This window comes from Paraburkholderia lacunae, assembly GCF_003353175.1.
GTDB classification, from domain to species: Bacteria; Pseudomonadota; Gammaproteobacteria; order Burkholderiales; family Burkholderiaceae; genus Paraburkholderia; species Paraburkholderia lacunae.
Window position 1 is genome coordinate 1 of sequence record NZ_QHKS01000030.1, and the last position, 57,671, is coordinate 57,671.

Sequence of the window (57,671 nt, forward strand, 5' to 3'; positions counted from 1 at the left end):
GCTGATGCGCGAAGCAGGCCTGCGCACGAGCTGGAAGCGCAAGTTCGTCTCGACGACCGACAGCAGGCATACGCTACCCGTGGCAGAGAACGTGCTTGACCGGCAGTTTGACGTGGCCGAGCCCAATCGCGCGTGGGTTTCGGACATCACGTATATCCGCACGGCGCAGGGCTGGCTGTATCTGGCGGTCGTACTGGACCTGTACTCACGCAAGGTGGTCGGCTGGTCGATGGCGCCCATCATGCCGGCCGGACTGGTCATGTCGGCACTGGCCATGGCGCTACAGCAGCGCCGGCCCGCGCCCGGACTGGTCCTGCATTCGGACCGGGGCAGCCAGTATGCGAGCGATGAATACCAGGCCTTGCTCCGGCATCATCACGTGGTTTGCAGCATGAGCCGCAAGGGAAATTGTTGGGACAATTCGGTGATGGAGCGGTTCTTCCTGANATGCAGACACGCGGGGGAGATGAAACAGGAGAGACGGCCCATACGGCGGACAGCACAAAGCTAGCCGCAAATGACGTCACAAAAATGAAGTAGGAAGAACGGGCGAACGCCCTCTCCGTCAGGCCGGCTCAAGAAAAACGCGGCGGCTATGGCGGCTAAAGTCGATGCGTCGAAGACGCTGGGTAGCAGTATAAATTCTGAATGGCGGGCGCGGCAAGCACGCGCACTTCACCCCGCAATGCTATGCTACTTGCACCGCGACAGCAGGGGGATAAGCATGGACATCGGGTGGCCGGTATTGGGCGTCACATTTATGATGACAGGAATTTACTGGTCCATGAACCGAGGCCTTCGCAAAGAGCGAGAACGGCGCATTGCCGGCATGCAGCGTCCCGTCACGGCACATACCCCTGGGCTGCATTGCCCGCACTGCGGCCACAAAATCGATGATGCAGATTTCAAGCATCAGCCCACGCCATTCGTACCGCCGCCGCGGCGAGATTCGCCCTATTTCCGGCATGATCGCAACGCGGAGTGAGTACTCCGTAGATGTAGCTATCGCAGCGGGTACCCGCGAGACGCCGAACGACTTTTTGAGAGACGTCTCCGGTATGTGAGCGCGGCTTGACCCCTTGCTCTGTAGCGATTCGCCGGAAATGCTTGTGATCCGCACTCTGGCCCAAGAGTCTGGAAGCGGTTCCCACAGTCTTCTACTCCCAAGAATGCTCGCACGCGCGAGTTTGCTCTCTCCACTCCGACTCCGGAACCTGCGTCATTACACATCGCGCCTTACTGAATGAGAGCGGCGGGTTATCTCCTTCTGCAAACGACTTTTAGCGGCCACAGCGATATTCCACGCTACCCTCTAGCGCCCGCTCCATTCCTATGATTTAATAACTTTTAAAGGTATTGCCGTGCGACATGCACCGTTCGCTCACGTCACGAGCATCGACAATCACACCCTCTGTTTCAGGGGGTTTGGGGGGGATTTCCCCTGATTTTTGCAATACGCTTGTCAGCCCGTGCTGGCATACTCATTTCTGCGATCGTAGGTCGAAGTGCGAAAACCGAGCCAGCCCGGAACCGCTTGACGCATCATGGCTACATTTGAGGCGTCGACAAAGGAGCGTTCCGCGAGATGCTCGGAAACATTCATTGCTTGACTCAAGGTTCCAGGCGAACCTTGCCCAAAAGAGAAGGTTCGCGGCTTCACCGACAGTCAATGTTAGCTGTTCGTAATCCTTCGCTTCGATACCGACTATAGCCACGCTGTTGAACTAGCTTTTCTCAACGCGATTCAGCTTTAAGATCAGCAAGTCATCTGACTTGAGTGCGCGGCATCAATACACGGCCGACTCTCTAAAACTATTCAAGTTAAATTCCCTTGACCACCTCCCATACGCCGCGCACAACGCTGCCTATGGCTCCAGCCTAGTTACCGCGCTAAGCACGGCGGCCAATGCGAAACTCTGATGCAGAGTCATGCATTCACCACATATGGCCTACCTCGCGCCAGCTCATGCTGCGTGAAGAATAGTCAACCGACCTCCTGTCCGTTAGTAGCTAAAGCTAACGGAACCCGCGAGCGTCTCAAACGCCGACTTCGGCACTCAAAAAGCTCAAAAGGCAGGTGTCTTACGGCACCTGGAAGCAACGCGCTTTCGCGACTGTCGGTCGCTCCGCGTCGATAGCGTCCTTTTCGGGCATCCATCCCCTCACGACTTGCAAACCGAAGGGCTCCATCCGTAACGGATCCTCAAGCTCAACGCCTCACCCGCCCTTCCACCTCCTATTACGAACACCTCCAACGCACGCGCCCGGTTCCTTCACGACCCCAGTCCGTCGGCACGTTATTGATGACATCGCATGACGATGAAGATAAGTCACGAACTGATCGTGACCGGGGCCCGTTCGCGCATCCCGCACACGCGAACGTAAGTTTTCTTGCGGACCTACAAGGAGGCTAAGGCGATGGGCATGATGTCACAAGCAATACACAGTGCAGCAGTCAGCAGCAAAAAGGCAGGCGGAAGCTATGGGACGCAGCAGAACAGACGTTTTGATACGACCGGTCTTCTGCGCTTCGCGAGGCAAGTCGGGGAACTACACGCCTCAATCGGCCAACTGCCAGCATGGGTAATTCATGCCTACGCCCAGTACTGCATGGCGCAGAGAAAGGCTGCCGGCACCCTGGCAAACATATTTTCGGCAATCCGGGTTACGTCCGGGACCGCGGGACGCAATATCGACGAAACGTGCGGCAACAGGAGACTCCGTTTGACGCGAAGGGTGCGCAAAGGCACAAAGCGCGCTCAAACCGCCAGCGAAATTCAAGAACTGCTAGCCACAGCGAGGCGCACAGACATTGGACTGATGCATTTAATCTCGCTTGCGCTGCACCTTGGCCTACGACGTAAAGAGGCATTGATGTGCTCACGCGATCTGCAAATGTGGCTTGACGCACTCACGCGTGGCGAGAGCAGCATTCCGCTCATGAGAGGCGCGAAAAACGCGAGACCCAGAGACGTGCGGATAATCCATAGCAAACGCGAGGATACGATCGAGTCAATCAGGTCAGCCTTGGCCTACTGCCACGAGCGCAATTTCGAGCTGATCACTGGTAGCGGAAGAACACTGAAATCAGCGATGAACCGACTAAAAGCGCTACTTCGTCGCGCAGGAATGGTCGGCCAGGTAAGTTTCCATTCTCTCCGCTATACGTATGCGCTAACGGCCGCGTCCGAAATGCTGGACTCCGGCATTGCACCGTACGAGGTACTGGTCCAACTCAGCGAATCGATGGGCCACGGGCCTACTCGCGCCCAGATGATTCTTGAACACTATTGTCAGCCTATCAAAGCCAGGTTCGAAGGCCAGATTTCCCTTCGCCAGGACGAAGCTCACAGGCGCAGCCCTCCGAATAAGCTCCCTCGCGCTACTGCACGCCACGAGGCCAAGCTTCGACACAGCGCCCTTAGCGGCTATCCCGTTGGCCGAACCGATTCCGGTGTGCACCGCATGACTCACGTCTGACGAGCTGACACCAACGGTTCGAAATCTAGATAGCGCATCCAACCAAGGCCAGGGAGTTTTGATATGACGGAATCCTCACTGAAAAATCAGGCAATGCGCTGCATCGACAAAATTGGAAGCAACAGCACCATGAGCACTATCATGCTAGACGCATGGCTGTCGCTCGAGCGGTTTCTCGTCCAGTACGGGAAACTCCCCCCTCGACTCGAAGACCTAGACGCAGCGGCATTGGCCAGCTTCGTGGAGCGGCAATCGTCGGAATGTGTGAACGTCGAACTATTGTTGATGAACCTCGTTGGGATCAGGATGATTCTGCTGGAATCAGGTTGCACCATGGAACAGCTCGCGCCATTGAGTGTGCGCGTAAAGCGACAACGACTCGCCAACGATAAGAACGGCAATTACCGCTTCGTGAAGATACTCGCCGCTGCGGCGCGATGACTCGTGGGAACCCGCCATCTATCACCTCGATCAATCGTTAAAGTGTCGCAAAGGGGGCCGCAGGCCTTCTTGCGGCCGCATATTGGCGAGTTCGACGCCAAATTAACGTCTGGAAACAAGGACCAAGCATGTCGACTCAACGTTTCACCGGGCAGCGCGCGGATATTTCCGGAGATCCACGACACGCAGGAACCCAAACGACTACCACCACCAACCGGTTTTCAATAAGGTCCGGTCAACGTAATCCAATGGCTCTACGAGCTTTCGCGAGTCCACTTATGTGCATCCCGCGCGGATGTATGACCTCGCCCCGCAGTCCCCGTTGGGACGTGACACTTCGGTCCGGCAGCACCCTTGTCGGACGCCACCCATCTGGTACAACGGGAGCAATTCGCGCCGGGCCGAGCACGGCCGGCGATGATGCTCCCCGAAGCCGATGTGGAGCATCATCCTCGCATCGAGACCGCAACCTCACGTGTGGAAAACACTGCAACAGCATCGCGCAGGATATCCGCTTGCGCCTCCAGCGACTTGGCCGCCGCCGCCGCTTCTTCGACGAGAGCGGCATTGTGCTGGGTTACCTGGTCGATCTGGCTAATGGCTTTGTTGACCTGCTCGATGCCGTCGCTTTGCTCCGCTGCGGCCGCCTCAATATCCGCCATGATGCCGGCTACCCGCTGGACCGATTGCAACGCCTCCTCCATCGTTTTGCCGGCGTCGGCAACCAGCGCCGCTCCTTCCTCGACTTTCGCCGCCGATTCGCCAATCAGGCCCTTGATCTCCTTGGCTGCCGTGCCCGAACGCTGTGCAAGACTGCGCACCTCCGACGCCACCACCGCAAAGCCACGCCCCTGTTCGCCAGCGCGCGCCGCTTCGACCGCCGCATTCAACGCCAAAATGTTCGTCTGGAATGCAATCCCCTCGATCATGCCAATGATCTCAGCCACCTTGCGCGACGACTCGGTAATTCCGGCCATGGTATCGGTAACACGCGACACCACCGTGCCGCCACGCGTTACTGTATCCAGCGCGCCTTCGGCAAGACGGTTCGCCTGCTTCGCGTTGTCAGCGTTCTGCTTCACTGTCGCCGACAGTTGCTCGATGCTCGCCGCGGTCTGCTGAAGAGCGGCCGCCTGCTGCTCCGTACGCGAGGAAAGATCCGCATTGCCCGCGGCGATCTCGTTCGCACCCTGCGTGATCGCGCTGGTGCTGCCGCGCACCTTCGCGACGGTGTCGACGAGGCCATCGCGCATCCTCGTCAACGCGCCAAGCAGTTGGCCCATTTCGTTACGAGATTTGCTCGCGATTGTGGCGGTCAGATCGCCCGCCGCAATCCGTTCGAAGTGCTTGACAGTCGCGTTCACCGGCTTGATCAGCGCCGCCGACAAACCGATCCGCGCCGCCACGCCGATCACGATCGCAATCGCGCCAATCGCCGCGAACAGCAGCGTCGCGAGACGGAAACGCTGCGCGCCGGTTTCGGCCTGCTGGTGCTGGTTGTCGACTTGCACGTGCTCGAGCGCGTCGATGGCCTTCGAATAGGCCGCGTAAAAGCTGTTCGCCGTATCGCCCTGAATATTGCGGAAGGTGTTGAAGTCGAAGTCGTTGAGCGCCTTGAATTCCGGCTCGATGGCCTTGTCGACGAGTGCCGTTCGCGCCTGCTCGACAGCCTGCGCGAGCTTCTGCTCTTGTTCGTTGGCGAACGGACCCGCCATGTAATTGCGGAATTCCTTGTTCGACTCGACCAACACCTTGTGCGCGGCCGGCAACAGATCGTCGGTCTGCTTGCCGACGCTGAAGAGCGTCTGATACGTGCCGACTGCGAGCTGCACCTGCAGCAGCTTCTCGGAGCTCGCCTTCAGATGCGATAGCGCGGCCGCGCTGCGCTGGGTTTCGTCGAGGCTGCTATTCGCGAGCTTGAGCGCGCCGTAGCCGACACCGATCACGGTCAGCAGGAAAGCGACGAACACGCTGATCACTAGCGTCAGCCCGCCACGAATGGTGATGTTGTTGAGCATTGGGTCTCCGGAACGTCGGGTCGGTCGGCGGCGAAATCGGGAAAACGCCGGCGCGGTGTTGTTTGATGCGCCAATTACACTTCGCCGCATCCAGGTTAACGGCCTTCGCGAAACCCGGTTAAATAGGTGGAATCCATGACAGGCGGGGCTTTGCTGGGCGCTTTGGACTCACTATCTGGGATAATTCGGATGATCCATGCGACTGCTGCTTTTTCGGGCGCAGCGCATTTCATTTGTATAATTCGGCTTCTTCGCTCAGGCCCACTTTCATGCTTAGTTTTGCGCTCGGCTTTCTCGTTTCACTGCTGATCACGCTGTTGATCGTGCGCTATGCGCATCTGCATGAAAAATTCTCCACCGACACCGATCTGGCCGGCGTGCAGAAATTCCACGTGCGCCCCGTGCCGCGCATCGGCGGGACCGGGATTCTGATCGGGCTGATCGTTTCGGCGGTGCAGCTGCATCACACGTATCCGGCCGTTTCGGGCGGCATTCTGGGGCTGATTGCGTGCGGCATGCCGGCGTTCGGCTCGGGCCTGGTCGAGGATCTGACCAAGCGCGTGTCGCCGCTCGCGCGGCTCGTCTGCACGATGGCGGCCGCCGCCCTCGCCTACTTCCTGCTGAATATCGCCGTCACGCGCATCAGCGTGCCGCCGCTCGACTTTCTGCTGTCGTACGCGGTGATCTCCTGCGCGGTCACCGTGCTGGCCGTCGCGGCGCTCGCCAATGCGATCAATATCATCGACGGCTTCAACGGCCTCGCTTCGATGGTCGCGTTCATGATGTTCGCGTCGCTCGCTTATGTGGCGTTCCAGGTGTCCGATCCGATCGTGCTGTCGGCATCGTTCATGATGATGGGCGCGGTGCTCGGCTTCTTTATCTGGAATTTTCCGGCCGGGCTGATCTTTCTCGGCGACGGCGGTGCGTATTTCATCGGCTTCATGCTCGCCGAACTGTCGATCATGCTGGTGATGCGCAATCGCGACGTGTCCGCGTGGTATCCGGTGCTGCTCTTCATGTACCCGATCTTCGAGACCTGCTTCTCGATCTACCGGAAGAAGTTCATTCGCGGGATGTCGCCGGGGATTCCCGACGGTGTGCATCTGCACATGCTCGTTTATAAGCGGCTGATGCGCTGGGCGGTGGGTGTGAAGACTGCGCGGGAATTGACGCGGCGCAATTCGCTGACTTCACCGTATCTCTGGCTGCTATGCCTGATCGCCGTCGTGCCGGCGACCTTGTTCTGGCGGCACACGCTGCATCTGTTCTGCTTTGTGGTGGTGTTCGCGGCGACTTATGTCTGGCTGTATATGAGCATCGTGCGGTTCAAGTCGCCGCGGTGGTTGGTGGTGAGGAAGGGTCGGCGGTAATAGAAAAAGGCGCTCAGAAGCGCCTTTTTCCTTGTTGCCCCGATAGCGGCCACAGCGGCCATCGCACTTTCTAGGAAGCCCGCGTGGCCGCGGTAACACTGCGCAACGCCGGAGCGCTGGCCGGTTGATATTCCGGCACCCAGCGGCGCAGATCGCGGCGCACTTCGTCGTCGCTCGGCACGCGGTGCTGCATCAGCCAGGGCAGCAGATTGTCGATGAGGCTGTCGGGCACTTCACGCGCCCGCGCGATGCGCAGCTTCGGATGCGGCGTGCGCGTGGTGGTTTCGTCGTCGGCGAGAAGCTCTTCGTACAGTTTCTCGCCCGGGCGCAGACCGGTGAACACAACGCGGATCTGCTCCTCGGTGAAGCCGTATAGGCGAATCAGGTCGTGCGCGAGGTCGGCGATCCGCACCGGCTTGCCCATGTCGAGGATGAAGATTTCGCCGCCATGTCCCATGCTCGACGCCTGCAACACCAGCTGCGACGCTTCCGGAATCGTCATGAAAAAGCGGGTGATTTCCGGATGCGTGACCGTCACCGGGCCACCACGCGCAATCTGCTCCTGGAACTTCGGAATCACGCTGCCGGCGCTGCCGAGCACATTGCCGAACCGCACCGTTTCGAACTGCGTACGCTTCGTGCCCTGCTGCTGCAACGCCGAACAGGCCATCTCCGCCAGGCGCTTGCTCGCGCCCATCACGTTGGTCGGATTGACGGCCTTGTCGGTGGAAATCAACACGAAGCGGGCGACGTCGTGACGGATCGCAGCACGCGCGACGCGATACGTGCCGAGCACGTTGTTGCGCACCGCCTGCCACGTATTGACCTCTTCCATCAGCGGCACGTGCTTGTACGCCGCCGCATGAAAGACGATGTGCGGGCAGTACCGCGCCATCACCTGGTCGAGCAGCAAGGAATCCTTCACGTCGCCGATGATCGGCACTACCGATACCTCGGGATACTTGTCGCGTAGCTCTTCGTTGAGCCGGTAGATCGAAAATTCGGAAATATCGAACGCCACCAGTTGCACCGGCCCGTAGCGCAGGATCTGCCTGCACAGTTCGGAGCCGATCGAACCGCCCGCGCCGGTCACCATCACGACGCGGTTCTTGAGCAGCGCTTCGACGTGCTGCGTATCGATCGTCACCGGATCGCGGCCCAGCAGGTCTTCCAGATCGATCTGGCGGACCCGCGACAGGAACGCCTGGCCCTGCGTGAGCGGCGTGAGCGCCGGCAGCGTCATGGCGCGCACGCCAGCGCGCACGCACAGCGTTGCAATCCGCCGATGCACTTCCACCGAAGCCGACGGTACGGCAATGATCACGTGCTCGACCTTCATTTCGGCGGTGATCTTGTGCAGATCGCTGATGGTGCCGAGTACGCGATAGCCGTAGATTTCGCGGCCCTGTTTGACCGGATCGTCGTCGAGCAGACCCGCGAGCCGCCATTCGCCGGAGCGCTTCAGCTCACGCACGAGGTTCGCGCCCGCATTGCCTGCGCCGAGCACCAGCACGGGCTTGCCCTGCCCGACCAGCCCGCCGTAGCGGTAAAACTCCTTGGCCGCGCGGTACAGCGCGCGCGAACCGCCCATGGCAAGGAACAGCAGCATCGGCGAAACGATCAGGACGGAGCGCGGCACCACTGGGCTCGGCTGCACAAGCGCCGAACCGATGACGACGACCAGCGCCCCGACGCCGATCGCCTTCGCGATCCGCACGAGGTCGGGCAGGCTGGCGAAGACCCACATGCCGCGATACAGCCCGTAGCCGCGGAACATGACGGCGTAGATCACCAGTACCCAGACCAGCGCATGCAGCCCGCCCCACCAGAACGGGTCGGGCACCGGACCGTTGAAACGGATCACGTACGCCATCATCCAGGCCAGAGCCACCGCGCACAAATCAAACGCAAACGCACTGAACGAAAGCCATCGGGCTTTGAATCTTTTCATTGCGCAGAACCTCAGGATTGCCCGGAACGGGACAAGTGACGCCGCCAATACCGATCAATGCAAACACCGGCAAGCACAAGCACAGCAGCCCAGACAACGACAACCAGCCATTGATACACCACGGCAAGACCCATCGCCCACAAAGCAAGCATTATGCCCGCCGCCATGAAGAAATACCAAACTCGCGCCGTCGACGCATGGCCGAACCCGGCCTGCACCAGTCTTTGATAGTAGTGTTCGCGGTGCGCTTGCCAAAATTTTTCGCCACGGGCCAAACGTTTGAGCAAAGTTACCGATGCATCGCCGATAAAAGGAGCAAAACTTACCGCCGGAAACCAGATTGGCCATACGCCTTCGCGCCAGCCCCAATAACCAAGGGCACCCGCGAGGAATCCGAGCGGGATCGAACCGGCGTCGCCGAGAAAAATTCGCGCGGGATGGAAGTTGAACAGAAGAAAACCCGCCGCTGCCCCCGCCACGGCCGCGCAGGCGAGCGCGAGCGCGGGGTCCGGATGCGAAGCGATCGACGCGGCGATCGCGTAGCCGCCGAAGCCGAACAGCGCCATGCCGCCGGCAAGGCCGTCGGAGCCGTCCATAAAGTTGTACAAATTGACCAGCCAGACGAGTAAGAACGCCAGCGCGGCAAGCGCCCACCAGGGCACGTCGGCCGGGTAGACGGCGACCAGCGCCGCCACCGCCAGGGCGTGGCCGCCGAATCGCACTCGCGCGGGCAAACCGCGGCGGTCGTCGATCTGCGACAAGGTGGCCAGCAGCGCTGCCGCGAGAGCCGGCAGCCACAGCGCGGGCACCGCGAGCCAGATCAGGATCACGACCACCGGCACGATGCCCCAGCCGCCGACGCGCGGTGTCGGGCGCGTATGCAGCGAGCGATCGTTGGGGATGTCGGTGGCGAGGCGCCAGGCGAGGCCGCTCCTGAGCAAAGCCCACAGAATCGCGGCGCATGCGCACAGCGCAACCAGTCCAAAAAGGAACAGATGCACGGCTGGATCGGCAAGGAGTGAAGCGATCGGCATGTCGAATAGGTCAGTGGGTAGAGCGATACCAGGCCGCTGTCTCCAGCAGGCCATGTTCAACGGTATGGGGCGGATACCAGCCGAGACATTCGCAAATATGGGAACTGTCCAGCCGCAATTCGCCGACCAGCCGGTCGATCTGGGCCGAGCGGCCCGTCAGGCGGCCAGCGAGACGCAGCAGGCCGACAGGAACCGGGACAAGGCGTGCCGGCGCGTGCAGTTGCGTGGCGAGCGCCCGCGCCAGTTCGGCGACGCTCAGATCGCGACCGTCGGTGACGTGGAAGGTCTGGCCGGCGGCGCGGGGGTCGATTGTGCAGTGCACTAGCGCGTCCGCGAGGTTGTCGACAAATACAAGGCTGCGCCGCGCCCCGATCGCGCCGAGCGGCAGCGGGATGCCATTCGCGATCGCGCGCATAAGTTGCAGAAAGTTGGCCCTCACACCGGGCCCGTAGACGAGCGGTGGCCGGACGATCACGATTTCGAGGCCCGACTTATGGCCGTACTCGACCAATGCGCGCTCGGCTTCGAGTTTGGAGATGCCGTAGGGGTCGTCCGGGGTGGGGGTGTCGTCTTCCCCAATAGGACAGCCCGAACTGCTCTCCGCAACCGCTTTGATGCTGCTGACAAAAACGAAGCGGCGCGCCCCAGCGCGGCGCGCGGCCGCGGCTACGCGCAAGGTGCCCGTGACGTTGGTGGAGCGGTACGCGGCAAGCGGATCGGCCGTCGTTTCCCGCATCATGTGCACGCGGGCAGCGAGATGGATGACGGCATCGCAGTGCAGCGACACGGGCCACCGTTCGTCGATGCCCTCGAAGTCGTTGGCGGCGAAGACCCATTCGCGGACTCCGTCCGCGGTCGTTTGCGGCCGACGCACCAGACCCGTGACACGGTCGCCGCGCTGCAGCAATGCGCGCGAAACCGCCTTGCCGACGAAACCGTTGGCGCCGGTAATCAACACGTGCTGAGTCATCGACCGGCCTCGCATGAGCGGATGCTGGCCGGACGGTACATCATCCCATTTGCAAGGCGGGACGCACGCTTGCGGTCTGGAGCGGGCTTGCCCGGCCCACTACGAGCCGCAACCACCGTCGTCGCGCCGATGCGCGGCGATTGATGGCGCGATCGTGCTGCAGTGAGGCTTGCGCCGCCTACGCCTCGATACGGCGGGACAGGCTGATGAGACACGATACAATCTGGCATCGGCGATGCTTATAAGGGAATTCGTTTGGAAGGCGTATTGTAAGCGGGCAGCTTCCGCTTCAGTCCGCTCCTGATAAGCGTTAGGCGCTAAAATATGCGCGCAGCTAACAGACTGAAAGCACGGCGGATGTCTCGGGTCGTGATGATAAAACGGACAAGCCACCCAGAAGCCCGGTCCGAACACTTCTTAACATCTCAAACATATTCGCGCATGTGGAATTCGCGGTTTCGATCCGACGTGCTCGACAGCACAATCAGTTTCGCCCCCGAGCGACGCGGGTACGCAACGGCCCACGCTCCGGCGAGCCAACACTTGGTTACCACTGTTACCGCTGAGCATTGCGTTGCGCCGAAACGCGCACGTTGCGCAACGTGCCGGCCGGATCGCAGTCACGCATTTCACGGATCGCCTTTGCGAGCCGCATGATCGCGGACGCGTCATGCCGCCCGCGCGCCGGCATTAAGTGTTGATCTGAATAAACGTTTGAGCAGATAGAGCCCCACCCATGAAAGTGTTGTTCGCCACTTACCCAATGGCCTTCCATACGCCCGGAGGCGGAGAAATACAGCTGCTTGCGTATCACAAGCATCTTCCCGCTCACGGCGTGGACGTCACGCTGTTCGATCCATGGAACCCACGGTTCCTCGAACATGACGTGGTCCACTTCTTCTCGTGCGTCGGTGGCTCGGTCCACTTCTGCAACTTTGTTAAACAGCTGGGCTTGCCGTTGGTGGTTTCGTCCAGCCTTTGGGTGACGGAGGAGACCAAGCATCTTTATCCGATCGGCGAGATTCATCATCAGTTTTCGCTGGCGGATCGGGTGGTGGCGAACTCGGATATTGAGTGTGAGACGCTTGCACGGGTATTCGATTTACCGCGCGAAAAATTTGTGACCGTGTTGAACGGTGTCGAAAACACGTTCTACGAAAAGGTCTCTCCGGATTTGTTCCGCTCCCACTTCGATCTGCATGAGAAGTTTGTTCTCAACGTCGGCAATATCGAGCCGCGCAAGAATCAGCTGCAACTAGTCAGGGCAATGAAGTCGATGCCGGAATTGAAGCTCGTACTGATCGGCCATGAACGCGATACAGCTTATGCACGCGCCTGCCGCGATGAAGGGGGCGACCAAGTCATCTATCTCGGCCCCCTGCCACACGACTCTGAGCTACTGCGCTCCGCGTATGCCGCCTGCGACGTATTCTGCCTGCCAAGCACACTAGAAACACCCGGCCTCGCCGCTTTGGAAGCCTACGCGGCAGGATGCAGGGCTGCGATTACTGAAGTGGGTTCGACAAAGGAATATTTCGGAACCCGTGTCGAATATCTCGACCCCGCGGATACCGACAGCATTGCCCGCGCCATTCGCGATGCGGCAAAAGCGGACGTGAAGCCCCAGACCGACAGCGCCCGACAGCAACTGAATTGGCAGAACGTGGTTCAGCCCCTGCAATCCATCTACAGCTCCCTGACGACAAAATGAAATTCGATTTACAACCATTGAGCAATGTCGAGGCCTCCTCCGATCAGGCCTTCGATTGGAAAGCGACAAACGGCGATCCTCAGTTCTCCATCTCCAACTGGGAGATCTTGCGCGGGCGCGCGTTACGAATCTCCTTCCGTCTCGCAACGAGCAACTCACGTCGATCCGTTTGTATCTTCTACATGGACACCGGTACCGGCATGTCGGAGCAAAATGCGCTGCGACTGTCAGTCGACGCCGATGGAAATGTGGATCAGGAAATTGCATTTCCTGAGACTTTGCGCGCCCTGCGGTTCGACCCGCTTGCGCATCCGGGGCTGTTTTCCCTTGTCGACTTCAACATTGAGATCCTCGCCCGTTCGAACGAACAGATCAAGCGCCTGCTCGATTCGTATCATATTGTGCCCACTCATACCGGCGCGCTCGATCAGCTAGGCAACCCGGTTACCGAACTAACATACGAAAACTGGATCAAGATCAACGAGACGCCGCGGCAAAGATACAACGTGCTCCGTGAGCGCGCTGCGTCATGGGATCACAAACCGCTTATCAGCGTCGTGATGCCGACCTATCAGACTCCTGAGAAATGGCTCAGAAAGGCAATCGATTCTGTCCTCGATCAAGTCTACGAAAATTGGGAATTCTGTATCGCAGACGATTGCTCCGCGTCGCCGCACGTGAAGGCTATCCTTGACGAATACGCAGCAAAAGATCGGCGCTTCAAGGTAACGTACCGCACCGAAAATGGCCACATCAGCGCTGCGAGCAACACGGCGCTCGATATGGCAACCGGTGAGTTCGTCGCACTGCTCGACCACGACGACGAACTGCACCCACTGGCGCTCTTTTATGTAGCCGAAGCGATTCGTGCGTTCCCGAACGCCGCATTGATTTACAGCGACGAAGACAAGATCTCAGTCGAAGGCGTTCGGTCGGAGCCGTACTTCAAGTGCGACTTCAACTATGACTTGTTCCTGAACCAAAATATGATTTGTCATTTGGGCGCATACAAGACTTCATCGTTGAAGGCAATCGGTGGGTTCAGACTCGGTTTCGAGGGCGCGCAAGACTACGATCTCGCATTGCGTGTGCTGGACCAGGCCGGTGCGGAGAACATCTATCACATCCCGCGGGTGCTGTATCACTGGCGCGTCATTCCGGAAAGCACCGCGTCCACTCACGAAGCCAAGCCCTATGCCGTGTCTGCTGCTGCACGCGCACTTGCAGAGCACCTCGAACGCAACAAGGTTCCCGGCAAGGTGGAACCGGCTCCCGATGCGCCTGCGTTCAACAAGATCAGCTACATCATTCCTGATCCACATCCTCGCGTCGAAATTATTATTCCGACGCGAGATGCTGCGGGCCTGGTCCGTCAATGCGTGGACTCAATCCGTGAAAAGACGGTATACGACAATTACCTGATTACTATTATCGACAACGGGTCGACAGAACAGGAAACGTTCGACCTGTTTGAATCCTTCAAGGATGATGATCGCATCCGCGTCGCCAGGGACGATTCACCCTTCAACTACTCCGCGCTGAACAACCGCGTCGGGCTGGCGAGTGAAGCGGACTTTGTTTGCCTGATGAATAACGACATCGAAGTCATCACGCCGACCTGGCTGTATGAAATGATGTCGATCGCCATTCAACCTGGTGTTGGTGCAGTCGGATCCAAGCTTCTCTATCCGAACGACACGCTTCAGCATGGCGGTGTAATCGTCGGCCTTGGAGGCGTTGCCGGGCACTCGCACAAGCACTCGGACCGCAAGGCGCCGGGATATTTCTTCCGCACGCTACTGCGTAGCCGGATGAGCGCAGTCACCGCTGCGTGCCTTGTTATTCGCACGTCCATCTTCAGAGAAGTTGGCGGCCTCGACGAGAAGCTGCAAGTCGCGTTTAACGACGTTGATTTCTGCTTGCGCGTACAAAAAGCCGGCCACCGGAACGTTTGGACGCCCTACGCTGAGCTCTATCACCACGAGTCAGCATCGCGCGGCTATGAGGACACGCCCGAAAAGATCGCTCGTTTTGACGCAGAGGTTGCATTTGTGAAGCAGCGCTGGGGCGAAACATTGCTCAACGACCCTTGCTACTCGCCAAACCTTAGCCTGGATACTGAAGACTTCTCTATGGCTTGGCATTCACGCGTCCCGGACTTCCTCTAACAGATGACTTCGAACACCGAATGGCTTAAGGATTGCCGTCACCCATCATCGGGTGAACCGTTTTCCCTGCCCGACGCAATCTACTTTCTGATCAAGTTCCGTGCGGACCTGGCGCATTTCAGATACAAATCCATCAAAGATCGGATGGTGCTGTATTTCTGGTGGAATTCGGTTGGAAAAGTAAATTACCCGGATTTTGAGTGGATTCTGCGTCCCTTGGACGTCGCGTACGTTCGACAACTAGATACGAACACGCTGATCACGGAGTACCAGGAATGCATTGCCCATTGGCTCCGCGGTACATCGCCGGACGTACTCGAAGAGGGGCCACTCGTCCAGGTCCTTCTGGAGAGTGAGAGCTTCGTGGAGGCGAGTAGCCTCGAGTTTCCGCGCTTTCTCGATCTGATCATTCGGAACCGCCCTGACCTCCACCAGTATTTGACGTTGGATCAGTTCCCTGGGCAGTTGGCGAGTCTGGATTGGTGGGAAAAGCACGGCCAGTTTGAATATCCGAAGGTCGCGTGGTCGCCTGCGAGCATCTATGCGTCGCTGAATCACCTCGAAAAGCGCGAATCATATGGCGCCATGTGCTTTCCACGATTCCTGCCTCTCATTCTCGATAGTCGGCCCGACCTGAAAATCAATCTCGATCTCTCGACATTGCCGGGCCAACTCGCTGCAGTGACATGGTGGGAGAAACATGGACGGAAGGAATACGCCAACCTAGCCTGGTCAACGGCGCAGATTTCGAACTTTCTAAATCAGTTGGACAACATCGAGGGATTGCTGGAACAGCGCTTTCCTCGCTTTCTCCCACTGATCATCGAACACCGCCCCGACCTTCAGAAGGATCTAGACCTTAAAACCGCTCAAGGACAACTGGCGGCAGTCGGCTGGTGGGAAAAACACGGAAAAACCGAATTCCCCACACTGCGATGGTCCACATCATCGATCGTCGAACACTTCGACGAGCTCGACGAGACGCTCGCAGGCAATCTGATGAAAGTGCCGCGCTTTGTGGCGCCACTGATCAATTCCCGACCCGACTTGCAAGCGAGCATCGACATCGCCACGTTCGCGGGTCAGGTCAATTGCCTGCAATGGTGGCAAGACAGTGGGATGCTTGAATATCCCTATCTAAGGTGGACAACCTCGAGCGCTCTAGAGCAGTTGCAGGGACTGAGTGGATCACTGTCGAACAGACTGACCGGACTGCCACAATTTCTCCTATGGCTGCGGGACAGCCGGCCGGACCTGCAAGCTGCCTTCGATATCTCGGCAAATGAAGGCAGACGGCACCTCGTCCGCTGGTGGCAAGACAGCGGGCGGAACGAATATCGGGTGCTTAGCCGCCTGTCAGTGAGCGCGCCAAGTGAAGATGTGTCCCACGAGGAAGAGCTGTGCTCCGTCTCGATTTCACACCTTAGTCGAGCACGCCCGGTTGGAGTCAATATCATCGGCTTCCCGCAAGGCGTCCTCGGTCTCGGCGAAGACGCGCGCACCGCTGCGCGCGCACTTGCTACCGCAGCAATACCATCGGTACTTGTAAACGCGCCGATGATCGGGCCGCCGAAGCTCGACATGTCGATCAATCATCTGTTGAGCGAAGAGCTCAAGCACAACGTCAGTCTGTTTTGCCTGCCACCGCCTGAAATGGTGCGACTCGCGCTTGAGGGCGGCAGAAAGATCATTGAATCGGACACCTATAAGATCGGCGCGTGGCCGTGGGAACTGCCGCAATGGCCAAGCGCGTTCGGCAAAGTCCACACCTTCGTGGACGAGTTATGGGCCCAAAGCAAATTTGTCCAGACCGCCCTTGGCCGTCAAGGGGAAACGCCCGTTCATCACATGCCAATGTCGGTCGAAATCCCCGCTCCTGTAGCAGCCGTACGCCCTCGTTTCGGGCTGCCAGAAGGTGAGTTTCTGTTCTATCTGATGTTCGATGGCAACTCCTGGCTTACCCGCAAGAATCCGGTAGCTGGGGTACGCGCATTTCAAGAAGCGTTCGCTAACGGCCAGAGCGGCGTTGGGCTTGTGATCAAGGCGATGAACATCCGCGATGACGATCCGATCTGGCGCGAGGTTGCCGAAATCGCGGCAAAAGATAATCGTATCCGCCTGATTTCAGAGCGTCTGAGCCGTCAGGATTCGATCGACTTCATGGCCTGTTGCGACGCCTATATTTCGCTGCATAGAAGCGAGGGGTTTGGCCGCGTGATTGCTGAGGCGATGGCGATCGGACAGCCCGTCGTGGTGACCAATTTCTCAGGCAACGTTGATTTCTGCGATGCCAACACGTCGTTCCTGGTCGACGGCGAACTGGTCCCATTGCGACCGGGCGACTACCTTTTCCATGAAGGTCAATACTGGTGCGACCCTGACGTATCCGCAGCGGCGCGTCAACTCGTCCGTGTAGTCGACGATGCCAAGGAGCGGGAGCGCATTGCAGCAGCGGGGAAACTTCGCATCCAGACTGATTACTCGATTGAGGCCGTCGGCAGAGCCTATGCGAAGCGCCTGACTGAAATTCATTCGGAGGGAGCGACCCGATGAAACTCCGGATCTGTGCCCCGGATATCTTCGCGGGCGACGCGGTCGGTAACCACTGCATTGGCATTGCTCGTATGGCGATGCGTCTCGGCATGGGCGCAGAGCTTTACGCGCAGCGTTTCGATGCAACCGTTCTGCCGATTCATGCGCTGGCGGACCTGTTCGAACAAATCGGCGAAGACGATCTGTTGCTCGTTAGTTATTCGATCTTCGATCCATTTCTCGAGCAGTTACTAGCACTTCCGTGCCGCAAACTTTGCTATTTTCACGGAGTAACCGATCCGGACTTGCTGCGCGAATTCGAACCCAGAACAGCGGATCTTTGCGAGGCATCGTTTGCGCAATTCCCGCTGCTTTCCCGCTTCGAATCCGTCATCGCCAATTCGCACTCGACGGCGCGCAGCGTGTCCGAATGGATCAACCCTGCGTCGATGAAGGTTGTTCCGCCGGTTTTCGCCGACATGCCGGCATTCCAACGCGTACCGTCAGAACAACCGCAGCACCGCCTGCGGCCCAATCTCATGGTGGTTGGGCGCGTCGTCCCTCACAAGCGCATAGAAGACGCAATCGAAGTGATTGCTCTGTTGCACAAGCGCAAATTTGAGTTCACGCTGTCGGTCATCGGCAGTATGCCGAACTACGAATATTCGAAGTTCCTCATCAACCACGCCCGCTCTCTTGGCGTGCTTGATCAGATCGACTTCCTGGGCATGATGGACGACGAAGATCTGTTCGATAGCTATGATGCATCGAGTGGCCTACTGGCGATGAGTCGACACGAAGGTTTCTGCGTGCCGGTGCTCGAGGCCATGCATTTCGGCAAGCCGGTGTTCGTTCGTGGCGGGACAGCAGCGCAGGAGTTGTGCGCACCTGGAAGCGTGTTCGACGCGGATGGTCCGCTTGAGGGGTGGGCCGATGCTATCGCCACCCAACTCTCCGAACCGACTGGCACCCGCACTGACTCCGCTCGCGCGGAAATGAATCGCTCGCACGAAATATTGCTGCGCACCGACACTTCGGTGTGGCAACAGATATTGCTCGCTGGTGGCAAAAGAGGAAACCCATGACCGGCTTAAAATTCCTCCTCACGACCTACAGTACCGCGTTCACTGTCAGCGGCGGCGGCGAGTCAGAGTTGGTTCAAGTCGCGGAAATACTGAAATCCTCAGGCGTTCACACCGATATCTACGGTATCGGCAGTCGGCCGCTCAGTTTCTATGACGGTGTCATTCACTTTTCTGTCCATGCGGACGGACACGCGATACTGCGCGAAGCGGCACTCAAGAAGAAGCGAGTCTTCCTGTGGCCGAATGTCTGGTGGTCTGAAGCACCATCTGATGCTGAAGTACAGCGAATTGCTGAAATGGCGAGGAACGCGCACAAGTTGCTCTTCAAGTCCGACGCCGAACTGGAGAATTTCACGCGGTACGTCGACGTACCGGCTCAGAAATTGGAAGTGGTCCCCACGTGCGTTTCGAACCGTTTTCTGGCTGAGCCCGATAGGGATCTCGCGTCGACGGTTTGCAACACGTCCGACTTCGCGCTGTGTCTCGGACTGATCGAACCAATAAAGAATCAGCTTCGGCTCGTCAAGGCGCTGAACGCTTTGCAACTAGACGGCGTATTTGTCGGCGGCGCGCGGGACGATGACTATTACCAGGCATGCGTGGCGGAGGCACACCCCGGCATTCAGTTCCTACCGTTCGTTCAACCTTGCAGCGCCTTGTTGCGCTCGATCATTGCAAATTGTTCGGTGATGGCCGAACCGAGTATCGACCCACCAGGACGCTCCGCGCTCGAGGGCGCGATCATGCAGAAGCCGCTCGTCATTAGTGATGGCCCCTGGCAACAGGAACATTTCGCGGAAAACGTCTGGTACACGCCGACCGATTCGGTAGATGCGCTTGCTGCCGCAATCGATCGCGCCCGCACCGATCCGGACCGGGAAGTGAAGATCGCGAACAACTATGAACGCGTCTTTTCGCGCCATTCGGCTTCGACTATAGGCCCGAAACTCGTTGAGTTGCTGGCCCGAGAAAGTATCTAAGATGCAAAAAGTGCCTCGTTTATTAGTAGTTCAGCGAATTTCGCTCTCGCACGATCGACTCATGTCCAGGTCAATCGCAGCGCGCTTCGGCCCGCTCCTGGCCTACATGGCCAAACATGGAATGATCGAGTGGGAGGAGATCGTCGAAAGCGACGTAACGATCGGACAGCTTCGGCGGTTCGATGCTGTGCTCTTCAACAAGCACAGTTCCAATCGCGCCGTCGATGTCATGCGGATGGCAAACGATCTTGGTTTGCGGACCATCTATGACATGGACGACTGGATCATCGATCTGCCGATGTACAGCGTTACTGATCTCAACGACGACTTGCTGGCCAACATTACGTGGCTCATCCGGCAAGCCTCGGTCGCGACGGTCTCCAACGAGATTTTGCGCGCGAAGCTGCAGCGCATTCGCCCTTCGGTTGTGGTGATTCGCAACGGCTTCGACCACGACGCAATACCTTCGACGCCCGAAGACTGGCAAGAGGCGGTTCCGCGCAAGATCCTGTTTTCCAACACCGACGGCATCAAACTCGTGCAGTTCAGGAAAGGATTTTTCGGCGTCCTGGTGGATTTTTTGAATCGGAATCAGGATGTCACACTCGAATTCTGGGGTGACGGTTTTCCCGAGATGTCGCAGATCCCAAGGCTCACGTCGAAGGGCTTCCTCGATAATTCTGCGTATAAAAGCGCGATTCGTGATGCAGGTTATATGTTCTCCGTCGTCCCCCTTGGTGGCCGCGAGGACAAAGATGCGCTGTTCTTCAATAGCTGCAAATCCTGCATCAAGTACATCGACTACGGCAGTCTCGGTATCCCCGGCATTTACTCCCGCTCTCCCGTCTACGAGGACGCAGTCGTCGACCGTGTTACAGGACTTCTGGTCAATAACGTCGAAGACGAATGGGCAGCGGCGATGCAGGAGATGTACGACCGCGCTGAACTCAGAGATGGGTTGCGTCACAACGCGCACGAAGACACCCGTAGTCGATTTGGACTCGCCGATCCTGCACAGACGTTCCTCAACCTTTTGACGGCTTGACCGATTTAACCACGGAAACTGCAATGGATCTCTTGCTCATCAGGCACGGCCAATCAAACGCAAACGCAAAGGGACTACTCATCTCCACCGATCAGGACGAACTGACCGAGTTGGGAAAACGACAGTCAACGGAGCTTGCAGCCACGCTCGCTAAATTCGGCTATTCCCCGTCACCGATTTTTTGCAGTCCGTGGATGCGCGCGCGTCAAACGGCGGAGCGGCTTTTCGACGACGCCACGCGGTTGACATTCGACTCCCGGCTTGCCGAAACGCATCCCGGCAAGTACGGAACGTGGCTTGAGGCGGACTTCAATCGGGCGTTCCCCGACTTTAACAAAGTGATTGCCAATCGCTATGAAGACGGCGAATCTCATCTCGACATGGCCGATCGCGTGCGCGAGTGGATCGACACGGAAGTCCTGCCACGTACCGGGCAACCGGGGTTGATGGCAGCTGTCGCACACGGCGGCCCCATTAGTGTCGTACTGCAGCATCTGCTGAACGTTCCCATCGAAACGCACTACCCGAGCTTCACGGTGCCCAACGCTTCGTTCACGTACCTGAAATGGCGGACCGACCTCGGTCGCTACTGCCTTGAACGGGCCGGGCAGGTATGAACACAAAAGTCGCGATATTCGAACCGATCTACGCGCAGGATCAAGTTCAGGTCGAGAAGAGTTTTCTGCCGCTCGTCATTCAGGATAATTCCCAAGCCGGGTGGCGCGAGTTCAAGCTCTTTGTCGACATGTATCGCAGCGGCGAACACCGCCGCCACGCCTATACCGGGATTTTTTCGCCTAAGTTCAGCCTGAAATCAAAGATCACGGGAGCGGAATTTATCCGCTTCGTGCAAAGCCAACCTGGATCCGATGTCTGTTTCATCAATCCGTTTCCGCAGATTGGCTACTGGTCGTTTAATGTGTGGATGCAGGGTGAACACGCGCACCCAGGATTGGCAGACGCGGCGCAATCGCTTCTTGACGCGTGCAAGGTAGATTTCGATATCGAGCGCACACCTCGCCATGGGCCGGGATTGCTTGCTTATTCGAATTTTTGGGTGGGGTCCGAAAGGTTCTGGGATGAGTACGTGGGCGGCGTGCTGGTGCGGATCGCCGAGTTTCTGGAGGAAAACCCCGATCACGAGGTCACGCGCAAGGTGATGGAGGATACGACACATACCGACCCTGCTCCGTTCTTACCGTTCATCGTCGAGCGGCTTTTCAGCACGTACATCTCACAGCGTCCCGAACTGAAGATCGCAGCATATCGCCATGGGGATGACGGCGTGCTGGACTATTGCGTTAACGAATACGAACGGCGCCTCGTTGCGCGTATGAAGCAGCAAGTCGATGAAGCCAACGCAGTCGGTAAGTTCGATGACACGATCATCAAACAGATGGACATCGCTTGCGAACTCTGGCAACAGCAATTCTTCGATTACTTCGCGGTACGGCCACATCCGCATACAGGGCGATGCGTCAACTGAATCGCACACTTGATCCAGACGCCAACTGCCCACACCGAGCTGCAGTAGAAATCAACGAAAACACGTCTCTGGCGAACAAAGCCTCGCTGCGCAAAAAAAATCCGCAGACTAGCCCAACCCTCGCACGGCCATAGCGCCCCTTCCTGACCGAGGCATCTCCATTTTTGTCGCGCTTCGGTTAAAACATTTAAAGTTAGCTAAAATGCTGGATTGGAGACAATGAAACATATCAGGTCGAGGAAAAGATGAGCGAGAGTAGCGAGTTTCTTCTAGATGACAGCAATGGTAAATTTTCCGAAGCGGCATATTTGGCCGCAAATTCCGACGTTGCATCTGCAATCGCTCGCGGCGCGTTCGTGTCCGCGCTAGAACATTATCTACGCCACGGACGTGCTGAGGGACGAAAGCAGGACGCTCGACTGAAAGAACAGTCCTTTGAACTGCGCGACGCCAAGCTGCGTCGCCTTGTCAAGTATGAAATAGACCTTCAGCGCGCCGGCGAAGCAGATGTGTTCGCACCCGATAAGGAGCGTCTCCCCTCGCAGAACGTTGATGGAACGGAGGGCTGTCAGCACGATCAGCAGTTGCTTCGGTTCATCAAAAACCATGAGACCGGCTTAATCCTTAACTACGGTAGCGGCTGCAGAATCTTACTCGACAACGTTGTCACCATCGTAGAAAACTGCGACGGCGCCTCCCACGACACAAGCACGGCCGCCGAGGATCTTCCGTTTCTGGATCATAGTTTCGACGCCCTCGTGTACCATGGACTGCCTGAGAACATCAGAGACCCCCTTCTATGCTTGCATGAGTTGAAGCGGGTCTTGAAGCCTGGCGGTCACATTCACTGCGCAGCGACATTAACTCACGCTGGTGACGGCGATCGATTGACACTAACCGACTTCGAAGAGTCCGCTTATCTCGCGACCAATCCTGATGTCGCGATTGAGATCATCCGAGGACGCTGCGAGTCCGGAAGAGTGCATTTCCGACTGAGTGGTATTAACGAGCCACGCACGCAGAACACAGCAATTGCTAGACGCGCTGCGAACGCAAAGTCTGCGAAGATTTCTTCGCTGCTTCGCGATGACATGTCATGTGAGCGCGACGGCAAGATCTTTGATTTCCTAACGGATGAACTACGCACCCAATTTAATATAATTGCTACTGACAACGTCAGTAGCAACGGATATGACGAGCACATTGTCGCTCTGATTAAGAAACACAAAGACGGGATAATTCTCGACTGCGGCGCAGGGAGTCGACCAACGTGTTACAGCAATGTTGTTAACTTCGAAATTGCAAGCTATGCGTCTACTGACGTTAGGGGCGTTGGGGAGGTTCTTCCTTTCCGGGATAATAGCTTCGACGCAGTTCTGTCCATCGCCGTGCTGGAACATGTGAAGGATCCGTTCCTGTGTGCACGCGAGATCGCTCGCGTTCTCAAACCGGGTGGTGATCTTTACTGCTGCGTCCCGTTGCTGCAACCCGTGCATGGCTTTCCGCACCACTACTACAACATGACCGGGCAAGGACTTGCCAATCTGTTCCCTGAATCAATCCGCGTTGTGAGACAAGAGGTTTTAGAGAGCATTTCTCCAATTTGGTCGTTGACGTGGATCGTACAAAGCTGGGCCGAAGGATTGTCGGGCGAAGCGAAAGACAAGTTCTTGAACCTCAAGCTCGCTGATTTACTGGCACCGGCAGGCGAATTTCTCGACGCTCCTTTCGTGACGAGTTTGTCCGAGAAGAAGAACTTTGAACTTGCTAGCGCCACCGTTTTGATGGGAATAAAGACGACCTGACCGCTCCGTTCGTTGCTCCTTCTCGGGCAGGGAAATGCTGATATCCACCACAGCATTTCCACCGCCTGCTTTGCGCGAAATTTGGCAGTAAGCTTTCGACCACATGCAGGACACTACCGCCAATAGCTACCGAGTAAACTTAGAAACCGAACTGTTGATCGCACATAGATTTCCCCACGGACAGTTAAAAATAGCTTCAATGACCCCGGAATTCCTTCGCGACATTATTCAAAATAACATTCAGACCCAAAAAAACCATTATGCGTGACCAAATAAGTAAACTCCTTCCGGGCGTACCTGACGTAGAAAGTCCATTCTTTTCACATATTTTTTCCGACCCATCGATTGATAGCGAAGTCCGCCGAATCGCTCACGATCTGAACCAGAACGGGTTTGCTGTTCTGGACTTTCCCGATGATGATTTCGACCGCATTGCGGACTCCATCAAGACGTCTTTGCACGATAGCTTTCCGTGGCAGGACTGGCTTGATTTTGGATTTGAAAAAAACAACGGTCTGCGCGTCATAAACGCGTGGAAATCCGATGAGAACGTAAGGCGCCTGGCAACGAATGCTAGGATCATCGAGGTCCTTAGCAAACTGTTTGGCCGGCAGGCTTGGCCCTTCCAGACCTTGAACTTTCCAGTTGGTACACAGCAGCACGTTCACACCGATTCCGTGCATTTCAGTTCAGTTCCGGAACGATTTATGTGTGGTGTGTGGACCGCTTTGGAAGACATCAGTGCTGATGCCGGTCCACTCGTTTATTACCCCGGCTCGCACAAGTGGCCGATTTACACCAACGAACATATCGGAGCCTGCTCAGCCGAGGAGAAGTCTGAACTCAATCAGAATGTCTATGAACCGCTGTGGCGCGCACTGATTGACGTCAACGAAGTCGAGCCGGTTACGTTTACGCCCAAGAAAGGTCAGAGCCTTATCTGGCTGGCAAACCTTCTTCATGGAGGCAACCGGCAGACGAATAAACAGAAGACGCGCTGGTCGCAAGTGACGCACTACTACTTCGAAGGGTGCGCCTACCACTCACCAATGCACTCTGATCCGTTTTACGGCGCGATCAGTTTTCGCAATCTAAGCAATATCATTACTGGTGAACAGGTAAAGCACCAGTACTGTGGACACCAGATCGACGAAGCATTCATCGCCGCAACCAAGGAACGAGTCGGATCGAAAAAGGTGCCCCTGCCACCAGACTTCGATCCGGAGCAGTATCTCCTTGCGAACCGAGATCTCCGCGAAGCCAATGTCGATCCGGTTTATCACTATCGACATTACGGCATACCCGAAGGACGCCCGCTGATTCCGCTGCCAGAAGGATTTGATGGCGAGCAGTACCTGAGCGCAAACCCCGATGTGCGCGCGGCGAACATTGATCCGGCCGCCCACTATAGAAATTACGGAAAAGGTGAACGCCGGCCGCTTCGTCCGGCAGATTGAGGTCACGAGCACCCGTCGCCCATTAGACGGCGCGGGTTCTTGCATGATGCCTTGCGCACGGGGGACAAGGCAGCGTCAGGCGACGATGGGATGTCTACGCGGCGCCCTTTGGGATGTTCGCCACTGGCGGCAAATTAGTTCGGCCTCCAAAAAAGGGGATCTCGTGAAAAAACAGATAAGAATAGCAGTTCTGGCAATGTGCTTGCTCTCTGGACATGCCTTTGCTACTCAAGAGCGACCACACTACCATTTCACGCCGTCGCATGGCTGGATGAATGATCCCAACGGTTTGCTTCAAAAGGACGGCATCTATCACTTGTTCTATCAGTATTACGACGGTGGATGGGCACTTGCCGATGGTCAATTCAAAGATCCTATGGTCTGGGGACCCATGCACTGGGGACATTCTACAAGTCGAGACCTGGTGCACTGGAAAGCCCGACCAGTCGCTCTAAGTCCTGACAAGCGCATTGGCAACACCGCAGTTGAAGGAATGATCTTCTCCGGAAGTGCCGTGTTCGACAGTAAGAACACGAGTGGATTCGGGACCATTCAACATCCACCAATGGTCGCCATCTACACGCTCGCGGATACCTTCGGCGCCGGGAGCGGGCAGCGGCAGGCCATCGCCTACAGCGTCGACAGCGGCACCGTCTGGAAAAAGTACGCGAGCAATCCAGTGCTTCCCTATAACAACAGCGAAACGTTTCGGGATCCGCAGGTCTTTTGGTTCGGCGGCGACTCGAAGTGGGCAATGGTGATTTCATGCGGTGACAGAGTGTGCTTCTACAATTCGCCCGATCTGAAACAATGGTCAAAGGTGGGTGAATTTGGCACGCAAGAATCCGGCATTGGTGCCCCTTGGGAATGCCCCGATCTGTTTCCACTGCGGGTGACACGAAGTGGAAAAGAAGAGATCAAATGGGTACTAGTCGTGAGTGTTCAACACGGCGCTCCAAGCGGAAGCTTCGGGACTCGATACTTCGTTGGGGACTTCGATGGAAAGACGTTCAAGAATCTGGCTAGCGTAACTGATTTCAAATGGCTAGACTATGGCAGCGACAACTACGCAGCTCGCACGTGGCAGACGACGACCGTAGATCTGAAACATCGCACGATGATCGGATGGATGGCTAACTGGACTTACGCGAAAACCCTGCCGGCCTCCAAGTACCGCGGCTCGATGACGATCCCACGAGATATCACTCTGCAATATGATGAGTCCGGCTACTACCTGACACAGAGGCCGATAAGTGCCGCGATTGCTCCGTTGCGCAAACGAACCAGAGAACTCACGCTCGATGACGCACACCCTGTCAAAGCCATTCAAACCTCCGTTCCAGCACTGGTCAAGGCCGATATCTCGTTGAGCCCAAGTAGCGGACGATTTGAGCTAGCTGTATTCGAACATGAAGGTCAACAGTTTTCAATTCGCTACGACGCTCGCGCCGCCGAAGTCTCGGTAGACCGGCGCAGCTATGCGGGCTATATTTTTGACTCTGACAAAGCGCCACAGACAGCTCGAGCAAGTCCCGTTAAGCACCACCTCCGGCTCCAGGTGCTCTTAGATGTAAACTCGATGGAAGTATTTGTGAATGACGGAAAACAGACGTTCACAAATTTGCTGTTTGCTCCGGCGACCAAGCCAGTTACAAAGGTTTCGGTTCATTAAGAATATGAATCTGGCATGGATAGCCGCACCGTCGCTTCTGTGCCGCGGTGGCTCCCGTTGTCCGTATTTTTCGCATTATGGCTCCTTTGCGTTATCGCAGAACAGGGAGCCCGAAATCTTCATATACCTCCACGTATGGTGGACGTCCATCACATACCAGCAGCCGATGCTCAACCGCATCAAACTACACTATCCCATTGAACCCACCTAAGTGCAGAATCTACCGCGGTCGAAAGAGTCTTTGTTGCTGCCAATCGTCGGCGACGCTTTCTAAGAATTCAGTGTTTCTCAGTGCAACAAATGGACACGGTAGGCGAGCCTGACAAGCGGGCAATCAAACCAAAATGAATCGACCATGAACTGCGGCCCAAAGCAGTTCTTCAACCGCCATATCCGCACACGGGCCGACCGGTTGCAAGAAAAGACAGGACGTAAAGGCGGCTCTTCTAAAGACTAGTACTTCCTTATAAAAAACACGTCTTGGTGGCCATCCCAAGCCCCGGGCCAATGCTCAATTATCGACAAGTTGTTTTCTTCGCAGACGCTCTTTATCCAGTCCGTCGGAATGATTGAGATACCGTAGCTGTCGCCGATGTAGTCGACTGTCTTTGTCTCCAGCGAATGATCAGTGGGGTAGTTGACGAAACCATATTGATTTGCATCGAAGCTGCTCAGCAAATGCTGCCTTGCAGCCTCACCGACTTGATAGCAATCCGCAATGCCAAGGTGTTCCCGAGATTTTTCACCGTGTGTGGTAACGACGCCGACGGCGCCCGATTTCAGTTTCGAAAAAAAATGCACAATGACTGTCCGTGCATTGTGACTCGATAGATGCGTAACTAGCGACCCAAGGGCGGCGACATCGAAAGCTTCACTCGCGATATTGGCATACTCGTACACAGGCTCGGCGACGTAGTGTCCGACAACTCCGAATGCCCCAATGCAAAAATCTACGGACGGAACCATTATGTCCGCCACGTGAATCTTTGTGGGGTCAAACCGGGTCGCCAAATGGCGGGTCACGCGCCCATAGCCGCAGGGCAATTCGAGAATGATCGGCGTGTGAGCACCAGCAAGCTCGGTCGCATGTGAAACAAAGTCGGCCATTTGGCTACCGACCGAATAGTAGTGCTCATGCGAGCCCTGGAACATATCGTCGTCTGGGTGGATCGGGGTCACATGCATCATGTCCCTCCTCGCTCTGATCGAGAAAATTTGACAGCTGTGCGTAAGCCACTACGTAGTCGGCGTCTTCGGCCTATGTCGCTCAACGATAGCACTCAACTGTTCTGCCCTCCAGTTCGCTTTAGTGCGTGTCGCTTCTCTCAATCCGCGGGACGCACCGGGCGTACTTTCCGTCATCGGTAATGCTGGTAGTGATTGTGTCCGTGGCACCACCTGAATTCGTAATGGAGCGCTTATACAAAACCCAATCGGTTATATCGAAGTTTCCCGCGGAACATCCACTTCATCGACGGAAAAGACTTGCGGACCACAGGAAAAAAAAGCGAAACAGCATTAATTCATCGCGCTACCGCTTTAATACAACCACTGCCTGTCCAAGTGGGTCGCTATCGTTATCGATGCAAGTCTCAGCAGAAAATTTCGATCTGGAACCCGAGCCTGGCACACCATGCTTCGATAGCGTTTTTCTCGATAAACGTATTCAAGACCGGCAATGTTTTGGCCCTTTACTCGTCAACCGTCCTCTGGAACATTTTCCAGACATCATGTATGGAGCCGCACCTCAAGGTACGCGGATTAAGCTTGAGGTGGATTACGCCGCGACTCCGCCGCCGGCAATCAGTACAACATCATGCACACTAGCGAAACACGTTCCGTTGATAAAGCTCGAGTTGCCCGATACCGATTGCCCCGCATGCAGCAGTATTGTCGAGATCAATACTTAGAGTTTTGATCTCACCCGAGTTCAACCAACCAGAATATGTATCAACCGGTACAATCAGAACATCGCCATCCGCGTCGAAGCTCACCCTATTCGCACCGCTGGATTCGGCGTCAACATCACCTTGCCAAGATACGCTCAATCTCGGCTTGGCGCTCTCATTGGAGCAAGCAAACCTGAACCGGATCAAGCCTGCACGTCGACCCGAAACGTTCAGCCTTGAAACGTCATAACGCACCTGAGGATTTGCACCGGTGACTCTATACGTACCATTCTCATAAACCAGGTCTCGTAAGATTGGTTGGAGCGACATGAGCGACTCGACCTGCGTCATTCTCTTTGACAGAGCACGATCGGAGTGACCCCATGCTACCGGCACCTCTCCCAAGTCGCGGGAAGGTGAAAACGCGATATCGAACAACTCGGCGTTGAATTCCGTGAGTAGTTTCGGCGGGACGTCAACTACAATACGATTGGGGTGACCAACCTGCAGCGGTTCCAGGCTGCCTCCATCCAGCCAAATCACACGCTGCTCCGGGGAGCGTTTAATGATTTTTCGCGCCTCGCCATTACTTAAATGCACCGAGGTGCCTACGGTGAACTGGGACATCGGCGTTCCGGAATCGAACATCATTGCGACCTCGCTTCGATTGACTCCTTTGTTCCAAGTGTCATCTGTACGATTGCCGATCGTGATCGAAACACTTCGCCCCTGATCAGCAGCGATTGCCACCCGCTTGCTGTATCCAAGGATGAAACCGTCTTCCCAGGAGGGAACGTAGTGATCGATCACAAATCGATACAGAACAGGATCTCTCAGCGCGAGACCTCCACCGTCATAGTTCATGTTGCCCGCATCGAGAAGCGCTATACGCGGCAGCTTGCGCAGTAATTTCTCAGCAGCGCGTTGTTGCTGTTGCACAGGCGCCATGTTGTATGGCGCCGTCACCGCCATTTCCGGAAGCCGCCCCATATAAAACATTTGGGCGTTGTGCGACGTTAAATCCAAGTAACTCTCATCGGGAGAAAGCTTACCGCTAAGCAGTGTGTTTAATTTCGTCAGCCTATCCCATTGGTCCTGTTCGACCAAAGCTCGACCGACATTTGGCATGCCCGTTGCGGCGCCATCTTTCACCGAACCGATTGCGATTGAAGGCACTGTGGCGACAATAGCCGATCCGAACGACACTACAGTGTAGCCAAGCGTCGAACTCATTCCAGCCGCCACCAGAATCAACAGACTCCTGTCGAGTCGATTCGTCATATGCCAGGCGATGATCGGAATCAGCACTGACCAGCCAAAAATTGCAGCAAAACCTCCGCGCGACATGTTGCCCGGATCAATTCGTCCCATCGTGTATGGCGTCAACAGCAACGAGAAAACCAGGACAACTACTCCCGGCAGACAACTGAGCAACCAACTACCCTGTCTCCTCCATTTTTCGTAGATCATCATCAGACAAAACAGAGGCGTGGCGATCCAGGACATTCGGATCGCTTCAAACAGGAAACCCGACTTCTGTCCGCTGTCCCGCCAGCTCGTCTCCCACGGAATTCCGTAGGCAACCTGATTGATTGGAGCGTTTTCCATAACATACCGGATCATGCCAACCAGCATCGAAACGAATGGCGTGAACAGAGCAAGCGCAAGTAGCAACGCAATCGCTACGAAGAGTACCCTGTGATTTTCCTGCTTACGGTTGCGCCAGACGTTCCATATCGCGGGCAAGGCCATCAGCCCAGATGCGGAAACGAGGATAATGCCGAACGGTGGTACGCCTAGCACCACGATGGGTGCTGTCACGATCCAAACAGCTAGCCATCGCACGGGCTTCGCTCGCAGTTTCCCAGAAAACCATAGACAGAGAAAGGGCGTGAAAAACAGGAACGCAAGTCGTCCGCCGATAAAAAATGTCGATACCAATGCCAAACCTACACTACCAGAGAACTCGAATATTGCAAGGAACGCGGCAAGGGATAGCAACGTCGAGGTAAGGCGTGTCGCGTCGGCAATGCTCGCTGCAGTCGCATCGTAAAACACGGTTGCAACAAGTCCTGGAAGATCATCCTCAATAAAACCGTGTGGAGAAATATAGTCGACGTAAGGGATAGCCCCTTTCAAGTACGACCACCAACCGAGAAGATTCTGTCCAAACTCATAGTCGTTCGTCGAAAGCGCCGGCGCACTTGTACTACCGAATTTAAACGCCATCAGCAGCCCAAACAAGGCGAACGGCGAAAAAAGTAGCTTGCAGTTGCCGTCGTCGTTCGTACCATACCGAAGGTAGCGTCGCACCACATCGATGACGCCAACAGCAACGAGCGCGACGACAAGGGCCTTCAGCCCAAACGTAGTGGCATATTTTGTGATCGATCCATCGGCAAGTACCAGTCGAGCCGGATACAGCGCTAGAAAAAACAACGGCAGGCCAAGTTGCCCAAAAACCATGAACTTGGGAAGAATGCGAGAAATGGATCTCGAAGCAACGGCAGTAAGAACCAACACCACGAGGAACAAAATGCCCATGAGGACATAGGTAAATCGGGCATAGTGGAGCACGTTCACCGCTCCGACCATGCTCAAAGGTGCTCGCCCCCTGACCAGAGCAATCTCAAGCGGAATGAGCGCAATCAGAAACGACGCGAACAGGCCCGCGCTTACAATAAACGCGTCGATACGGTCTGCCGACCGAGTTGTCCGTATCGACGATATCGTGAGTACGGCCAGTGCTCCCGACGAAATGACAAAGATCTCCGTGTCGACAGTCGTACCGGTGAGCAACCCCGCGATGGTGACTACCGGCGGTATTGACCACCACAGCAATTGCTCCGAAAAATCGTCTGCGTGCTGTGCATCACGCTCTTTCAGCCTACAGAGATGCCTTGACAGAACAACGAATGAAAAAAACAACACACCGACCACCACCGGAGGTGCAATCAGGTCCTGCAGTTTTGTACCCGCCTGCCATGCTATTTGCCCAACGATGAATTCAGTGTATGTTGGCGCAACCTTCAGAAGTAGTGCGATTGATAGCGCGGCGGCGGCCAACGAGCATGATGCGGCAGCGACGCTTATTTTTTGTTTGTTTGAAAGTTCGTTACGCATTGAGCTTCTGGTTCGTTACCGATTGACTATTGCGCGCGCCGATCATCCGAGGTTCACAACGGGTTATAAGCGCCGAAACACGCCTTGAACAGCACCTGCAACACCGAGAGATTGCCTCTCACGCTGCTGATCTTCGTGGGCACCTCGCCCTTGGGATAGCGTCGTGCGGTGGCGAGTTCGAGACATCGATAACCTAGCTTCGGCACGCGATATGAGAGATATGCGAGTAGCTCGTACGTATTGAATACGTCCCTGAACGGCGCAACTCGAGGGTCGAGCAGCATCTTGCGGCTATATGCCCGGAAGCCTTGCGTCGTATCTGTCCAGTGAAAACCGGAAAAGAAACTGAGCATCGGCGCATGAATCAGCCGAATCGCCATGTCCCGCGACTTGGGCGTATTCTCCGCGACACCGCCGGTCAGATACCGGGACGCCTGAACAAAGTCCACGCCGTCCTTTAGCGCGTCGATGAAGCGCGGGATTGCGTCGGGATCGTCCTTGTCGTTGCCGTCGATGGTGACGATTCCCTCGTATCCCTGGTCCAGCGCGAAAGCATAAGCGCAACGCAACTGGGCGCTCAACTTGCCTGGCCCCGTCTTGAGCAACAGCGTATGTACGTCCTTGCTCTTCAGGAACTCAAGATCGAGAGAGCCATCCGTACTGCCGCCATCGATGATGATCACATCGGCGATCTTGGGAATGCCCAGCGCCGCGATCCGATCGAGCAGATTACGTATGCGAGCGCCTTCGTTGATCACCGGAATCACCACACACCACGGATTGCGGGGCTCCGAAGTGAGTTGAATCTTGAATGTGGGGACCTGCCAACCGGCACGGGCTTCTTGGGACATATCGAATTTCATTGAAGTCTGTGATCCTTTATCTCACCCTACGCGGGCAGTAATGAGCGCGACGCCCGCAATGATGAACAGAATTCCCGCGCCGACGGTCCACGGAAACGGCTCACGAAATATCACCACCGACAACAGCGCTACGCTGGCAATCGCGCCGGCCGTCAACACAGGCTGGGCAACATTCAAGGGAAGCCGGCTGAGCGCCGCAGCATAAAGCAAAAAGGCCGCGCCATAGAGTGCAAGGCCCAGCCAGAACGGTCCATTTTTCAGGGCGCCGACCGGATCGCTAAGACTCGGAAACTGCCGCGGCGGCATCATGGCGATTTTGACCAATACGCTTGCGGAAGCATTGGATGCAATACCCAAAATCAGAATCAACCATTTCATTCGGATGCTCCGCCGCCGGTGCGGTAATATCGAATGGCCTGCCCCACGGCACGGCGGATTGCGTCCGCTGCTGAGCCGTTCTTCGGCGCCAGCATTTCGATCGACACCACTTGTTCGGGCATCAACTCACTCAGCACCTCGGCCACGGCCGAGTGATTCGTACCGCCTTCGCCGAGCGTGACAAGATTGGGTTCACTGGCATGCACATGTCCAATCCAGGGTGCATTCTCAGCAATGACGTCCCGAGCGTCCTCACCATTGATCGTGACGGCGCCCGTGTCCAATTGCATGCGAATAGCCGGATGCGAAACCGCCGACACGACAGTCGCGGTGTCGCGGCTGTTAGTCATGAAGTTGGCCCCGTAACAGGGCGGATTGGGTTCGAGACAAACTACTACGCCATGCTCAGCGGCAATGTCGCCCAAACGACGGAAGAAAGTCACTGCGATATCGTGCGCAGCTTCGTCGGTCAAGCCGGATCGATCGCGATTCCTGGGAGAGCCGAACACCAACTTTGTCGCACCCAGTCCTGATCCGATCCGGCAAACCGCGCGCAGATGATCCAGCATGGCTTCCTGCGACTCGGCAGCGCCGAACAGATTGAGTCCTGTCGTGCCGAACAGCAACGATTGCATACCCGTGATCTCGATCCCCTGATTCTCCCACCACGCACGAACACGGGCGATATCAGCCGCCTCGGCTGCTTTGGGATCAGGAAAATATTTACCGGGCGCGACATCGATCGCGTCGACGTCGTGAAGCCGCAAGAGTTCGGCGACCAGTTGATCGTCTGCAACTTCCCACGCTATGTTGGAAATGGCGATTCTCATACTTGCCCCTTCGACTCGCTCTTGACCTTCAATGGTTCCGACTGGGCGTAGGACCGGATGGCCTGAATAGTCTCGCGTTTGCTGTACTGATACAAACCCGTTGCGCCGAATAGCCCGGCATGAATGGTCCGAAAATCGTAGGTAGCGGGTTGCGCAACCGTTGCCTGATTAAACGGCTTGCCAAAGCCGTATTCCGCGACCTCGGCAACGCTTATGGGTTCTGAAGTCAGATGAACAAGCTTGAGACCGGCGGCCAGTGCGGTCTGAATGTCATGCCAGAGATTGACCATCGGATAGAACTGAAACGACCCACGGCTATCGACCGAGTGAAGATTGTTGTCATTCAGGAAGTCGAAAATGACATTCTTCCGCAGCCCTGGCCCGACGAGCCCGGGGAGACGGACGATCAGATGCCTGGGAAAGTGCGTCTCGACAAACTTTTCCAACAACCGCCGATGCAACCCATACGGGTGCAATCCCTCTTCGTCCACCGGCGTGCTCTCATTGACGCCGATAGGACGCCGAAAGACGTCGACCGTGCTGACCAGTACAAACGTGTCGCACTGCACGGTCGCCAGGTGTCCAATCAGGCCTTCGATCTTTTCGCGATCCTCCTCAGGTTCCGCGTTGGCGATCCATTTCTGCGCCGGCGCGCCCGCGCCAACTACGAGATCAAAGGACGAACCGCGAATCTCGCCGATATTCGTCGCGCGGAATTTCGCATTGAACTGCTTTTGCTTCAACAGGGTTGTTCCCACAAACCCTGTGTATCCAATCAGTGCATCATTCATTTGCCAGTTCCCAATACCGTATGTGTTTGCGAAGAAGAAACGAAGGTCTCCGCGTCAAGCTTCTCAAGCACATCGTAGATGTTGTCGATTTTGCCACCCAGAATCGAGTAGAGACCGTGCGAAGCGGGGTGCTGCTCGAACAATATCGGACGACCGTCATCGCCCTCGTTTTTTACAAGAACCGTTTTGACCTCGAAGAGCGACTCCACGTAACGCGCATCATAAACTGCGGGGAAATACCGCCCCACGTCTCTCAGCATACGGTCCACACGTGTCGCGCGATCATAACGGTTCAGCCTTTCGTAGGGATCCGCGCCTGGCTCATCCATCCAGCTCGAATGCGGTGTATAGCGAACGTGTGACAGCGTGTGAAGGCCCCGGGCCGGAAACGGCATCATCGAGAAGAACGGGCCATCCATGACGGTCACGCCAAACTCACGCAACTCCGGCACGGTCTCCACGAGGGCCATCTCCGTGATTTCGTGCTTGAGCCTTGTCCGTGTTCCGCGAAAGTCGCCGGCGAATTGATTCAGGCCGCTATAGGTACAGTTAAAAACATACCGCGCATCCAACACCGGATTATTGACGTCGTCACACTCGAGCTCAAAGCCATCTCCTTGCCGACGGATGCTCTCGACCCGGGTGTTCAGCCGTACGTCCACGTCGAGCTCGGTCAGCTCGCGCTTCGCCCAATCCGCCAACTTCGTGGAATCGAACGCGTACTCCTCCACGAGGAATACCTCTTCGATCAGGCGCGGTTCGAACAGATCGCGTAGCTGTTGAGGCGCGGGTTCAAGTGTCGCCCCGATCTCGCGGCAAAACCGCTCGAACTGCCTTGCAGTCACTTTGGAATTGCGTCGGGCTATTGCATAGACCTTGGTGAAATCACGCTTGACCGCATCCGGAAAATCTCTGACGAAACGCGGCAGGTTGACCCTGCTACGGAATGCTGTTGTGAAGCTGCGCGGGTAGTGATAGCCGTTGTGGACACGCGCCTGGTTGTTGTAGGACGCCCGCACCAGCAGTCCCGGCTCGCGCTCCACCAGCGTGACCGTTTTCAATCCTCGATGTCTCTTGAGGTAAATGGCAATCGCCGTTCCGTAGAAGCCACCACCAATTACTACTGCATCTTGCATGAGTTGATCCTCCCGTTCACTCAGGAGGAATGCATGGATTTGTTCACTTCCGCGCGATGTTGATCAGGCAACCTAACATCTTCGATATTCAGTTTCTGACGACGCGTCATCACGCTACTCGTGAACTCTTGTGCAACGTGGTACAGAGGACCTTCGTTGCTCAGCCGAGCCATCTGCAGGATGTACTCTCCGAGCACAAGCAGCACAAGCGAGATGAGAAAGAACATGCCGGACTGCTGCAACGACAGCGTCACCCAACCGGGCGCCACGTCTGACTTCAGCAGGGCAATCGCAATCACATAGCCGGAATAGATCAGGTTCGAAACAGCGCCAAACAGGGAAAGTGCCGTGACGAGCCGCATGGGCGCCTTGGTCGTCGACACCAGCAAGCGGATACCGCGATCAATACTGTGCGACAGACGCTTGACGTGTGAGGCCTTGGGAGGCGCACTGTAAGTGAGATTCACGCGCGCGAAGCCTCCGGTCGCCGGCAAATAGCGGTAAGTCATTGCGGGCATTGGATGCTGCAGCATGAAGTTCACTACACGCTTGCTAAGCAGCCGGTATTGAGGCGCATCTTTGGCGAGGTGCACGCCGTTGGACCATTTATACAACGCATTGAACGCGGAAAGACAGGCACGGTATGCCCAGCTTTGCACCGGTTTCTGGTCGTTTGCGGCAAACACGACGTCTGCGCCGCTCACCGCCTTATCGAGCATGGTAGGCAGGAATTTGATGTCGTCCACCAGTGAGTCGACGACCGCGACAAAATCACCGAGTGCGTTTTCCAGGCCGACCCACGAAGCCGTGTCGGAATCGACTTCCTTGGTCAACGCATACACCTGCAGATTCGGCAGACCTTGTTCGCCGGCAAGCTCCTTCAGAACAGCGACGCTGTCGTCCTCGGACGCGTTGTCGACGACGATCAGCTCATAGTCACCGACGAGAGTGCCCATGACCGCAGCAGCATCTTTCAGGATTGCGCCGAGATCGCGCGATTGATTGCGAACGACAAAAACAACGGACAAAAACACCGGGAAAAACACCACCTGCCCCCTTGGCATGACATAGCCTACGCGAAACCACTCTGCGGATATCCAACCGGGTATCGACAGAAAATGGAAATGGCAAGGTTCAGCAGGATTGCGCATTCGTGAGCTCAATCGACGCAAGCCGCCTCTGCGCAGAAACCGCCCAGGGACTGCGCAGCGACTCCGTGTCGATGGCGCGCTCCGCAAAACGGTGCGCCCACGAAGGGCCATCAACGACTGCATTTCAGCCGGCGGTGGTCGGCGCCTCGACGGGCTTTGCCGGGAGTGCGACGCACGAAAACGCACGCAAGACTTGCGACGGCATTGGCCACCCGCACAGCCACCGCGCGGCATGGCGCGGGCAGATATGGGAGTTACCTCTGGGACCTTGCCAGGTTACAGAAAAATTGAGTCCAACTATGCCGTTACCGGGTATTTATGGCAAGTTGTTTCAAGCTGTAAGCACTCGCAATATCTTGCTTGGATGGGTAATGTTTGACTCGTGGGCGTGTTATTGCCCCAATACCTCCTCGTAAAGCCCCCGATAAGCATTCCCCAGCGCCGGTCCAGAAAACAGCCGTTCATACCGTTCCCGCGCGGCCGCCCCCATCTTCCGCGCGAGCGCTTCATCGCGAACCAGCTCGTTGACCGCGGCAGCAAATTGCTCCGGCGCCTCGGGCTGCACTACAAAGCCCGTCACGCCATGCTCGTTCACATAGGACGTGCCCGAACCCATTTCGCAGCACACCATCGGCTTGCCGAACATCTCAGCCTCGACCAGCACCATGCCGAACGCTTCAGAGCGCAAATGCGACGGCATGACCAGCGCACGGCACCGGTTCAGCAGCGCGACCTTTTCTTCGTGCGACACCTGCCCCGCAAATACGACGTTCGACGCGCCAATCCGTTTGGCAAGCGCGGCCAGACGCTCCATTTCCGGCCCGGAACCGGCAATCACGATTTTCGACGCGATCGACGGCGCCGCCTCGATCAGCGTATGAAGCCCCTTGTAGTACCTCAACACCCCCAACGCCAGAACGTATGGCTCGTTGCCGAGCGCGAGCCGATTCAGGCAGTCGGGCGCAAAGCGGCCGAGCTCCGGATCGTCGCGATAGTCGATCATGCCCAGCGGAATAGCCTTCAGGCGTTGCTTGTCGACGACACTGGTCAGGATCGCGCTGCTTTGCGCATAGACCGGCGATGTCGCCACTACCGCCGACATCGCGCGCAATGTCGAGCGCATCAACGGTCCGTACACATACCCAAGCGCCCGCTGGCGCACCACGTCCGAGTGGTACGTCATCACGGCAGGCTTGTTGACGCGGCCCAGCAGGTGCAGCACGTCCGCGAAAGGCCAGGGAAAGTGGAAGTGCAGGACATCGGCCCAGCCGGCCTGCGCACGATACTGCCGCAATGAGTCGAGCCCCCCAAGGTCGCACGAGGCGGGCGCCGCCCACGAGCGCGAGCGAGTGACGATGCCCTCGGGAAACTGGATGTCGCGCGGCACTGGATTGGGCGACAACGTGAAAATCCGTGGATCGACACCGCATGCGCGAGTGGACAGACTGATTTGCCTGATGGCCTCCTGCAGGCCGCCGGGCGGATCGGGAAAATAGGTGCGGTAGATGTGGAGAACTTTCATGCGGCCACCCGCGCCGCTGGAAGAATGCTGTCAAACGCCATTTTGTCGGCCATGGTCTTCAGATTTTTAAGCGCAGGACAGTCAGTCGGGCGGCCCGCACGTTCACGCTTTGCGATTTCGTACCTTGCGGCGCCCTCGCTGGCGCTCATGCAGCCGCACCCAGCGAGGCCGGCTTGCCCGATCCATCCCGATTGTCGATATGAAACGTGATGACCAGCATCTTGTCCAGCCGCCGCTCCCACGTGTTGTCGCCCACCGCCGCCCGCGCCTCGTCGGCGCTCAGCTTACCGCGTGCGAGTTGTTTCTCGATCGCGGCGACAAAGGCCTGCAGATCGCCGCCCACCTCGAGACCTGCATGCGGCTCTTTCGCGAAGTCGAGCGGCGTCGACACCACCGGCAAACCGGCCGCCAGGTACTCGTAAAACTTCATCGGGAACATCGAGCGGGTGTACTCGTTCAGCAAAGTCGGCAGCACGCCGACCTGCATACCACGCAAGTATTGCGGCAAGGTTTGATAGCTGCGATAGCCGAGCAGATGCACATTGGGTAAGCGCGCCAGTTGTGTCAGCAAGTCGCTGCGCTGCCCTTCGCGCTCCTCGCCGATGATGATCCACTGCCAATCCGACCGCGCCTGCGCAGTCTGCAAGAGCAACGGAAAATCGACCTTGAAGTCGGACAGCACGCCGTGATACACGAGTCGCGGTTCGGGAATAGCCGCCAGTTCGGCAGGCAGCGGCCCCGCTTCAAGCGCCTGGCCGAAGTGCGCGTCGTCCACCACGTTGCCGAAATAATGCGTGTTCAGGTTATGCGGCAGGCACGTCTCCTGCAACGATTTCGCGGTCGTGAAGACGGCCTCGCATTGCGCGAGCAGCGCCTTCTGCGCATTGTTGAAAGCAGCGACATCGACGCCCGGAATCGCGGCGATATCGTCGACGCAGTGATACACGAGCGGCCCGCGCTCGAGCGTGGCAATCGCGTCCAGCATAAACGGATGGTAGGTCCACACGACCGGCTCGACGAACCGATTTCCTTTCGCGAACCGGTTCACCGACCAGCGCAGCAACGCCTGATTCAGCGCGCGTACAAACGGCCAGTGATGCTTGGCGGGCACCATCAGCGGCGACAACACCCAGATGTTCTCCGCACGCCGCGGCGGCCCGACGATGAGCGACTGCATGCCGCGCCACAAGCGGCGCCACAAGCGGGCCCAGTCGCGCCCGCTGCCGACCTTCGGCGAACGGAACCCGACGCTCTCCACATACAGCACCCGCCAGCCGCGCGCGGCCAGAATGCTTGCCGTGTGCTGCTTGTTCGTCCAATAAGGTTCGTCCCAGTCGGCAGTCGAAAACAACACGGTGTCTCGCGCGGCGCGCACGCTGTTCTCGCGCTCAACCACTGAACACCTCAACGGGGAGGCCCAGCAGGCTCTCGAGAATGCGCTGCGACGCGAGGCCGTCGCCATATGGGTTCGCGCGATTCTTCAGCGCCTCACGGCGCGCCGGATCGTCGAGCCAGCCGATCGCCGCTCGTTCGATACTCTCCGCCGCCTGACCGGCCAGCGTCGCAAAGCCTGCATCGACGCCTTCGCGCCGCTCGGTATGATTGCGCATCACGACGACCGGCACGCCGAAGGTCGGCGCTTCTTCCTGAATACCGCCCGAATCGCTCACCACCAACGCGCTCCGGCTGATCAGGTAAAGGCTGGTCGGATAATCGACCGGCTCGATCAAGGCGAGGTTCGAGATGCCATCCAGTTCACGCAGCACAGGCCCGCGCACGGCGGGATTCAGATGCACCGGGAAGACCCACCGGTAATCGCTATAGCGTTGGCACAGATCGCGCAGCACGCGGCAGATGCCTTGCAGCACCTCGCCGAAATTCTCACGCCGATGGCAGGTGACGAGAATGTGCTGCTTCTCGGCGCCTTGCCATTCCGGCAACGGACTTTTCGGGAGCGTATCGTCCCAACTCCGGCGCACTGCCGCAATCGCGTCGACCACCGTATTGCCCGTAACGACGATTCTTTCCGCTGCAATTCCCTCGTTCAGCAGATTCTGGCGGGCAAGCTCGGTAGGAGCAAAATGCAGCGTCGTGATGCGACTCAGCAGGCTGCGATTCGCTTCCTCGGGGAACGGGCTCGCCAAATCGCCGGTACGCAAGCCGGCTTCCACGTGTCCAACGGAAATCCCGCGATGAAACGCCGCGAGGCCGGCGCAAAACGCCGTCGTCGTGTCGCCTTGCACGATCACCCAATCGGGACGCACCTGCTCCAGCGCCCGGTCGAGCGCGGCCAACAGGCGCGACGACAACGCATTCAGCGATTGCCCCGGGCTCATCGTGTCGAGCGTGATATCCGGTTCGATGCCGAAGAATTCGAGCGCCTGCGCAGCCATTTCCTTGTGCTGGCCGCTCGCGCACACGATGGTGTCGACTTCGGCGCGCAACGCATGCACGACCGGCGCCAGCTTGATGACCTCGGGCCGCGTGCCCATCACAATCATGACTTTCATTGCAACGGCTTCCCGGCCTCGACCTGCACGTGAGCACCGCGAAACTCGACGCCCAGCGTCAACGGCGAGGCGCCATTCGACGGCGTCAGGACGCGGAACGTACCACCCTCATCGATCACCCGGGTCAGCGACCTGAACTTCAGAAAATCGAGCGCGGCTTCCTCGTGCATGAAGAGCGGTTTTTGCGCCTTGCTTCTGATGTACGCAATGAATTTCTCGTGCACATCGATGCGCAATGCCTCATCCGGCCAGCCATAGGCGTAGCGTTCGGAGAACGGGTGGTCGAGATAGCCGAACAGCGTATTGGTCGCGTAAGCGTAGTCGAATGCCTGCTTGAAGACGGCAAGCTTGTCGCCCTCGTTAAGCATGCATTCGCCGTGCAGCATGCACTGCTGACTGTGTCCGATGAAGCCTGCCGGCAAGCCGGCCAACGCGCCGCCACGCGCCGTCAGGAACTCCGGATCATTGCGGATGATCCCGCCGATGCAACCTTCATAACCAGCGTCGGCGAGGCCGCGCATCGCATACGATGGCGACTGGTGAAACGGCGACACTGCGTAACGCACTGGGACGCCAGTCACCGCTTCGATCAAGTCCGCCGACTGAGCGCCCTCCGCGAGGGCGGTTTCATAGCTGCCACCCCAGTTGGGCGCATGGGTCGCCGTGTGCGACAGCACCGCGCCCTGTTGCCTGTCGGCCAGCAATTCACGAAGAATACCGTGATGCTCCGCGCGACTCAGGTTCTGCGTGTGAACCGCCAACGAGAAAGGCACACCCAGGCGCTGATAGGTTTGCCACAGCGGACGCGCCGATTCGACGTCTTCGTCGCAATCGAGCCGCGACGTAATCCCCGCGTCGTAACCCCACGGCAACTCGCTCAGCACCGGCTGACACGGCAGCGTGTCCGAACGGTAGCCCGACAGAAAATTCTCGACCATGCGCCATTCGAACGAATCGCACGGGCCGACTGCGCGGTTAAACCACAGCACGCTCGACGCGCCGAAGTCCCACAGCGCGGCATAAGAAAACTGCCGTTCCCCAGCTACGACGACAGCCGCGAGTTCCGCGTCCGCAGGCACCTGGGCTGCTTGCACGACCGCCCAGATCGAGCCATCGCTACGAATCGCGCCGAAACCGAGGTTGTTCCACTCGTCGGTGAAGTCGAAACGCTCGAACGGGCGGTGCCATGGCTGGCCGCCCAGCGTCTGCGCCAACTCGCTATAGCGCACCACTGCGGCGCTCTCGCGCGTTTGGCCGGAAGGCGCCGATTCGCTACGGCTAGCGGCTCCCAACTCGGCCGGAAAATCTCCCGGCTGATAGTGCAGATTGCCTGCGAGCGCTGCCGGCATATTGCCGAACACGACGAGCTTGCGCGGCCGCGCGCTCAACCACGCGATCAGGTCCGCGCTCCAGCCGTCCGGCGCATCGACCGCGACGACCACGTCCGGCGCGATCGAACGCAACGTGCTGCGCGAGATCGATTGCGCCTGAGTGGTGCTGACAGAGCGCTGCACCGCCGCCAACACATACTGGCCGGCTTCTGTTGCCGCGTCTGAGAAGAGAATGCCGATCATGCAGTGACCACGTGACGAAATTTAGCCCGGCTGCCGACACGCACCAGATCGTCGTGTCCAACATAGGCGATCGTGAAAGCGTCCTGCCAGAAGTGACGCAGCTTGTTGGTCGTTTCTTCTGCGTTTGCGAACGGCTCGAGCACGATCCGCAGGGTCGGCGGCGTGGTTCGCAGATCGATCTGAAACTCCTGAATCCCGCCGACGCGATGGTCGAGCATGTCCTGAATATGGTGCGTCGGATGCGCCACGCCGTTGATCGGCACGACGTCATGAATCCGTCCGACGACGTCGGTCAGGAAGAAGCCCTTCGCGGTCTCTTCCACGCGCGCGAGGTCGCCCGTCGCGTAGCGGATCAACGGCATCAGCCGGTTGCGGAAACCCGTGAACACGAGTTCGTGCGCGCCGTCGGGATTGCCTTCGGACACGCGGCTCTCCGGCCATCCTTCGGATTCGAGAACCTGGAAGCCGCCCTCGTGCCCGTCGACTTCATAGGCCATCACGCCAAGCTCGGCGAGACCGTAGCGGTCGATCACGCGGCAACGCAGCGCCGACGCGATCATCTCGCGCGCATGCGGCTCGAGCAGCTCGCCGCTCGACTCGAACACCTCGAATGCCTTGCCGCCGCCGTACTTGCGCTGCACATAGCAGGCGAGCGCATACATGGTCGACGGATGCGAGTGCGCCAGATAAGGCTTGCGGCGCTTGAGCGTCTGCCACATTTCTTCGAGACCCTGATCGTCGATGCGGTCGAAGAAGATGTTGCTGCGATTCATCGCGAAGCACTTGAAGTCTTCACGCGAGGGCCATTCCGGAATCACCTGATCCGGAAAGCGGCAGGCAAAGTGCAGTTCCGAACGATGGCGCAGCTTGCCGATCCGTTCGCGCGCATAGAACGTCACAGCCGATGAATAGTCAGCGCCGACCTGATCGTAGTAGATCGTGGTGGACAGTCCGGTCGAGCCGCCGGTCTTGCACGCATGATGCCGGCCCGGCTCGAGCGGCCCCGACAGCAGGCGCGGCCCCTGCTCGCGGATGATGTCCTTGGTCAGATAGGGAAGCTCTTCCAGATAGCGCGGGTCCTGCTTGACCTTCGTCGGATCGAACTGCCGCGCCTGAAACAGGTCGCGATAATACGGAACTTGCGCGCCGGCGAACTCGAGCATGCCGGCCAGCCGGTCGAGCGCGATGCGGCGGCGCTCCGGCATTGGCAACACATAGTGCTGCCGCAACTCTTCGATCTTCGGACGGACGCTGCGCTTTTCGCGGCTCTCGGCAATGGGATAGGCGATATAGCCGCCGGCAAAGCCCTTGAGCGTGCGAAACGGCTGCCGCACCAGCAAAGACTCGGAGTACCGCAGAAATGGATGATTAGCTCGCATGAGATTCGAACCTTGTTGCGCCTGTGGGGCACGCACCGGGCAACCCTGCGGTCATATGACCGGGTTCGGCATACCCGTTTGCGGAATTTAATGCGGCAACTGCGCCGACTGGCTGACCAGCGGCACTTCGCTCACCTGCGGCGCGACCACCGGTTCGTCGGCGATCATCTTGCCGTGCTCCATGGAAATCTTGCGGTTGCACACCCGCGCCACCAGCGACGGATCGTGCGACGCAACCACCAGCACCGAAGCCTTGCCAACCAGGCTCTCGAGACGCTCGGCCGCCTTGATGCTGAACTCCGCATCGCCCACGCTGAGCCACTCGTCCATGATCAGGATGTCGGCTTCGACACTGGTCGAAATCGCGAATGCGAGACGCAACATCATCCCGCTCGAATAGGTGCGCACCGGCAGATTCAGGTAGTCGCCCAATTCGCTGAAATCGGCGATCTCGTCGATCTTGCTGCGGATGCGCGCCGGTTTCAGGCCGTCGAGAATGCCGCGCAGATAGATGTTCTCGAAGCCGGTCGCGTCGGGGTCGAGGCCCATCGAAACGTCCAGCAGCGAAGCGATCTTGCCGTGCACCTTGAGCTCGCCGCGCACCGGCGCGTACACGCCCGACAGCGTGCGCAGCAGGGTGGTCTTGCCCGAGCCGTTGTGGCCGATCAAACCGACACGATCGCCTTCGGTGAAGCTGAAGCTGAGGTCGTCGATCGCTTTGACAATTGCGTGACGACCGGCATCCTGGCCGATCCGGCCACCCGTCGTGAGATTGAGCACCGCTTTTTTCAGTGAGCGATGGGAGTTCTCGTAAATCGGAAATTCGACGGAGATGTTACGAGCAACAATCGATGAAGAACTCACAATATCAAAGCCAGTAAGGAACGCGATTACGGAAACGTTTCATCAGGATTTGCGCGAAGGCAAAGCCCACGATCAGCAAACCAACCGACCAGGCCCACGATTCCCAATGGGTCGGGCGGCCGGTCAACGGCGCACGCACCGTTTCGATCAGGTGGTAAAGCGGGTTGTATTCGGCGACCCAGGCGCGGTCCTTCAGAATTTCAGGCGACCACATCACGGGCGTGAAGAAGAACACGACCTGAATCAGATTGGTCACGATCGGCGGAATGTCGCGAAAACGCGCGCACAGCACGCCGAGCGTCACACCGAGCCAGACGCCGTGGAGCAGCAGTATGGCGAGCGCGAGCGGAACCAGCAGGAATTCCCAACCCGGCCAGCGCCCGAAGGCGAGCAGCAGGACCACGACCACCGGCAGACTGTGCAGCAGAATCACAAAATTGCGCCACGCGATCCGGCACACATGCACGGTGAGCGGCAGGCGAATCTGCTTGATGAGATACGCCGCGCCAATGAAGGCGATACAGCCTTCATTGGCAACCGATGCAAGATAAGCCCAGATCACCAGACCAACGGCAAGATAGGGCAGATAGTTGGAGATTTCCTGGTGCAGCAGCGTGGAATACAGCGCGCCCAGCACCACGACCATGATGATCGTGCTCAATGTGAACCAGAAAGGCCCCAGCACCGAGCGGCGGTAACGCTGACGAATGTCATGCCAGCCCAGCGTGCCCCACACCCGCACCGCTTTCATGCCGACGAGCAGATCGTCGGCTTCGGTATGGCGGGTCAGGTCTTCCGTATCGTTGATAAAACTGATATCCATCTCAAGTACGTCCGTAAATGTCTTCAAAGCGGACGATGTCGTCTTCGCCTAGATATTCGCCGCTCTGCACTTCGATCATCACGAGCTCGACTACGCCCGGATTCTCGAGACGGTGTTTATGACCCGCCGGGATGTAGGTCGACTCATTGGTCGACACGAAGAACTCCTTGTCTCCGTTGACGACCTTGGCCATGCCGCTGACCACCACCCAATGCTCGTTGCGATGATGATGCATCTGCAAGCTGAGACTCGCGCCCGGCTTGACCTCGATGCGTTTGATCTTGAAACGCGGGCCTTCTTCGAGCACCGAATAGGTACCCCACGGCCGATGCACCGTGCGATGCACCTTATAGGTTTCGTGGCCGCGCGCCTTGAGCTCGGCAAAAATCTGCTTGACGTCCTGAGCCCGCTCCCGGTCGGCGACGAGAAGCGCGTCCGGTGTGTCGATGACGATCAGATTTTCGATGCCCACGGCACCGATCAGCCGGTCGCCGCCACGCAGGTAGCAATTCTTCACGTCGAGCAGCAGCGCTTCGCCTTCGACGCGGTTGCCGCTGCCGTCCGGCGGCGAAAGATCGCTTAGCGCCGTCCACGAACCGACGTCCGTCCAGCCGATGTCGCAACGAACCACCGCGGCGTGTTCGCATTTCTCCATCACCGCATAGTCGAACGACACCTCCGGCACGGCGCCGAAGCTCGCGGGCTCGAGACGGATCTGCGCGCCGTCCTTACCCTCGGCCGACGGCGACTTCTCCATACACTCTGCAGCCGTGCTGAGAATCTCCGGACAATGCTGCTGCATCTCCTTCAGGATCGTGCCGGCGGTAAAGCAGAACATGCCCGAGTTCCACACGAACTTGCCGGAGGCGAGATACTCGCGAGCCTTTTCGAGCGACGGCTTCTCGACAAAGCGCACGACGTTCTCGCCGTCCGCTTCGATATAGCCGTAGCCGGTCTCCGGCGTGTCCGGATGCATGCCGAAGGTGACCACCTTGCCCGCTTGCGCAAGTCTCTTCGCAGCCTCGACGGCCGCGGCGAACGCCGTCTGGTCGGCAATCAGGTGATCGGCGGCCAGTACGAGCATGACCGTCTTGTCGCCATGCACTTTCGCCGTATGCAACGCCGCCGTCGCGATTGCGGCGGCCGTGTTGCGGCCAAAGGGTTCAAGAATGAACGAGGTTGCGCAGCCTTTCGCATTCACCTCGCGAAAGTCGTCTTCGGTCTTGAAGAACAGATCGCGGTTCGTGACGGTGAGCACTTCTTTCACGCCGGGCAGCGCGACCGCCCGCAAGAAAGCCTTCTGCAGCAGGCTCTCGCCATCCGCGAGACGGATGAAGGGCTTCGGGTGCGACTCACGCGAAACCGGCCAAAGCCTCGACCCCGCTCCGCCGCAAAGGATGATCGGTAACAAACTCACAGAGTCCTCTCAGTACCGTACTTATTACGGATGTGCCCTGACTATGAATGCTCAGCACAACCTTCAATCAGGTTGATCACGCGACGAGCCCGTCATGAGCAGCGCCATGCCCACGCCCGATTGCTGAGCCGGTGCGGGGCTTCCAACCCGCCGATATTCTACCCCTGCCCCCTTTCACTATCGTTAGACAGCTGCGGCGCTGCGGTACTTGGCGAGCTTGGGCAAGGGCGCGTCCCAGATGGTTAAGAATGGGCTGCGGGAGACACCGGAAAAGCGTCCGTCAGACACAGTTGCAAGGCATCGCGCCAATGCGGAGCAGCTAGCCCGAACACCTGCGCCAGCCTCTCGTTGGACATCCTCGAATTGGATGGACGCTTCGCCGGCGTCGGATAGTCGGATGCAGGAATCGGCAGCGTCTTCGGCCGGTTCGGCAGATTCGCCAGTTCGAAAATGGCCGAGGCGAAACCGTGCCACGAAGTCGAGTCGCCGGCGCACAGGTGGTAGATGCCGGAGCGCTCGTTCCACCACGCAGCGCTGTCATCAGCGGCGAACGCCTGTGCAACCAGGTGCGCCGTGAGCGTGGCGATCGTGTTGCTCCAGGTCGGCGCGCCGAACTGGTCGGCGACGACCTTCAACTCAGGCCGATCGGCGCCGAGGCGCAACATCGTGAGCAGAAAATTCTTGCCGCGGGTGCCGTACACCCAGCTCGTACGAAGCACCAGATGGTTGACGCCAGTTGCCGCGATCGCCTGCTCGCCGGCCAGCTTCGTGCGCCCATACGCGTTCTGCGGATCGGTCGGATCGTCTTCGACGTAGGCGCCGTCTTTCTCGCCGTCGAACACGTAATCGGTCGAATAATGGATCAGCGCCGCGCCCAGCTTTTGCGCTTCTTCAGCCAGCACACCCGGCGCTTCGCCGTTGATCCGCATGGCGAGATCGAATTCGTCTTCGGCCTTGTCCACCGCGGTATAGGCTGCGGGATTGACGATCAGGGCCGGCCGAACTTCGCGAACCACGGCACGCACCTGGTCCAGATTGGACAGATCCAGCCGCGAGCGATCGACCGCCACCACTTGTCCAAGCCCTTGCAACGTGCGGGCGAGTTCGAACCCAACCTGACCATTTACGCCGGTGACGAGAATCGTCCGCTTGGCATCATGTGCGCTCATGCGGGAGCCCCTTATGCGAAGACTTCAGCATCGGCAAGGCGCTTGCCCGCCGCATCCTTCGCAGCCAGCAGCGGCTCGAAGTCGATCGGCCATTCGATGCCGATGGCCGGATCGTTCCAGACGATGCTGCGCTCATGCTCGGGGAACCAGTAGTCGGTGGTCTTGTAGAGGAACTGCGCCGATTCGGACAGCACGACAAAGCCGTGTGCGAAACCCGGCGGCACCCACAACTGCCGATGATTCTCCACCGACAGCGTCACGCCGACCCACTTGCCGAAATTCGGCGAGCTCTTGCGGATGTCGACAGCCACATCGAACACCTCACCTTCCACCACGCGCACGAGCTTCCCCTGCGCATGCTGGATCTGGTAGTGCAGCCCACGCAATACGCCCTTCGCCGAGCGCGAATGATTGTCCTGCACGAACGTGACGCCGGCTTCCACGTGCTCCGCGAACTCCACGGCATTGAAGCTTTCGTAAAAATAGCCACGCGCATCACCGAACACCTTCGGCTCGATGATCTTGACTTCGGGCAGCGCCGTAGCGGTTACTTGGATGGCCATGCGACTTGGTCCGTAAGAATGTTTTGCAGATACTGGCCGTAGGCGTTCTTCGCGAGCGGTTTGGCGAGCGTGAGCAGCTGCTCTGCGTCGATCCACTGCTGCCGGTACGCAATCTCTTCCGGACACGCGACCACCAGACCCTGGCGTTTCTGCAACGTCGCGATGAAGGTTGCCGCTTCGATCAGCGAATCGTGCGTGCCCGTGTCGAGCCACGCATAGCCACGCCCCATGATCTCGACATTGAGCGCGGCGTTCGCCAGATAACGCGAGTTGACGTCGGTGATTTCAAGCTCACCGCGCGGCGACGGTTTGATATCGGCGGCGATATCGCAAACCTGCCTGTCGTAGAAGTACAAGCCGGTGACCGCGTAGTGCGAGCGCGGCTTGACCGGCTTCTCCTCGATCGACAGCGCGCGGAACTGCTTGTCGAATTCGACCACGCCATAGCGCTCCGGATCGTGCACGTGATACGCGAACACGGTCGCGCCCTGATCCTGCTCGTTGGCGCGCTCCAGCTGCTTGGCGAGATCGTGGCCGTAGAAAATGTTGTCGCCGAGAATCAGCGCCGACGGATCGTTGCCCACGAAATCCCGGCCGATGATGAACGCCTGCGCGAGGCCGTCCGGCGAAGGCTGAACCGCGTACTGGATGTTCATGCCCCACTGGCCGCCGTCGCCGAGCATCGCCTCGAAACGCGGCGTGTCCTGCGGCGTCGAGATGATCAGCACGTCGCGAATGCCCGCTACCATCAGCGTGGACAGCGGATAGTAGATCATCGGCTTGTCGTAGACCGGCAGCAGCTGCTTGGATACGACATGGGTAATCGGATAAAGCCGCGTACCCGATCCGCCTGCGAGAATAATGCCTTTGCGCGCCATAGCCGTGCCCTTACGCGCGCTGCGCGTAGTTGGTCTCAACCCACTTCAGATACTCACCCGAAGCCACGTCGTCGGACCATTCCTGATTGTCCAGGTACCACTGAACCGTCTTCGCGAGGCCCGTTTCGAACGTTTCAGCCGGCTTCCAGCCGAGCTCGCGCTCGAGCTTGCGGGCGTCGATCGCGTAACGGCGGTCGTGGCCCGGACGATCCTTCACGTAGGTGATCTGGTCGCGGTACGAGGCGCCCGCCTTCGGACGCAACTGATCGAGCAGATCGCACAGCGTGTGCACGACGTCGAGGTTCTTCTTCTCGTTCCACCCGCCGATGTTGTACGTCTCGCCCGGCACGCCGCGCGCGAGCACTTCACGGATCGCGCTGCAATGGTCGCCCACGTACAGCCAGTCGCGCACGTTCTGACCGTCGCCGTACACCGGCAGCGCCTTGCCGTTCAATGCATTGGCGATCATCAGCGGAATCAGCTTCTCGGGGAACTGGTACGGACCGTAGTTGTTCGAGCAGTTGGTGGTGAGAACCGGCAGGCCATACGTGTGATGGTAGGCGCGCACCAGATGGTCGGAACCGGCCTTGGTGGCCGAATAGGGGCTATTCGGCGCGTACGGCGTGGTTTCGGAGAATTGCGGATCGGTAGCGGACAGCGAGCCGAACACTTCGTCGGTCGAGACGTGCAGGAAGCGGAACGCGGCCTTGTCGGCTTCGCCGAGCGTATTCCAGTAGCTGCGGGTCGCCTCGAGCAGCGTGAAGGTGCCGACCACGTTGGTTTGCACGAAATCGGCCGGGCCGTGAATCGAGCGATCCACGTGGCTTTCCGCAGCAAAATGCAGCACGGCGCGCGGCTTGTGTTCGGCGAAGAGCGCGTCGAGCGCGGCCCGATCGCAGATATCGGCCCGCACGAAAACATGACGGGGATTAGCCTGTTGCGACTTGAGCGTACCCAGATTGCCAGCGTAGGTTAGCTTGTCGACGTTCAGCACCGCTTCGTCCGACGCATTGAGCCAGTCGAGCACGAAATTGGCGCCGATAAAACCGGCACCGCCCGTTACCAGGATCATGAAATTCCCTTCTAGATGTTCGTGGTGGATCGGACAACGCTGGCCCGAGCGCACGCCCCAATTGTGGTTTTCGATTCTTGTCAGCGCCGTCGCCAATCCTCATACCGCAAGCAGACGCTCAGACGCCAATCTTATAAAGCCACGATTATAAAGCCGCCCCGGGCAAAAACCAGAACCCTAACAACTTGAAACAGCTTGACAAACTACATTTCTCACGACCCCGATTCGGGACAAATTGTCGCCTGCGCCGCCAACTGCAGCCCACGGACATAGAAAGACACGAGCCTGATCGACGCCTGGTTCGGACTGTTGGGGCATGATCGCGCGGCTCGGCACCGCGCGCGATTGAGGAGTAGATGCGGACGCGCCCGCTGTAACAAGCCGGCGCGCTGCGCTGCAGGACGAATATCGGTAAAAGGCGCTAAAACGAGTCGAAAGGCGCCGATCAGGCACCTGACCAGGCCGGGCCTTCGACTAAGCCGCCAGCATCCAGCGCAGTGTATCCATGAAGGGAATGGCTTCGACTTCCGGCACCAGCGAGCGCAGCTTGGCCGGCGAACCAGCCAGCATTTTCACGTCGGTTTGGCGCACGAACGCGGGATTGATCTGTATCTCGAGTTCGTGCCCGGTCAGGTCGCTCGCTGCCGAGAGGATCTCCCGCAGCGTATAAGGCGTGCCGGTACAGACGTTGACCGTTTCGCCGGCGACCGTGGAATCGAGCAGGGCTTCATAAGCGCTCGCCACATACCGCACGTCCGAAAAATCACGCGCAACGTCGATATTGCCGAGCGAAATGGAAGGCTCGCGCCGCGCAAAATGCTCGACGATCTTCGGCACGAGGAAGTTCGATGCCTGCCCGCGACCGGTGTAGTTGAACGGCCGCACGATCAGGATCGGCAGACGGTCGAACCAGGTCCGGACCATGGTTTCCATGGCCGCCTTGCTGGCCGCGTAATGATTGACCGGCGTGACCGGAAAGGTTTCGTCGATGGCGTCGCTGGTGACGTTGCCGTAAACATTCGCGCTGCTCGCGATCAGCAGTTTGCGCGGCGTGTGGCCGACGGCTGCGCAGGCCTCCAGCAGATTCAGCGTGCCGATCACATTGACGCGATAGAAGTCGAGCGGATCGTTATGGCCTACAAAGCTGATTGCCGCCAGATGCACGATGTAGTCGGGCCGCGCCGTTTCGATCACGCGCCGGCAGCCGTCGGGCGACGTAATGTCGAGCCTGAGCCGCGTCGGCGTTTCAGGCTCGTTGCGTCCGGCCACCGTTTCGATCACGGTGTGACCTTTGGCGAGCAGGTTATCGACCAGATAGCGGCCAGTGAAACCACTCGCCCCGGTGACGAGCGTGCGGATCGTTCGCTCTGCATGGGAAGACGACATGTTTTCTCCGTTCAGAGGGTCATTCTGTTGTGTTGCAATACCGCGCGCGGCCTTGCTGGCGGCGGCTCCAGACGGCTCCGGACGGCCCCCGGCGGCGCTCGCCACAATATCGGTGCTTCAAACGGGCTATTATGTCACGCTTATATGTTGCACCGCCCAACGCGGCACGTCTTGCGCGTATCAACGTGTAACCGCATGTATCGCCGCGCGCACCGCCGCGTGTACCGCTTTGCACCGACTCCCGATGACAGCCTCCACCGCTCCCACCAGCCGCTTCGAACCGCACCCGCCTCCTCTCGCCTTCGGCGACCTGCAAGGCTGCCGCACGCCGTTCCAGCAACTGCTGGCCAAAGCCGCGCCGCCAGCCGGCACACCGCTGTGGTTCGCCGGCGACCTGATCAACCGCGGCGCCGAATCGCTCGCCACGCTGCGCGACATCATCGCGCTGGGGGACCGCGCGGTACCGGTGCTGGGCAATCACGACCTGCATCTGCTGTCGGTGTCGGCGGGGATTCGCAAGTCGAAGAAAGGCGACACGATCGACGACATCCTCGCCGCGCCGGATGCCGAAGACCTGCTCGAATGGGTCCGCCACCGGCCGCTCGCGCACTTCGACAACGGCATGCTGATGGTGCACGCGGGCGTGCTGCCGCAGTGGGACGCCGCCCTGACCCTGGAACTCGCCGACGAATTGCAGCGCGCGCTGCGCGCGCCGACGTGGAAGGAAACGCTCGCGGGCCTGTACGGCAATGAGCCGAATTACTGGAAGCCGGGCCTCAAAGGCATCGAGCGCCTGCGCCTGACGTGCACCGTGTTGACGCGCATCCGCTTCTGCAATCTCGACGGCGTGATGGATTTCAGCACCAGCGGCGGGCTGGATTCCGCCCCGGCTGGCTACATGCCGTGGTTCGATGTGCCGTCGCGCAAGACCGCCGATATCACGGTGGTCTACGGCCATTGGGCCGCGCTCGGCTTGACCTTGCGCGACAACCTGATCGGCCTGGATTCGGGCTGCGTATGGGGCGACAAGCTCTCGGCCGTGCGTCTTGCCAGCAATCCGGCAGAACGCACGCTCACCCAGGTCGACTGCGCAAGCTGCCGCGTGCCGATGAACGGCAATTAAGCGGCAATCAAGCCGAACGGCTGGACGGGTCGCCCGGTTCGACCGGGTCGATCAGCACCGGTGTGACGGACGGCGACGCGGCTTGCGCCGCTATCACCGCAGCGGAACCCGCCGTGCCCGCCTGCATCTCCCGCAATGCCATGGCGATCACCCCTTCCGCTTCCGCCGCCAGCGTGCGCCGGTCGGCGCCCGGCGCGAGCGGCGCGCCGACATACACATGCGCGGTCAGCGGCCCGCCGCGCAGCAGCATATTCAGCGAGTCGGCCAGCGTGACGTCGTCGATATAGGCGGGCGCGGTCGACTGCCGGCCCTGCGCGTCTTCGTACATGATGCACAGCGGCTGAACCGGCGCTGACGCCGACACGGCCGCCTGGAACATGTTCGCGTGAAACGGCAGCAGCGTCAGACCATTCGACGTCGTCCCCTCCGGAAACACACACATCAGTTCGCCCGCGCTCAGGCGGTCGGCCAGCTCATGCATGATCCGCTTCGCGTCGCTGCGCTTTTCGCGCTGGATGAACACCGTGTCCAGTTGCTGCGCGAGCCAGCCGACCACCGGCCAATGACGGATCTCGGCCTTTGAGACGAACGGCGTGGGCCGCCACGCATTGATCACATAGATGTCAATCCACGAAATGTGATTGGCGACCACCAGCGCGCCGCGATCGAGCCGCGCGCTGTCGTTGTGCACGACCAGCTGCATGCCGCACAGCCGCAGCATTTTCAACGACCATTCCCGATTGAGCGCATGGCGGATCTCTGCATCGGCTTTGGGGAAACGCGTCGCGACGATCCACATGCCGTGCAACAGATGCGCGATGAGACGGGCCTTGCGTAACGCGAGCTTCATGGTCTGAGCTTTCCGTAACTGGGCAATGGCGCGGATATTAGCGCTGTTCGAACGCGACGTGACCGGACACGATCGTCGCACGCACGCGCGCCGGCAGTTCGTAGCCGAGGAACGGCGTGTTGTGCCCCTGGCTCTTCAATGCGCGCGGTTCGACGCGCCAATACGCGTGGCGGTCGAACACGCAAAGATCGGCGACCGCGCCCACGGCGATGCGTCCCGCGGCCTCCAGCTTCAGCACGCCGGCCGGCGCCGCAGTGATGCGGTTCAGCGCCTTCGCCAGCGGCACGCCCGCTTCGTCGGCCCACTTGACCGTCAGCGACAGGAACAGCTCCAGCCCGGTCGCTCCCGGCGTGGCTTCGGCGAACGGCAGCAGCTTTTCATCGTCGTCGACCGGCGTGTGGTCGGAGCAGATCGCGTCGATCGTGCCGTCCGCGAGGCCGGCGCGAATCGCTTCGCGATCGCGCTGCTGGCGCAGCGGCGGGTCGAGCCGGAACTGCGCGTCGAAGTAGCCGATGTCGAGGTCGATCAGATGCACATGATTCACGGTGACGTCGCACGTAATCGGCAAACCTTCGGCCTTCGCCGCGCGCACCAGCGCAACGCCCGTCGCCGACGACACGTGCGACAGATGCACGCGCGCCCCGGTCACGCGGACCAGTTCGAAAATCGTATGCAGCGCGATGGTTTCCGCCGACACCGGCACGCCGGACAACCCGAGCCGCGACGCCAGCGCGCCGCTCGCGGCCACGCCGCCCTTGCCGAGATACGCATCCACGGGACGCAGCCACACGGTATAGCCGTAAGTCGCCGCGTACTGCAACGCGCGCATCAGCACCTGCGTATCGACCACCGGCACGTCGGCTTGCGAAAAGCCGATGCAGCCCGCTTCGGTCAACTCGACCATCTCGGTGATGACCTGGCCCTTGAGGCCGACGGTCAATGCGCCGAGCGGATACACATGCGCCTGGTTCAGATTGCGCGCGCGGAACTTCAGCATCTCGACGAGGCCGGGTTCATCGAGCGTCGGGTCGGTGTCCGGCGGACACACGAGGCTCGTCACGCCGCCCGCGAGCGCCGCGGCCATTTCGGATTCGAGCGTCGCCTTGTGTTCGTAGCCCGGCTCGCGCAGGCGCGCGGACAGGTCGACCAGACCCGGCGCGATGTGCAGCCCTTTGGCGTCGATCGTTTTCGCCGGGTTGAAATCGGCGGGCGCGTTGCCGATGGCGACGATCTTGCCCGCTGCGATAAAAATGTCCTGCTGCTGTTCGGTGCCCGCTGCCGGATCGATCAGCGTGCCGCCTTGAATATGAATCTTCATGCGCTGCCTTATGTTCAGCTTTGTTCAGCTATGTTCTGCGTGATTTGTCGGGTGCTTGCCGCGTACGAGTTGTGTGCCGCGGCGAGATCAATCGTGATTGCCCGCGACGATCCCCATCACCGCCATGCGCACCGCGATGCCGAACGTCACCTGATTGAGAATCACCGATTGCGGACCGTCGGCCACCTGCGAATCGATTTCGACGCCGCGGTTCATCGGACCCGGGTGCATCACGATCGCATCGGGGCTGGCGAGCGCGAGGCGCTCCGGCGTCAGGCCCCAGCTCTTGAAGTACTCCTGCGCCGACGGCAGCAACGCACCGCTCATCCGCTCGTTCTGCAGACGCAGCATGATGATCACGTCGACGTCCTTCAGGCCCTCGTCGAGGTTGTGGAACACGCGCACGCCCATCTGCTCGAGGCCGCCCGGCAGCAGCGTGCGCGGACCGATCGCGCGCACTTCCGGCACGCCGAGCGTGGTCAGCGCATGGATGTCCGAACGCGCAACCCGCGAATGCAGAATGTCGCCGACGATCGCCACGCGCAGGTTCGTGAAATCCTTCTTGTAGTGGCGGATCGTGTACATGTCGAGCAGACCCTGCGTGGGGTGTGCATGACGGCCGTCGCCGGCGTTGATCACGTGCACGTGCGGCGCGCAATGCTGCGCGATCAGGTACGGCGCGCCGCTCGATGCATGGCGCACGACGAACATATCGGCATGCATCGCCGACAGGTTGTTGATCGTGTCGAGCAGCGATTCGCCCTTGCTGGTCGACGAAGCGTTGATGTTCAGATTCAGCACGTCCGCGGACAAGCGCGTTGCCGCGATCTCGAAGGTGGTGCGGGTGCGCGTCGAGTTTTCGAAGAACAGGTTGAACACCGACTTGCCGCGCAGCAGCGGCACCTTCTTCACCTCGCGATCGGTCACGCTGACGAACTGCTCGGCGGTGTCGAGAATGTGATTGACGATCGCCTTCGGCAAGCCTTCGATCGACAACAGATGTTTGAGCTCGCCGTTTTTCGTGAGCTGCGGATTGCCCTTCAGGAAGCCGTAACGGAAGCGCTCGGTGGCGCTATCGGTTGAATCCTTGGGAGCCTGGGTGGCGCTGTTCATGGTGTACCTGCTTCAAATACGGGCTTCAACGTAATCGGTGTCGATGCTGACTGCGTGTGAGGGTTCCAGACCGGCAACGCGCGCGTACAACCTCGCGGCGGTGGCCTTGAAACCGTGCTGCTGATGCTTTGCTCAATGCGTGGAGCCGCGTTCAATCGACGCGTGCTTCAGTGTGAAAAGTGAACCGGGTGCCTTCGTTCAGGTTGCCGTCGGCGCCGCCCACTTCGCGAGCGAGAACGAGCGTCGCATCGGCCGGCACCTCGACCACGCCGCCGACGAAGCGCGCCGCCACCGGCAACTCGCGCCCGCCGCGATCGGCGAGCACCGCCAGTTCGACCGATGCCGGGCGACCGTAGTCGTACAGCTCGTTCAACGCCGCGCGAATCGTGCGGCCGGTGTACAAGACATCGTCGACCAGCACGATGCGGCTCTTGTCCACCGGAAACGGCAGCGAGGTCGGGCTCGCCTGCGAGTGCAGACCTTTTTTCGCGTAGTCGTCGCGATGCAGCGCGACGTTCACCACGCCAAAGCTCGACAGGTGCAGGTCGCGCGCGAGGCGCTCGGCGAGCCATGCGCCGCCGCTGTGGATACCGGCCAGCACGGCGCCGTCCGCGCCGCCGGGTTGGTTGCCGAGCTGGTCACCATAAGCCGCGAGAATCTGTTCGAGCAATGCGCGATAGAGCGCTTCGGCGTCAATGGAACTCATGATCGTCGGGAAGTCCGTCTAGATATTGCTGGAGGATG

At 58.7% G+C, this 57,671-nt stretch carries 46 protein-coding genes and 1 pseudogene (1 of these 47 running past the window's edge); 16 read left to right on the forward strand and 31 right to left on the reverse strand.

The window, feature by feature from the left end:
- From DLM46_RS31845 to DLM46_RS31855, 3 genes and pseudogenes are all read left to right on the forward strand, one after another.
- Nucleotides 1-445, forward strand: a pseudogene (locus DLM46_RS31845) (IS3 family transposase); the annotation flags it as partial.
- A 2,165-nt stretch (nucleotides 446-2,610) separates the two neighbouring features.
- A complete protein-coding gene (locus DLM46_RS31850) occupies nucleotides 2,611-3,480 on the forward strand; it encodes an integrase domain-containing protein (RefSeq protein WP_244306444.1) in 870 nt (289 codons plus the stop codon).
- A 63-nt stretch (nucleotides 3,481-3,543) separates the two neighbouring features.
- Complete coding sequence (locus DLM46_RS31855) at nucleotides 3,544-3,921, forward strand: hypothetical protein (RefSeq protein ID WP_115107524.1); 378 nt, start codon at nucleotides 3,544-3,546, stop codon at nucleotides 3,919-3,921.
- Nucleotides 3,922-4,367: 446 nt separating this feature from the next.
- On the opposite strand, the gene DLM46_RS31860 is transcribed toward DLM46_RS31855, so the two are convergent.
- Entirely contained in the window at nucleotides 4,368-5,939 is a 1,572-nt protein-coding gene (locus DLM46_RS31860; RefSeq protein ID WP_115107527.1) for a methyl-accepting chemotaxis protein, read from the reverse strand.
- A 269-nt stretch (nucleotides 5,940-6,208) separates the two neighbouring features.
- On the opposite strand from DLM46_RS31860, the gene DLM46_RS31865 reads away from it, so the two are divergent.
- Entirely contained in the window at nucleotides 6,209-7,309 is a 1,101-nt protein-coding gene (locus DLM46_RS31865) for an MraY family glycosyltransferase (protein ID WP_115107529.1), read from the forward strand.
- A gap of 70 nt (nucleotides 7,310-7,379) precedes the next feature.
- Here DLM46_RS31865 and DLM46_RS31870 read toward each other — a convergent pair whose 3' ends face one another.
- The 3 genes from DLM46_RS31870 to DLM46_RS31880 are packed head-to-tail and all read right to left on the reverse strand — an operon-like array spanning nucleotide 7,380 to nucleotide 11,264.
- The gene (locus DLM46_RS31870; protein WP_115107531.1) at nucleotides 7,380-9,260 is read right to left on the reverse strand and encodes a polysaccharide biosynthesis protein; all 1,881 of its coding nucleotides are present in this window, start codon (nucleotides 9,258-9,260) and stop codon (nucleotides 7,380-7,382) included.
- An 11-nt stretch (nucleotides 9,261-9,271) separates the two neighbouring features.
- Nucleotides 9,272-10,294, reverse strand: a complete 1,023-nt coding sequence (locus DLM46_RS31875) for an MraY family glycosyltransferase (RefSeq protein WP_115107534.1) — start codon at nucleotides 10,292-10,294, stop codon at nucleotides 9,272-9,274.
- 10 nt (nucleotides 10,295-10,304) lie between these two features.
- Complete coding sequence (locus tag DLM46_RS31880) at nucleotides 10,305-11,264, reverse strand: UDP-glucose 4-epimerase family protein (RefSeq protein WP_115107536.1); 960 nt, start codon at nucleotides 11,262-11,264, stop codon at nucleotides 10,305-10,307.
- A gap of 736 nt (nucleotides 11,265-12,000) precedes the next feature.
- Between DLM46_RS31880 and DLM46_RS31885 the strand changes: the two genes are divergently transcribed.
- The 11 genes from DLM46_RS31885 to DLM46_RS31935 all read left to right on the forward strand — a co-directional run bounded on the left by DLM46_RS31885 (nucleotide 12,001) and on the right by DLM46_RS31935 (nucleotide 27,205).
- A complete protein-coding gene (locus DLM46_RS31885; protein ID WP_115107538.1) occupies nucleotides 12,001-12,975 on the forward strand; it encodes a glycosyltransferase family 4 protein in 975 nt (324 codons plus the stop codon).
- Entirely contained in the window at nucleotides 12,972-15,143 is a 2,172-nt protein-coding gene (locus tag DLM46_RS31890; RefSeq protein WP_115107541.1) for a glycosyltransferase family 2 protein, read from the forward strand. The genes DLM46_RS31885 and DLM46_RS31890 overlap by 4 nt, the downstream gene beginning before the upstream one ends.
- A gap of 3 nt (nucleotides 15,144-15,146) precedes the next feature.
- On the forward strand, nucleotides 15,147-17,696 hold the full coding sequence (locus DLM46_RS31895) for a glycosyltransferase family 4 protein (protein WP_115107543.1): 2,550 nt from the start codon (nucleotides 15,147-15,149) through the stop codon (nucleotides 17,694-17,696).
- Nucleotides 17,693-18,760 carry a glycosyltransferase gene (locus tag DLM46_RS31900; protein ID WP_115107546.1) on the forward strand — a complete coding sequence of 356 codons (1,068 nt, stop codon included), beginning with the start codon at nucleotides 17,693-17,695 and terminating at the stop codon, nucleotides 18,758-18,760. The genes DLM46_RS31895 and DLM46_RS31900 overlap by 4 nt, the downstream gene beginning before the upstream one ends.
- A complete protein-coding gene (locus tag DLM46_RS31905) occupies nucleotides 18,757-19,740 on the forward strand; it encodes a glycosyltransferase family 4 protein (RefSeq protein WP_115107548.1) in 984 nt (327 codons plus the stop codon). The genes DLM46_RS31900 and DLM46_RS31905 overlap by 4 nt, the downstream gene beginning before the upstream one ends.
- 1 nt (nucleotide 19,741) lies before the next feature.
- Nucleotides 19,742-20,785 (forward strand): glycosyltransferase family protein, encoded by a 1,044-nt coding sequence (locus DLM46_RS31910; protein ID WP_115107551.1) that lies wholly within the window; start codon nucleotides 19,742-19,744, stop codon nucleotides 20,783-20,785.
- Between the two features lie 23 nt (nucleotides 20,786-20,808).
- Nucleotides 20,809-21,402, forward strand: coding sequence for a histidine phosphatase family protein (locus tag DLM46_RS31915; RefSeq protein WP_115107554.1), 594 nt, complete (start codon nucleotides 20,809-20,811; stop codon nucleotides 21,400-21,402).
- On the forward strand, nucleotides 21,399-22,271 hold the full coding sequence (locus DLM46_RS31920; protein ID WP_115107556.1) for a hypothetical protein: 873 nt from the start codon (nucleotides 21,399-21,401) through the stop codon (nucleotides 22,269-22,271). The genes DLM46_RS31915 and DLM46_RS31920 overlap by 4 nt, the downstream gene beginning before the upstream one ends.
- Before the next feature lie 245 nt (nucleotides 22,272-22,516).
- Nucleotides 22,517-24,076: a class I SAM-dependent methyltransferase gene (locus tag DLM46_RS31925; RefSeq protein WP_115107558.1), complete on the forward strand. Its 1,560-nt coding sequence runs from the start codon at nucleotides 22,517-22,519 to the stop codon at nucleotides 24,074-24,076.
- Between the two features lie 260 nt (nucleotides 24,077-24,336).
- On the forward strand, nucleotides 24,337-25,533 hold the full coding sequence (locus DLM46_RS31930) for a phytanoyl-CoA dioxygenase family protein (RefSeq protein ID WP_115107560.1): 1,197 nt from the start codon (nucleotides 24,337-24,339) through the stop codon (nucleotides 25,531-25,533).
- A 163-nt stretch (nucleotides 25,534-25,696) separates the two neighbouring features.
- Nucleotides 25,697-27,205: a glycoside hydrolase family 32 protein gene (locus tag DLM46_RS31935; protein WP_165848090.1), complete on the forward strand. Its 1,509-nt coding sequence runs from the start codon at nucleotides 25,697-25,699 to the stop codon at nucleotides 27,203-27,205.
- Between the two features lie 453 nt (nucleotides 27,206-27,658).
- On the opposite strand, the gene DLM46_RS31940 is transcribed toward DLM46_RS31935, so the two are convergent.
- The 22 genes from DLM46_RS31940 to DLM46_RS32040 form a co-directional block, all read right to left on the reverse strand.
- Nucleotides 27,659-28,393 carry a class I SAM-dependent methyltransferase gene (locus tag DLM46_RS31940; protein ID WP_244306438.1) on the reverse strand — a complete coding sequence of 245 codons (735 nt, stop codon included), beginning with the start codon at nucleotides 28,391-28,393 and terminating at the stop codon, nucleotides 27,659-27,661.
- Between the two features lie 635 nt (nucleotides 28,394-29,028).
- Nucleotides 29,029-32,217, reverse strand: a complete 3,189-nt coding sequence (locus tag DLM46_RS31945) for a carbon-nitrogen hydrolase family protein (RefSeq protein WP_115107564.1) — start codon at nucleotides 32,215-32,217, stop codon at nucleotides 29,029-29,031.
- A gap of 53 nt (nucleotides 32,218-32,270) precedes the next feature.
- Nucleotides 32,271-33,068 carry a glycosyltransferase family 2 protein gene (locus DLM46_RS31950; RefSeq protein WP_244306440.1) on the reverse strand — a complete coding sequence of 266 codons (798 nt, stop codon included), beginning with the start codon at nucleotides 33,066-33,068 and terminating at the stop codon, nucleotides 32,271-32,273.
- Nucleotides 33,069-33,101: 33 nt separating this feature from the next.
- On the reverse strand, nucleotides 33,102-33,458 hold the full coding sequence (locus DLM46_RS31955; RefSeq protein WP_115107569.1) for a DMT family transporter: 357 nt from the start codon (nucleotides 33,456-33,458) through the stop codon (nucleotides 33,102-33,104).
- Nucleotides 33,455-34,288 carry a sugar phosphate isomerase/epimerase family protein gene (locus DLM46_RS31960; RefSeq protein ID WP_115107571.1) on the reverse strand — a complete coding sequence of 278 codons (834 nt, stop codon included), beginning with the start codon at nucleotides 34,286-34,288 and terminating at the stop codon, nucleotides 33,455-33,457. The genes DLM46_RS31955 and DLM46_RS31960 overlap by 4 nt, the downstream gene beginning before the upstream one ends.
- On the reverse strand, nucleotides 34,285-35,079 hold the full coding sequence (locus DLM46_RS31965) for an NAD-dependent epimerase/dehydratase family protein (protein ID WP_115107573.1): 795 nt from the start codon (nucleotides 35,077-35,079) through the stop codon (nucleotides 34,285-34,287). The genes DLM46_RS31960 and DLM46_RS31965 overlap by 4 nt, the downstream gene beginning before the upstream one ends.
- The gene (locus tag DLM46_RS31970) at nucleotides 35,076-36,215 is read right to left on the reverse strand and encodes an NAD(P)/FAD-dependent oxidoreductase (RefSeq protein WP_115107575.1); all 1,140 of its coding nucleotides are present in this window, start codon (nucleotides 36,213-36,215) and stop codon (nucleotides 35,076-35,078) included. Before DLM46_RS31970 ends, DLM46_RS31965 begins: the two co-directional genes overlap by 4 nt.
- Nucleotides 36,216-36,235: 20 nt before the next feature.
- On the reverse strand, nucleotides 36,236-37,366 hold the full coding sequence (locus tag DLM46_RS31975) for a glycosyltransferase (protein WP_244306441.1): 1,131 nt from the start codon (nucleotides 37,364-37,366) through the stop codon (nucleotides 36,236-36,238).
- Nucleotides 37,367-37,757: 391 nt separating this feature from the next.
- Entirely contained in the window at nucleotides 37,758-38,888 is a 1,131-nt protein-coding gene (locus DLM46_RS31980; protein ID WP_115107579.1) for a glycosyltransferase, read from the reverse strand.
- Entirely contained in the window at nucleotides 38,885-39,037 is a 153-nt protein-coding gene (locus tag DLM46_RS39680; RefSeq protein ID WP_165848091.1) for a hypothetical protein, read from the reverse strand. Before DLM46_RS39680 ends, DLM46_RS31980 begins: the two co-directional genes overlap by 4 nt.
- Nucleotides 39,034-40,284, reverse strand: a complete 1,251-nt coding sequence (locus DLM46_RS31985) for a glycosyltransferase (RefSeq protein ID WP_244306442.1) — start codon at nucleotides 40,282-40,284, stop codon at nucleotides 39,034-39,036. The genes DLM46_RS39680 and DLM46_RS31985 overlap by 4 nt, the downstream gene beginning before the upstream one ends.
- Entirely contained in the window at nucleotides 40,277-41,398 is a 1,122-nt protein-coding gene (gene wecB / locus DLM46_RS31990) for a non-hydrolyzing UDP-N-acetylglucosamine 2-epimerase (RefSeq protein WP_115107583.1), read from the reverse strand. Before wecB ends, DLM46_RS31985 begins: the two co-directional genes overlap by 8 nt.
- Nucleotides 41,395-42,972, reverse strand: coding sequence for a polysaccharide deacetylase family protein (locus DLM46_RS31995; protein ID WP_115107586.1), 1,578 nt, complete (start codon nucleotides 42,970-42,972; stop codon nucleotides 41,395-41,397). Before DLM46_RS31995 ends, wecB begins: the two co-directional genes overlap by 4 nt.
- A complete protein-coding gene (locus DLM46_RS32000) occupies nucleotides 42,969-44,351 on the reverse strand; it encodes a phenylacetate--CoA ligase family protein (RefSeq protein WP_115107588.1) in 1,383 nt (460 codons plus the stop codon). The genes DLM46_RS31995 and DLM46_RS32000 overlap by 4 nt, the downstream gene beginning before the upstream one ends.
- 87 nt (nucleotides 44,352-44,438) lie before the next feature.
- Nucleotides 44,439-45,215 carry an ABC transporter ATP-binding protein gene (locus tag DLM46_RS32005; protein ID WP_115107590.1) on the reverse strand — a complete coding sequence of 259 codons (777 nt, stop codon included), beginning with the start codon at nucleotides 45,213-45,215 and terminating at the stop codon, nucleotides 44,439-44,441.
- Between the two features lie 4 nt (nucleotides 45,216-45,219).
- Nucleotides 45,220-46,038: an ABC transporter permease gene (locus DLM46_RS32010; protein ID WP_115107592.1), complete on the reverse strand. Its 819-nt coding sequence runs from the start codon at nucleotides 46,036-46,038 to the stop codon at nucleotides 45,220-45,222.
- A gap of 1 nt (nucleotide 46,039) precedes the next feature.
- Nucleotides 46,040-47,455: a mannose-1-phosphate guanylyltransferase/mannose-6-phosphate isomerase gene (locus DLM46_RS32015; protein WP_115107593.1), complete on the reverse strand. Its 1,416-nt coding sequence runs from the start codon at nucleotides 47,453-47,455 to the stop codon at nucleotides 46,040-46,042.
- 242 nt (nucleotides 47,456-47,697) lie between these two features.
- Nucleotides 47,698-48,624 carry a dTDP-4-dehydrorhamnose reductase gene (rfbD, locus tag DLM46_RS32020; protein ID WP_115107595.1) on the reverse strand — a complete coding sequence of 309 codons (927 nt, stop codon included), beginning with the start codon at nucleotides 48,622-48,624 and terminating at the stop codon, nucleotides 47,698-47,700.
- A gap of 11 nt (nucleotides 48,625-48,635) precedes the next feature.
- A complete protein-coding gene (rfbC, locus tag DLM46_RS32025) occupies nucleotides 48,636-49,187 on the reverse strand; it encodes a dTDP-4-dehydrorhamnose 3,5-epimerase (protein WP_115107597.1) in 552 nt (183 codons plus the stop codon).
- Entirely contained in the window at nucleotides 49,172-50,065 is an 894-nt protein-coding gene (gene rfbA / locus DLM46_RS32030; protein WP_115107600.1) for a glucose-1-phosphate thymidylyltransferase RfbA, read from the reverse strand. Before rfbA ends, rfbC begins: the two co-directional genes overlap by 16 nt.
- A gap of 10 nt (nucleotides 50,066-50,075) precedes the next feature.
- Complete coding sequence (rfbB, locus tag DLM46_RS32035; protein ID WP_115107602.1) at nucleotides 50,076-51,137, reverse strand: dTDP-glucose 4,6-dehydratase; 1,062 nt, start codon at nucleotides 51,135-51,137, stop codon at nucleotides 50,076-50,078.
- A 474-nt stretch (nucleotides 51,138-51,611) separates the two neighbouring features.
- Nucleotides 51,612-52,523 (reverse strand): GDP-mannose 4,6-dehydratase, encoded by a 912-nt coding sequence (locus DLM46_RS32040; RefSeq protein ID WP_115107605.1) that lies wholly within the window; start codon nucleotides 52,521-52,523, stop codon nucleotides 51,612-51,614.
- 244 nt (nucleotides 52,524-52,767) lie between these two features.
- Between DLM46_RS32040 and DLM46_RS32045 the strand changes: the two genes are divergently transcribed.
- The gene (locus tag DLM46_RS32045; RefSeq protein ID WP_115107608.1) at nucleotides 52,768-53,646 is read left to right on the forward strand and encodes a symmetrical bis(5'-nucleosyl)-tetraphosphatase; all 879 of its coding nucleotides are present in this window, start codon (nucleotides 52,768-52,770) and stop codon (nucleotides 53,644-53,646) included.
- Between the two features lie 7 nt (nucleotides 53,647-53,653).
- Here the strand turns inward: DLM46_RS32045 and DLM46_RS32050 are convergent, their stop codons facing one another.
- The 5 genes from DLM46_RS32050 to ruvX form a co-directional block, all read right to left on the reverse strand.
- Entirely contained in the window at nucleotides 53,654-54,496 is an 843-nt protein-coding gene (locus DLM46_RS32050; RefSeq protein WP_115107610.1) for a lysophospholipid acyltransferase family protein, read from the reverse strand.
- Between the two features lie 37 nt (nucleotides 54,497-54,533).
- Nucleotides 54,534-55,814, reverse strand: coding sequence for a dihydroorotase (locus DLM46_RS32055; protein ID WP_115107613.1), 1,281 nt, complete (start codon nucleotides 55,812-55,814; stop codon nucleotides 54,534-54,536).
- 87 nt (nucleotides 55,815-55,901) lie between these two features.
- Nucleotides 55,902-56,927: an aspartate carbamoyltransferase catalytic subunit gene (locus DLM46_RS32060; RefSeq protein WP_115107615.1), complete on the reverse strand. Its 1,026-nt coding sequence runs from the start codon at nucleotides 56,925-56,927 to the stop codon at nucleotides 55,902-55,904.
- A 151-nt stretch (nucleotides 56,928-57,078) separates the two neighbouring features.
- On the reverse strand, nucleotides 57,079-57,633 hold the full coding sequence (gene pyrR / locus DLM46_RS32065) for a bifunctional pyr operon transcriptional regulator/uracil phosphoribosyltransferase PyrR (RefSeq protein WP_115107618.1): 555 nt from the start codon (nucleotides 57,631-57,633) through the stop codon (nucleotides 57,079-57,081).
- Nucleotides 57,620-57,671 carry the final stretch of a Holliday junction resolvase RuvX gene (ruvX, locus tag DLM46_RS32070; RefSeq protein ID WP_115107620.1) on the reverse strand. It continues 389 nt past the right edge of the window, so the window shows 52 of its 441 coding nt (coding positions 390-441); its start codon lies off the right edge, out of view; it ends in the stop codon at nucleotides 57,620-57,622. The genes pyrR and ruvX overlap by 14 nt, the downstream gene beginning before the upstream one ends.

Excerpts from the sequence above, each read along its gene's own strand:
- DLM46_RS31930 (WP_115107560.1), top strand. The coding sequence starts at position 24,337 with ATGCGTGACCAAATAAGTAAACTCCTTCCGGGCGTACCTGACGTAGAA.
- DLM46_RS31895 (WP_115107543.1), top strand. The coding sequence starts at position 15,147 with ATGACTTCGAACACCGAATGGCTTAAGGATTGCCGTCACCCATCATCG.
- rfbD (WP_115107595.1), bottom strand. The coding sequence starts at position 48,624 with ATGAGCGCACATGATGCCAAGCGGACGATTCTCGTCACCGGCGTAAAT.
- DLM46_RS31970 (WP_115107575.1), bottom strand. The coding sequence starts at position 36,215 with ATGCAAGATGCAGTAGTAATTGGTGGTGGCTTCTACGGAACGGCGATT.
- DLM46_RS31860 (WP_115107527.1), bottom strand. The coding sequence starts at position 5,939 with ATGCTCAACAACATCACCATTCGTGGCGGGCTGACGCTAGTGATCAGC.
- DLM46_RS31900 (WP_115107546.1), top strand. The coding sequence starts at position 17,693 with ATGAAACTCCGGATCTGTGCCCCGGATATCTTCGCGGGCGACGCGGTC.
- DLM46_RS31950 (WP_244306440.1), bottom strand. The coding sequence starts at position 33,068 with ATGTCCCAAGAAGCCCGTGCCGGTTGGCAGGTCCCCACATTCAAGATT.
- DLM46_RS31945 (WP_115107564.1), bottom strand. The coding sequence starts at position 32,217 with ATGCGTAACGAACTTTCAAACAAACAAAAAATAAGCGTCGCTGCCGCA.
- DLM46_RS31995 (WP_115107586.1), bottom strand. The coding sequence starts at position 42,972 with ATGATCGGCATTCTCTTCTCAGACGCGGCAACAGAAGCCGGCCAGTAT.
- DLM46_RS31885 (WP_115107538.1), top strand. The coding sequence starts at position 12,001 with ATGAAAGTGTTGTTCGCCACTTACCCAATGGCCTTCCATACGCCCGGA.
- DLM46_RS32045 (WP_115107608.1), top strand. The coding sequence starts at position 52,768 with ATGACAGCCTCCACCGCTCCCACCAGCCGCTTCGAACCGCACCCGCCT.
- DLM46_RS32050 (WP_115107610.1), bottom strand. The coding sequence starts at position 54,496 with ATGAAGCTCGCGTTACGCAAGGCCCGTCTCATCGCGCATCTGTTGCAC.
- DLM46_RS31850 (WP_244306444.1), top strand. The coding sequence starts at position 2,611 with ATGGCGCAGAGAAAGGCTGCCGGCACCCTGGCAAACATATTTTCGGCA.
- DLM46_RS31890 (WP_115107541.1), top strand. The coding sequence starts at position 12,972 with ATGAAATTCGATTTACAACCATTGAGCAATGTCGAGGCCTCCTCCGAT.
- DLM46_RS31920 (WP_115107556.1), top strand. The coding sequence starts at position 21,399 with ATGAACACAAAAGTCGCGATATTCGAACCGATCTACGCGCAGGATCAA.
- DLM46_RS31980 (WP_115107579.1), bottom strand. The coding sequence starts at position 38,888 with ATGAAAGTTCTCCACATCTACCGCACCTATTTTCCCGATCCGCCCGGC.
- DLM46_RS31875 (WP_115107534.1), bottom strand. The coding sequence starts at position 10,294 with ATGCCGATCGCTTCACTCCTTGCCGATCCAGCCGTGCATCTGTTCCTT.
- DLM46_RS31865 (WP_115107529.1), top strand. The coding sequence starts at position 6,209 with ATGCTTAGTTTTGCGCTCGGCTTTCTCGTTTCACTGCTGATCACGCTG.
- DLM46_RS31905 (WP_115107548.1), top strand. The coding sequence starts at position 18,757 with ATGACCGGCTTAAAATTCCTCCTCACGACCTACAGTACCGCGTTCACT.
- DLM46_RS31910 (WP_115107551.1), top strand. The coding sequence starts at position 19,742 with ATGCAAAAAGTGCCTCGTTTATTAGTAGTTCAGCGAATTTCGCTCTCG.
- DLM46_RS32055 (WP_115107613.1), bottom strand. The coding sequence starts at position 55,814 with ATGAAGATTCATATTCAAGGCGGCACGCTGATCGATCCGGCAGCGGGC.
- DLM46_RS32010 (WP_115107592.1), bottom strand. The coding sequence starts at position 46,038 with ATGGATATCAGTTTTATCAACGATACGGAAGACCTGACCCGCCATACC.
- DLM46_RS31960 (WP_115107571.1), bottom strand. The coding sequence starts at position 34,288 with ATGAGAATCGCCATTTCCAACATAGCGTGGGAAGTTGCAGACGATCAA.
- DLM46_RS31880 (WP_115107536.1), bottom strand. The coding sequence starts at position 11,264 with ATGACTCAGCACGTGTTGATTACCGGCGCCAACGGTTTCGTCGGCAAG.
- pyrR (WP_115107618.1), bottom strand. The coding sequence starts at position 57,633 with ATGAGTTCCATTGACGCCGAAGCGCTCTATCGCGCATTGCTCGAACAG.
- DLM46_RS39680 (WP_165848091.1), bottom strand. The coding sequence starts at position 39,037 with ATGAGCGCCAGCGAGGGCGCCGCAAGGTACGAAATCGCAAAGCGTGAA.
- DLM46_RS32000 (WP_115107588.1), bottom strand. The coding sequence starts at position 44,351 with ATGCGAGCTAATCATCCATTTCTGCGGTACTCCGAGTCTTTGCTGGTG.
- DLM46_RS31915 (WP_115107554.1), top strand. The coding sequence starts at position 20,809 with ATGGATCTCTTGCTCATCAGGCACGGCCAATCAAACGCAAACGCAAAG.
- DLM46_RS32060 (WP_115107615.1), bottom strand. The coding sequence starts at position 56,927 with ATGAACAGCGCCACCCAGGCTCCCAAGGATTCAACCGATAGCGCCACC.
- DLM46_RS31955 (WP_115107569.1), bottom strand. The coding sequence starts at position 33,458 with ATGAAATGGTTGATTCTGATTTTGGGTATTGCATCCAATGCTTCCGCA.
- DLM46_RS31870 (WP_115107531.1), bottom strand. The coding sequence starts at position 9,260 with ATGAAAAGATTCAAAGCCCGATGGCTTTCGTTCAGTGCGTTTGCGTTT.
- DLM46_RS32040 (WP_115107605.1), bottom strand. The coding sequence starts at position 52,523 with ATGTCGTCTTCCCATGCAGAGCGAACGATCCGCACGCTCGTCACCGGG.
- wecB (WP_115107583.1), bottom strand. The coding sequence starts at position 41,398 with ATGAAAGTCATGATTGTGATGGGCACGCGGCCCGAGGTCATCAAGCTG.
- DLM46_RS31965 (WP_115107573.1), bottom strand. The coding sequence starts at position 35,079 with ATGAATGATGCACTGATTGGATACACAGGGTTTGTGGGAACAACCCTG.
- rfbA (WP_115107600.1), bottom strand. The coding sequence starts at position 50,065 with ATGGCGCGCAAAGGCATTATTCTCGCAGGCGGATCGGGTACGCGGCTT.
- DLM46_RS31855 (WP_115107524.1), top strand. The coding sequence starts at position 3,544 with ATGACGGAATCCTCACTGAAAAATCAGGCAATGCGCTGCATCGACAAA.
- rfbB (WP_115107602.1), bottom strand. The coding sequence starts at position 51,137 with ATGATCCTGGTAACGGGCGGTGCCGGTTTTATCGGCGCCAATTTCGTG.
- DLM46_RS31940 (WP_244306438.1), bottom strand. The coding sequence starts at position 28,393 with ATGATGCATGTGACCCCGATCCACCCAGACGACGATATGTTCCAGGGC.
- rfbC (WP_115107597.1), bottom strand. The coding sequence starts at position 49,187 with ATGGCCATCCAAGTAACCGCTACGGCGCTGCCCGAAGTCAAGATCATC.
- DLM46_RS31975 (WP_244306441.1), bottom strand. The coding sequence starts at position 37,366 with ATGCGCAATCCTGCTGAACCTTGCCATTTCCATTTTCTGTCGATACCC.
- DLM46_RS31925 (WP_115107558.1), top strand. The coding sequence starts at position 22,517 with ATGAGCGAGAGTAGCGAGTTTCTTCTAGATGACAGCAATGGTAAATTT.